The following is a 57671-nucleotide window of genomic DNA, read 5'->3' as shown; positions in this document are numbered from 1 at the left end:
GCACGCGCTCATGCAAGTCGCGGCCTTCAGCCGTGAAGCTCAGCGAGCGGGTCGTACGGGTGAAAAGAGAGAAGCCGAAATGACGTTCCAGCCGCTGAATGCTTTTGCTTATCGCAGAGGGAGAGACAGACAGCGAGCGGGCTGCGGCGGTGTAGCTGCCCAGAGAGCCAACACGGGCGAATGCGATCAAGCCTGTCAGTCGTTCAAAACCAATTTGTTCCTTCATGGCAATATTAAAACGAAATAAGGCACTATTATCAACCTTAAAGAATCCTCATAACATCGGTCATCCAAACTGATCTCTAAGCGAGGTTGCGATGAACGACATGATGAAAGCCGTGCAATTGCACGAATTCGGTGCCCCTGAGGTCTTGCTATACGGGGATGCTCCGCGACCACTAGTGAAGGCCGGAGAAGTGCTTGTTCGCGTAAATGCTGCAAGCCTCAACCCACCAGATCTATACCTACGTGACGGCTATCGGGCACTACCGCCTGAGTGGCAGCCCGATCCAATCTTTCCGCTGATTCTGGGCACTGATGTATCAGGTGTCGTGGCTGCGGTTGGTGAAGAGGTTTTCGGGGTTAGCGTGGGTGACGAAGTCTATGCAATGGTCCGTTTCCCGGAAGATCTGATGAAGGGCAGTGGCGCGTATGCCGAATATGTGGCCGTCGCTGAATCCGAACTGGCCCTGAAGCCCAAGGGTATAGATCATGTCCAGGCAGCCGGTGCACCGATGTCGCTACTCACTGCCTGGCAGTTTCTGATCGACCCCGGCCATGATTTGCCAAACCCGTTCCAGTCGTTTCGGCATATGCCTGTCCCGCTCGAAGGCAGAACGGTTCTGGTGAATGGCGCTGGAGGTGGCGTTGGGCATCTGGCGGTTCAGGTTGCCAAATGGAAAGGTGCGCGTGTGATCGCGGTCGCTTCCGGCAAACACGAAGAGCTTCTTCGCGACCTGGGCGCTGATGAGTTTATCGATTACACCAAGGTAGCCGCCGAAACGGTCGCCCATGATGTTGATCTGGTGCTGGACGCTGTCGGCGGCCCGAATATGGAACGCTTTTTGAGCGTAATCAGGCCGGGCGGATCGCTCTTCCTGGTCAACCCTCTGGGATTCTCGGGGCATGGTGATGCAGCCAGGTTCGGAATCACTGTGTCATCGACACAAGTGCGCTCCAACGGCACGCAACTGGCGCAGGCCAGTCGCCTGCTCGACAGCGGTACTATTCATGTCGTTATCGACAGCACATATCCGCTGGCAGAAGCATCGGCTGCGCATAAGCGAGCTTCACAGGGCAGTATTCAGGGTAAGGTCGTTTTGATCGTCTGACCAATCGATGCCCCCAACTGACAGCACAAGTGGGAAGAGCCTTGGCCGCGACAGCATGTTGAAGACGCTGAAAATGTGTTGCCTATACGCTGGTCGTCGCGGCCAAGGCCCCTCCCACTTCAGGACATGTACGCCTTAACTGATCGGCATCGCCGCCGACCTCACTTCAGACACTCCCCCCATCAAACCGCCCCCGCGCCGCCCGAAACTCCTCCGCATTCTCCAGCAACCACATCCACAACGGCACCATATGCGCCAGAAAACTCCTTCCCAGCGGAGTCAGCTCATAATCAACACGCGGCGGAACCTCGCCGTAATCGCAACGCGAGATCAGGCCGTCTCGTTCGAGTTGTCGCAAGCTGCGGGTCAGCATGCGTTGGGTGATGCCTTGCAAGCGGCGGCCGATTTCGGCGTGGCGCAGTTTTCCCTCGACTCCCAGCGTATGGACGATCCCCAATGACCAGCGATTGCCCGCATGGGTCAGGACCTCGCGCTTGAGGCCGTCATCTTCGGCGCTGAGCGCGTCGCAGGTAGCTTGTGACAGGCGGATGACCTCATCTTCACTCATTGCGTTCATGCGGTATCACTCGTGTGCCTTCTTCTGAATATTCGCCAAGGGTGACAGGATAAAACATCGCTGATCACTCACCGGGAATTACTGATGCACTCACACGATACTGCAACAACCGACACTATTCTGGTCCTGGGCGCGGGCGAGCTGGGTATGGCGGTGCTTCGCGAATTGGCAGCGCGGTCGGCTGCGCGCGTCACTGTCATGCTGCGGCCATCGGCTCTGGACACGACGTTTGAACCTAAACGCCAAACTCTCGACGAGCTGAGTGCTCTGGGCATCGAGGTGGTGTCTGCCGATGCTGCAAGCGACTCCGAGGAAAGCCTCGCCGCATTGTTCAGCGGCTTCGACACGGTGGTCAGTTGCCTTGGTTTTGCAGGCGGTGCCGGGACACAGCTCAAACTGACCCGCGCTGTGTTGCAGTCCGATGTGAAGCGTTATGTACCGTGGCAATTCGGTGTGGATTACGACGTGATCGGCTATGGCAGCCCTCAGAACCTGTTTGACGAGCAACTGGACGTGCGTCAATTGCTGCGCGGTCAGTCGCGTGTGCAATGGCTGATCATTTCCACCGGCATGTTCACCAGCTTCCTGTTTGAACCTGCATTCGGCGTGGTCGATCTCAGCCAGAACATCGTGCGCGCTCTGGGTAGCTGGGAAACAGCCGTGACAGTCACCACGCCCGAAGACATCGGTCGCCTGACCGCCTCCATCCTCTTTGAGCCCAAGCGGGTCAATGAAGTGGTTTTCACGGCGGGCGACACCCTCACCTACCGGCAATTGGCGGACACTGTCGATCAGTTGCTCAATCGCACGGTTGAACGTGTGGAATGGACGGTGCCTGCGCTCATGGCAGATCTGGCTGCCGCACCCGACGATTCGCTGCGCAAGTACCGGGCGGTGTTCGCGCAAGGCAAAGGCGTTGCCTGGCCCAAGGCGCACACTTACAACGCCGAACGGCAGATCGATACCATCACTGTGGGTCAGTGGATTGAGCAACATTTGCTCTGAGCAGGTGGCGTGAGCTGCGACCCGCTCGTTACCTGATCAAGACCGCATCCCCATCCAGATCACCGCCTCAGTCCACGCAGTCACAACCGGTGTCAGTGCCCTGAACCAGGGATCGCGCACATCGATCTGCGCTGCCGAGTGGTCATGATGGTGCTGCTCCTCTTCCACGATCGAAGCAATGGCCACCACCGCGAGGGGGTCGATATCGCGTAGCTCATGAAGTTGATGGGCCAGGTGCTTGAGCACCACACTTTCAACCGCGACGGTCGTTGCGACAATGGCTTTGCGGCCTAAGAGGCCGGTAATCAGGCCCAACGCCAGGCCACCGAGGCCGCACAGCCAGTAACTGCGGCAACGGGGATAGTTGCGGCGTTGCAACTCAGCCTGAAAGACCGTCCGATGGCGGCGTTCGTGGGAGAGAAACTCCTTGAGCTCATCCACCATGCCCGGCGCGAAAAGCCGGGCCATGAACAGCTGGCCGCTGTAGATACAGATCGCACCGTGCTCGCCTGCATGGTCAACCTTCATCATGCGGTTACCGAGGTCACTTCCATTAGCCATATAGTCTTGGGGGTTCACGCTGAGAGGCCTTGTTCGATGGGGGCAGGACATCGGGTCTGTCCTGATGCCAGTCAGTCAGGAGGCTGATTTCAAGAATCTGGTGCCGGGCTCACAATCCGTGGGAGGGGCCTTGGCCGCGACAGCTTCATGAAGACGCTGAAAATGTGTTGCCTGTAAGCAAGTCGTCGCGGCCAAGGCCCTTCCCACAAGTGATATGTACACCTTGACGGATCGGCATTAGAGCATGTCCTTGCTCTTCAGCATGCATCGTGCTGTCACCTCGGACAGATAAACAAGTGCAGCGTTCACATTCCCGCCTCTCGCCCTCGCCCCACAGAAACCAAAGCCGTCCCTAGGCTGCCTACCCCGGCCACGCCCATCACCAACGCCATGCCCCTCGGTGTCCCGTCGGACAACCAACTGACAAGTGCCGCGCTGAAGATGCCGCTGCCATAGTGCATTGCGCCCACCAATGAGGACGCCGAGCCTGCCCGCTGGGGGAAGAAGGCGAGCGCGCCGGCCACGGAGTTGGCGACGATGAATCCGTTCATGGACATGTAGAAGAACACCGGCACCACCAGCCCCCAGAGTCCGCCCCAGCCGAACCATGCACACAGGCTGAGGATCATGCCGAAGAAAGCCAGTGCCCAGGTGCCGAGGTGGAAAAGTCGTTCGCTGCCCATGCGGTTCAGTAATCGACCGTTGGCAAAGTTGGCGATCATCATGCCAAGGATGTTGACCCCGAAGAGCCAGCCATAGGCCTGCGCTGATACGTGGTAATAGTCGATGTAGGCAAAGGGTGTTCCCACGATGAAGGCGTAGGCGCCTGCGTAGAAGAAGCCGCCCGACAGTGCATACCTGATCAGCCGTGGATCACGGATGAGTTGCAGATAGGTGGCGAACGTATGCACAAGCGGCTCGCTTGTTCTCTGATCGGTAGGCAGGCTTTCCGGCAATTTGCGAAACGAAAAAAGCGTCACCAGCCCGACAAGAGCCAGCGACCAGAAGATGCCTTGCCATGACCACCAATCAAGAATCTGGCCTCCGATCAGTGGCCCGGCCAAGGGCGCTACTCCCATGATCAGAATCAGGGTCGACAGCATTTTTGCCGACTGCTCTCGCCCATACAGGTCACGGACCATGGCGCGGGACAGGACGGGGCCTACACAGGCGCCCAATGCCTGAATCACCCGCCACACCATCATTTGAGTGACATCGGTCGAGAGCGCGCAGCCGACCGAGCCGATGATGAACAGGATCATTCCAATGGCAATCGGCAACTTGCGCCCGTAACGGTCGCTGACCGCTCCCCATATCAACTGCCCAAGGCTGAAGCCCAGCAGGAATGCAGAAAAGGTCAGCTCGATGCTGGCTGTGTCGGTATGCAGCGCCCGGCTGATGGTTGGCAGCGCAGGCAGATACATGTCGGTGGAGATGGATGCGAATGACATCAGCGCACTGAGATTAAGCAGCAATCGCAGGTCGGCCGTTTTGCGCGGCGGTTCGGTGCTGGTGGCAGAGAGTGTTGCAGGGCGTTGGAGTAAAGACATGGGAATGGAGTCTGCCAGTGGCGAAACCCGCATCGTAGTGACTGTCGGCCTATCAATGAATGCCATGATTTCGCAAGGTGAAATGAGCTGAGCTCATGAATCTATCGACCCCGCCTCCAACGCCATCCATGCCTGACCTCACGCGATAGAAGCCGACTCATGAACTTTCTTCATAAGTCCTTCCCGACTCAGGCGTCTAGTCCCCCCTCGCCTGCTCGCTTAGTGTTTTCACAACGGCATTGCCTCCAGCCATCTCTTTTACCGAACGCTCAAGCTGGGAGATTTGACATGCAAAAGCGCAAACTCGGAAACAGTTCTCTTGAAGTCTCGGCCCTCGGGTTGGGCTGCATGGGGCTCAGCCACGGCTATGGCCCGGCCACGGATACAGATCAGGCCGTCACCTTGATCCGTGCGGCAGTTGACCAAGGCATCACCTTTTTCGACACCGCCGAAGTCTACGGCCCCTATCTGAACGAGCAGGTGGTGGGTCAGGCGCTGGCGCCGGTCAGGGATCAGGTGGTGATCGCCACCAAGTTCGGTTTTACCTTCGGCTCCGACAACAAACAGCAGGTCCTCAACAGCCGTCCCGAGCACATCCGGGTTGCCATCGAGGGTTCGCTGCGCAGGCTGAAGACCGACTACATCGACTTGCTTTACCAGCATCGGGTCGACCCGGACGTCCCCATCGAAGATGTCGCGGGAGCTGTGAAAGAACTCATATGGGAAGGCAAGGTCAAGCACTTCGGCCTGTCAGAAGCCGGCGCACAGACCATTCGGCGTGCTCATGCCGTGCAGCCTGTCACTGCGCTGCAAAGTGAGTATTCCCTGTGGTGGCGCGAGCCTGAGCAGGAAATTATCCCGACCCTCGCGGAACTGGGGATCGGCTTCGTTCCCTTCAGCCCTTTGGGCAAGGGCTTCCTCACCGGCGCGGTATCGGCAGACACCTCATTCGGCAGCGACGACTTCCGCAGTATCGTGCCCCGTTTCAGTCAGGAAGCGCTTCAGGCCAATCAGGCACTGGTGGTTCTGGTCCGCAAGATTGCGGAGCAAAAGGATGCAACACCGGCCCAGATCGCGCTGGCCTGGCTGCTCGCACAGGCGCCCTGGATCGTGCCGATTCCCGGTACGACCAAGCTGCACCGGCTGGAAGAGAATATTGGCGGTGCGACCATCACGCTCGATGAGGTCGAACTCAAGGCCATTGATGCGGCGCTGGCGCAGATCAGCATTCAGGGCGACCGCTATCCCGAGTCCCTCAAGGCCCGCGTCGGGCGCTGAGGGAAATAGCCATGAGCAATGATCACGATCCGCTACGCCGTACGGTAGTCGCCGCACTCGCCAGCGCGCCGCTACTGGCACTGGCCGGTACACAAGCCAATGGCGAACAGCCTCGCTCAGGGTCTCGCACTCTGGTGGCGTATTTTTCCCGATCCGGAAATACCCGCGTCGTCGCCGGGCTCATCCAGCGCAGCCTGCATGCAGACCTTTTCGAGATTCGCCCGGCCAGGCCCTACCCCGAGGATTATCTGGAGACGGTGGAACAGGCACGCCAGGAACGCGATAGCGGTTTCGAGCCAGCACTGGAAAGCAAGGTTCACGAAAAACACCTGGACTGATACCCACTCTTTTTAATCCTCAGGAGATTTCATATGCGAAACACCCTTTTGAAAGCGTCGCTCATGGCGGCAATGGTCGGAATCTCTGCCGGTGAAGTCGGGGCCGCGGACTACAAAAAGAATCCCTTCACTCTGGTCTACGACGGGGCGATTGCGAAGAATGAACCTGGCAAGGTGAATATCCACGCGGTCACCTACAAGCTCAATGACCTGGACATCGCTGCCAACGTTTATACCCCAGCCAATTACGACCCGAAGAAAACCTACCCCACGGTGGTCGTGGCGTACCCGAACGGCGGAGTGAAAGAGCAAGTGGCAGGCCTTTATGCCCAACGCCTGGCAGAACAGGGCTACATCACGATTACTGCCGATGCGGCGTATCAAGGCGCCAGCGCAGGACAACCGCGCAGTGTCGACAAGCCCGCCAATCGCATCGAAGACATCCATGGCATGGCCGACTTCATCACTCAATATGCCGGGGTCGACGGGAAACGCCTGGGCCTGCTCGGCATCTGTGGCGGTGGCGGGTATTCCCTGGCGGCGGCTGAAACGGACAAGCGCTTCAAATCGGTGGCGACGGTCAGCATGTTCAACTCCGGGCGGGTTCGCCGCAATGGTTACGCCGACTCGCAACTGAACACCATCCAGCCACGTCTGCAACAAGCTTCGGCTGCCCGTGCTCAGGAAGCCGCTGGTGGGGCTGTGCTTTATTCAGGGGATGCCAACCTGACGGAGGAGCAGATCGCCAAATTGCCATTCGACCTGTATCGCCAGGGCTACGAGTACTACTGGAAGACCCACGCGCATCCCAACTCGACCTTCAAGTACACCACCAGCAGTTTGCTCGACCTGATGCGTTTCGACGCCACCCACCAGATCGAGCTGATCGAACAGCCGCTGCTGATGATCGCGGGCAGCAAGGCCGATAGCCTGTACATGACCGAAGATGCCTTTGCCAAAGCCACCGGCACCCAAGAAAAGGAACTGTTCAAGATCGAGGGGGCCACCCATATCGAAACCTACTGGGTGCCCAAATATGTCGAGGCAGCCGTCGGCAAGCTGACCGGGTTTTATGCAAGAACGCTGTAATTGGCAGATTTTGCTACCGTCAAATAATCCTGTGCCCTCATGAGCCTCTCATCAATGTCCCGAGCCAGCCTCAACGACCTCCAGGCCTTCGTGGTCATTGCCCGCGAGGGCAGCTTTACCCGCGCCGCCGCACAACTGGGCGTTTCGCAGTCCGCTCTGAGCCACACCATGCGCGCCCTTGAGGCGCGCCTCGGCGTTCGATTGTTGACCCGGACCACCCGCAGCGTGTCACCCACCGAGGCAGGTCAGCGGCTGTATCTCACCATGGCGCCGCGGTTCGAGGAAATTGAACTGGAGCTGGCAGCCGTCAGTGAGTTTCGGGACACTCCGGCGGGCAACGTGCGGATTTCAGCCTCGGAACATGCAGCGAACAACATCCTGTGGCCCAAGCTGTTGAAGGTGCTTCCCGACTATCCAGACATCAAGGTCGAGATCACCGTCGACTACGCCCTCTCCGACATTGTCGCCCAGCGCTTCGACGCGGGAGTACGCCTGGGCAATCAAGTCGCCAAAGACATGATTGCCGTTCCGATAGGCCCTCCGTTACGCATGGCGGTAGTGGGCTCCCCGGACTACTTCAAGCAGCGTTCACTGCCGAAAGTGCCCGGCGACCTCGCTGCCCATAACTGCATCAATCTGCGCCTGCCGACTTATGGAAGCCTGCTGCAATGGGACTTTGAAAAGGATGGCCAAGAGCTGAAAGCCCGTGTCGAGGGACAGTGGACGTTCAACAGCAGCATGCCGATCCTGCGCGCGGCCCTTGCGGGTTGCGGGCTGGGCTTTCTGCCTGAAGATATGGTCTTGCAGGCGATTGCCGAGCAAAACCTTGTACGGGTACTGGAAGACTGGTGCCAGCCCTTTGCCGGTTATCACCTCTACTACGCCAACCGCCGCGAGCACTCGTCGGCTTTTGGCGTAGTGGTTGATGCGCTGCGTTATCAGCGCTGAGAACCCAGCATTTCGCTGATCCAGCGAATCTGCCGAGTGAGTTCCTGCAGCTTTTCCTCGGGCACGGCCTGCCGTGCCTGGGCAAAGCTGGTCAGGGTCTTTTGCCTCTTGTGCAGCAAGCGCTGCCACTTGAGCATGAAGGCCGGGCTGCGTGTCTGCATCTGCAACGGGCCGAAAAACAGTTCTTCAGCGCTGTACATCACCGGCCCGGAACGCTCGGCGACGATGATTTCGTAGTCGAAGCGGTTTTCTCGCAACACTTCTTCGCTGAGGATGCGGTAGCCATTTTCCATCAGCCATTGGCGCAGCGGTTGCTCGCCGCCGTTGGGTTGCAGGATCAGACGTTCCTGGCCGCTCAGATTCGTCTTGCCGCTGTCGAGGATGTCGCGAATCGTCTCGCCACCCATGCCACACAGGCTTATCGCCGTGATCCCGTCTCCCGGCTCGATTGCCGCCAGCCCATTGGCCTGACGCACGGTAATCAAGTGCTCCAGATCGTTCTCGCGCACAGTACGTTGCGCCGCATGAAACGGTGTCAACGCCACCTCGCCAGCCACTGCCGCAACAATGGCACCACGGTGCATCAAGGCCACTGGCAGGTAAGCGTGATCCGAACCGATATCGGCCAGACGCGCACCTGCTGGTACATGCGCAGCTACACGCTCCAGGCGCATGGACAATGTCTGTTCGTTCAACTGCCGCCCCTTTTCACCACAAACGTTCGGCACCCTTGGCCGATCGGGGCGGGATTCTGTCGAGTAATGGCAGGTATTTCAATCCCGGAACATCGATATAAGCCAAAGAACGTGAAAGATGATTCAGTTCCTGAAAGAACAACGCACTAAAGAAGAGCTGAAAAACAAATAGGCGGGCACAACTGATCGTCGAGACATGAATCGGAAAAACCGAATACATATCACTATTCCCACCAACTGTAGAACAGCTCTTCGATAGACGTTAAGCGCGGGTGTTACTTTCTAGTTCACATCAAGCCTGGCTGATCGGCATGATGAGCAATTCAGCAATATTGACGTGCGCAGGTGCCGAGATGGCATATAACACGGTATCAGCAATATCCGAAGGGGACAGAAACTTAACATGAGCAGAGAAGCCTGCCATCATTTGCGAATATTCTTCGCTGGTCGTGTGCTGCGAAAGTTCTGTTGTCGTCGCACCCGGTTGAATACTCGTTACCCGAATGTTGTGCTTCTGGCCAACTTCCATGCGCAGACCATCAGTAAAGGCGTTGACCGCGAACTTGGTGGCCGAATAGACTGAAAAGCCCGGGCCAAGCACTTTTCTGCCGGCCACTGACGATGTATTGATGATATGCCCCGAGTTCTGCTTGATCATCTGCGGAAGAACAGCCGCAGACAAATTCAATACGCCTTTGACGTTGACATCGACCATGCGCTCCCACTCATCGGTTTTGAATTCGTCAACACTCGACAGTGGCATCAACCCTGCGTTGTTAAATGAAACATCCAGGCTGCCATAAGTATCGATGAGTTTTTTAACTCCGGCTTCTACGGAAGCCTTGTCGACAACATCCATTTCCAGAACAAGCGCCTGCCCGCCAAGTTGTTCGATCTCGGCCTTCAAAACTTCCAGTCGATCCGTACGACGAGCTGCAATACCCACTTTCAATCCAGCGAGAGCGAGCTTTTTAGCTGTGGCTTCGCCAATACCGCTTGATGCTCCGGTGATCAGAGCGACTTGTTCATTTAACGGCTTCATGATGCATCCTTCTTGCTCATCCTGAAGATTGAGGATGAGATTATGGGTTGAGCGATCATGATATACATTGGATACTAGGTTTCAATTACGCACTTGAAAGGTACTAGATATGCTCGACGATACTGGAACGGAGTGCTGCTCCCCCGAAAGGCTGGAGCAGACCCGCGCTGTGCTGGATCAGATCGCCAATAAGTGGTCGATCATGATTCTGACCCGACTGGGTGACGGCCCGGTCCGGTTCAATGAATTACAACGACTGCTGGGGACCGTTACCCAGAAGTCACTCACCGAAGCACTCCGGCGACTTGAACGCTACAGGTTGATCAGCAGACAAGTGATTTCCTCGTCTCCGGTTGCTGTTCAATATGAAGTCACCGACCTTGGACGAACACTTGAAGTCCCTGTTTCGGCTTTGGTGCGCTGGGCAGAGCAGCATGCAGCGGAGATGATGCAGGATCAGATTGAAAACAAATCAACCTGAAAGGCACCCTGGCACCGAGCGATGGCTTTTTCACCGAAACGCCCAGTTGCTCAGGCTGCGCCGATCAGCGCCGCCCGGTCCGTGTGCTCACATCGACCCACACGGCCAGCACCAGAATGCTGCCCTTGACGATCATCTGCCAGTAGCTGTCCACGTCGAGCATGGACATGCCGTTGTCCAGGCTGGTGATGACCAGTGCTCCGAGCAAAGCGCCATAGACCGTGCCGGAGCCGCCGCGCATGGAGGTGCCGCCGATGAAGCAGGCGGCAATGGCATCGAGTTCGCCCATGCTGCCGGCCGAGGGCGAGCCTGCGGCCAGGCGTGCGGTGTTGACCATGCCGGCGAGCGCGCACATCACGCCCATGATGCCGAAGATCCACAGCTTTACGGCCTGCACATTGATGCCCGACAGCCGCGTGGCCTCCATATTGCTGCCCACTGAATAGACACGGCGTCCGAAGACGGTCTGGCTGGTCACGTAGCTGAACACACCCAGCAGAATCAGCAACAGCAGCACCGGCACGGGGATACCGTCGTAGCTGTTGAGGGTATGGACAAACCCGGCCAGCACCGCACCGATCAACACCACGCGCAGGACGTCACGCACCAGCGAATGCGCTGCCAGCCCATGGAGGGCACGATTGCGGCGCTGCTTCCAGGTCAGGAACAGCGTCAGTGCAAACAGCACAATGCCCAGGCCCGTACCCACCGTATGCGGCAGATAGCCCTGCCCCACGTAAACAAGCTCCGGCGAAACCGGGGCGATGGTGGTGCCGCCGGTGATGCCCAGCAGAATGCCGCGAAACGCCAGCATGCCGCCCAGCCCGACAATGAAAGACGGGATGCGCAGGTAAGCGGTCATGTAACCGTTGGCGATGCCGATCATCAGCCCGCACAGGACGACAATGCTCAGGTTCGCCAGCAGCGGTACGTGATAGATCACATCGAGAATCGCCGCCAGGCCACCGAGCAAACCCAGCAATGAGCCGACCGACAGATCGATCTCGCCACTGATGATGACCAGCACCATGCCGCAGGCCAGAATCCCGGTGATGGACATCTGGCGCAGCAGGTTGGATAGGTTGCGCGGGGTCAGGAATCCGCCGTCGGTCTGCCAACTGAAGAACAGCCAGATAATCGCCACGGCGATGACCAGTGCGAGCATTTTGTAGCGGGTGAAAAGCTGTTTGACCTGGTTCATCTACGCGGACTTCCGATCATTATTGTTATGGCCAGCAGCCTGGCTGAGCGCGGCGGCAAGCACCTGCTCCTGAGTGAGTTCGTGGTTGATGAAGTCACCGCGCAACTGACCTTCACCGATCACCAGCACCCGATCCGAAACGCCGAGCACTTCGGCCAGCTCCGAGGACACCATGATGATCGACACACCTTCGGCCGCCAGTGCGCCCATCAACTTGTAGATTTCATACTTGGCGCCCACATCCACGCCCCTTGTGGGCTCATCGAGAATCAGCACTTTGGGCTTGGTCAGCAGCATCTTCGCCAGCACGGCTTTTTGCTGATTGCCGCCAGAGAGGCTGGTGATCGGCAAGGACGGGCTCGCGGTCTTGAGGTGCATGCGCGCGATTTCCTGATCGATGCCATGCAGCTCGGCTTCGGCGTCGATACGGCTCAGCCGCGAGTAATTCTCCAGCACCGCCAGGGTGATGTTCTGGCCGACGTCCAGATCCGGAATGATGCCCTGGCGCTTGCGGTCTTCGGGGACCATGCACAGCCCGGCACGAATGGACTTGAGCGGCGTACCGGTGTCGACTCGCTGGCCCTCCAGCCAGACCTCGCCTTCGTAACGACCGGGATACGCGCCGAACAGCGCCGAAACCAGCTCCGTGCGACCGGCACCGACCAGCCCGGCGATACCGAGGATTTCACCGCGTTTGAGAACGAATGAAATGTCGTCGACCCGCTTGCGTTTGGGGGTATCGACGTCGTAACAAGTGATGTGGCGCGCCTCGAAAATCACCTCGCCAATGCCATGGGGTTCGGTGGGATACAAGTTGCTCATTTCCCGCCCGACCATCTGGGTGATGATCCTGGGGATGTCCATGTCCGCCATGTCGGTCGTGGCAATATGTTTGCCGTCCCGGATCACCGAAATGGTGTCGCACACGGCGGCCACTTCATCGAGTTTGTGGGAGATGTAGACACACGCAACGCCCTTGGCCTTGAGGTCGCGGATGATGTCCAGCAGCACCTCGATTTCCGAACGGGTCAGGGCCGAAGACGGCTCATCGAGGATCAGCAGGCGCGCCTGCTTGTTCAACGCCTTGGCGATTTCCACCAGTTGCTGGTAGCCACCGCCGTACTGGGAAACCGGTAGCGAGACGTTCATGTCCGGCACTTTCAGCTCACGCATCAGGGCTTCGGCGCGGCGGGTCATGGCCGGGTAATTCATGCGCCCGCCAAACAACGTCAGCTCATGGCCCATGAAAATATTTTCGGTCACCGACAGGTCGGGAACCAGGGTCAGTTCCTGATGAATGATGACGATGCCGGCGGCTTCGGTTTCGCTGATCGACTGCGCCTTGAGCGGCTGGCCGTCCCAGAGAATTTCACCGTCCCAGGTGCCATGGGGATAGACCGCCGACAGCACTTTCATCAGCGTGGATTTACCGGCACCGTTCTCGCCGCACAATCCGACGCACTCCCCCGGCCTGATCTTGATGTCGATGCCATTGAGGGCTTTGACACCGCCAAAGGTTTTGACGATGCCGTTCATTTGCAGCAGGTAGTCGGACATGGCGAGGGCTCACACAAAGGGTCCACTCCCCGGCAGGGCCGGGGGTTGTACTCAGGTCAGTCAGATCACTGCCCGGCAATCTGTGCCTTGGTGTAGAAGCCGTCCTTCTCCAGCAGGTCGATGTTGTCCTTGGTCAACGGGGTTGGCGTGAGCAGGATGGTGTCGACCTTCTTGCTGCCATTGTCGTACTGAGAGCTGTAGGTGGGTTTCTCGTTGCGCGCCAGTTGCACCGAAAGTTTGGCGGCCTCGGAAGCGATCAGCTTCAGCGGTTTATAGACGGTCATGGTCTGAGTGCCATTGATCACTCGCTTGACCGCTGCCAGGTCTGCATCCTGCCCCGAAATCGGCACCTTGCCAGCCAGTTTCTGCGCAGCCAGAGCCTGAATCGCACCGCCAGCGGTGGCGTCGTTGGAAGCGACGATGCCATCGATCTTGTTGTCGTTACGAGTCAGGGCATTTTCGACGATGCTCAGCGCTTCGGTGGGGTTCCATTCCTTTACCCACTGTTGGCCGACGATCTTGATATCGCCCTTGTCGATGGCCGGTTGCAGCACTTTCATCTGACCTTCACGCAGGATCTTGGCGTTATTGTCGGTAGGCGCGCCCCCCAGCAGAAAGTAATTGCCCTTGGGCGCGGCTTGCAGCACACCGTTGGCCTGCATCTCGCCGACCTTTTCGTTATCGAAGGAAATGTAGGCATCGATATCGGCGTTGAGAATCAGGCGGTCATAGGACACCACCTTGATCCCGGCCTTCTTGGCCTCGGCCACGGCGTTGGTCAGCACGGTGGCGTTGAACGGCACGATGACGATCACATCGACGCCACGGGAGATCAGGTTTTCGATCTGGGAAATCTGCTTCTGCTCGTTGGCATCAGCCGACTGGACAAAGACCTTGGCGTTGAGCTTTTCTGCCGCCGCCACAAAGTAATCCCGATCCCGTGACCAACGTTCCAGGCGCAGGTCATCGATGGAGAAACCGATTTTCGGGTTGGCAGAATCGGCCATGGCCGGGATGGACAGCAGGGCCAGAGCACTGGCCAGTAACGTGCGTTTGACTTTATTCATGGTGGTGCGTCCTTTTATTGTTGTTTGAAAGACACTGCCTGACGATGAGTATCGTGCTGGTACAACTGTAGAGCGTCGTGGAGCCGGGCCAGTACAGATTTGTCGTGGGAATGTAACAGCCTGCCTGTCAGCTATAGATGAACCGGTTGACGACGTTTTCGAGCATTTCCTGCCTGCCGCTCACGGCCTGCGGGTTCAGTTCCTGGGCGAAGGCATGTTCGGCCAGTGATTCCAGGCTGAAGCCACCCGCCAGCACCTTTTGCCCCAACGGCTGCTGCCAGCCTGCATAGCGTTGATCCTTGAATTGCTGAAGCCGGTCGTTCTGCAGCATGACCGCTGCGCGCTCCAGTGACAGGGCAAGAACATCCATCGCAGCGACATGACCGTGGAACAGGTCCACTTCATCAAGGCTCTGGCGGCGCACCTTGGAGTCGAAGTTGAACCCGCCATTCTTGAACCCGCCGGCCTTGAGAATCTCGTAGGTGGCCAGGGTCATCTCTTCAACGCTGTTGGGGAACTGGTCGGTGTCCCAACCGTTTTGCGGATCACCGCGGTTGGCATCGATGCTGCCAAAGATCCCCAACGACGCGGCCGTCGCAATCTCGTGATGGAAGCTATGCCCCGCCAGAGTCGCGTGGTTGGCCTCGATATTGACCTTGATCTCGTTTTCCAGACCAAACTGCTGCAAGAAACCGAAGACCGTGGCGCTGTCGTAATCGTACTGGTGCTTGGTCGGCTCCTGCGGTTTGGGCTCGATCAGCAGGTCGCCCTGGAAACCGATCTTGTGCTTGTGCTCGACCACCATCTGCATGAAGCGGCCCATCTGTTCGCGTTCGCGCTTCAAGTCGGTATTGAGCAGGGTTTCATAACCTTCGCGCCCACCCCACAACACGTAGTTGGAGCCTTTGAGGCGCTGGGTGGCGTTCATGGCGCTGAACACCTGAGCGGCGGCGCAGGCGAACACTTCCGGGTCCGGGTTGCTGGCGGCACCTGCGGCAAAGCGCGGGTTGCTGAAACAGTTGGCAGTGCCCCACAGCAGCTTGATACCACTCTGCTCCTGATGCCGCTCCAGATGATCGACCATCTGCGCAAAGTGGTTGCGATACTCCTTCAGTGAACTGCCTTCCGGCGCCACATCCGTATCGTGGAAGCAGTAATAGTCGATCCCGAGTTTGGTGAAGAACTCGAAAGCCGCCTCCGCCTTGCCAATGGCCACCTCCATCGGATCTCCCGCATGCTGCCACGGACGCTTGAAGGTCCCCGCCCCGAACACATCTGAACCCGGCCAGACGAAGGTGTGCCAATAGCAAGCAGCCATACGCAAGTGCTCACGCATGGGTTTGCCGAGGATGATTTTGTTGGCGTCGTAGTGGCGGAAAGCTAGAGGAGAATCGCTGGCCGGGCCTTCGTAGCGAATCCTGTCGATGTCGGGGAAGAACGGCATGGGTCGTGTCCTTTTGTTGTTCTTGTCGGTGTATCGATACTAGCAACGGCCCTGTGTCTGAAAATTATGAAAGTCACCAACGCAGGGTGCGATTTTGAGTATTGAGATTCACCCTCGACGCGCCTAGGCTGTGACGACCACCTTGGTGTTGGCAGACCGGGACAATAACAATGAAAACCGTACCGCCCGTTCACCGCGTTGCACTGTTGTTCAACGGCAGCAAGATCTACGACCGCGGCATCATCAGCGGCATCGGCAATTACCTGAGCAGCACCCGCGCCTCCTGGGACCTGTTTCTTGAGGAAGATTTCCTGTGCCGGTTGAAAGGCATCGAGCGCTGGCAGGGTGACGGGATCATTGCCGACTTCGACGACCCGCTGATCGGCGAAGCCCTGGCCGGGATCAAGTTGCCAGTGGTGGCTGTGGGCGGTTCGTATCAGGATGAACGCGCCTATCCCCAAGACATCCCCTACGTCGCCACCGACAACAAGGCCATGATGACCTTGGCCTACGAGCACCTGATCGAAACCGGGCTGACACGCTTTGCCTGCTTCAGCCTGCCCGAAGCCCAGGCCAATCGATGGGCGCAGGAGCGGGAAAAAGCCTTTCGCTGGCTGATGCAACGCGATGGCCTGCACGCCGAGATCTACCGAGGCATGGGCACCAGCGCGCCCTTGTGGGACAGCGCCGTCGAACAACAGATCGCCTGGCTGCAAAGCCTGCCCAAACCCATCGGCATCATCGCCGTCAGCGACGCCCGCGCCCGCCAGTTGCTGCAAGCCTGCCTGACCGCCGGGATCGCCGTACCTGAACAAGTGGCCCTGATCGGCATCGACAACGACCCGCTGACCCGCAGCCTGACCCGAGTACCACTGAGCTCGGTCGTCCAGGGCACCGAAACCATGGGCCGCACCGCCGCGCGCCTGCTCCACCAGATGCTGCACGGCATGCCGGCCAAAGGCACACAGATCCTGATCCCGCCGGAGTCGATCAACGTGCAGGTATCCAGCCTGCATCAACCATTGGGCGACCCTTACGTCATGCAGGCCCTGCTGTTCATCCGCCAATATGCCTGCCAGGGCATCAAGACCGCCCAGGTGGCGGCTTATGTCGGCGTATCGCGCTCATCGCTGGAATCGCACTTCCGCAAAGTGCGCGGCTGTAGCGTCCACGACGAAATCCTGCGCTTCAAACTGGCCGCGGCTGCCAAGGGGTTGAAGAACACGGATTCAACGATTGCAGACACGGCCCGTAATTGCGGATTCAAGTCTGCGCAGTATCTGCATACGGTGTTCAAACGGGAGTTTGGGTGTACGCCGCGCAGGTATCAGTTGGATGGGGCCGTGTAGATATCGTTACCCTCCCACAATTCGTGGGAGGGAGCTTGCTCGCGACGGCGGTGTTTTGAACGGCACATATATATCGGATGTAACTGCCCTTCGCTCCTGCAATCAGGTTCTACGCACCTCAACATGTGCCAGTGAACGATCAAGTTCGGTCTTGGCCATGCCGATTAGATGTACGACCGAAAAAGGGTGGCGACTTTGACGCGGGTTAGCAGACCGGTGGGAACAAGCGCAATTAACCGGCGCACCCGAAGGTGCCCCACGCAAAGCCGCCATAAGCGACACTTGCGAAACTTGTAATCCTCACCGCTGATGCTCAGCGACCGACGCAGCCTGGTGCCGGGATTTCACAGGCGCAAGGGCTTGAGATTTTCCAGGAAAGTTCGCATAGGAGAAAGGGCAAAGCCTGCGGGAAAGGACCTGCGCGGGTGGGGGTTTCGTTAGGGGAAGTAACGAATGCACATTCGCCGCGTAGGAGCGAATTTATTCGCGAAGATGGTGTGAGGACAACATATAGCTGTTGCGTGATTGGGCTGACTTGACCAGATGGCATCCATTTGTATTTGATCTGATCAGTCATTTGTATGGCACTTGACCACAGCATATGCTGGTATTGATCGGCAGATTTCGATTTAGAGCGTCCGGGGCGAGTGGCAGGAAACGACCGATTGTGTTGAAAAAGTCAGCCTCGGTTCCGACGGAAAAAATATGCGTGGTAGATTGAAATCATTTTGCGAGGATTTCGAGCAAACCGACGTTTTCGACAGAATCGGTCGAAAACTGCCCTCATTCGGTGCAGTGATTTCACTTTGTAACTGGCGCGTCGAGATCAACCAGTAGAGTGCCACACGTAACCGATACGCCCCCCCAATCCCCTGTCAGATGGTAGGTGCGCCCCTCTATCGTGAAAGTGTCTATGTTGCCCAAGTCAACGTTGTCATCAGCATCAGTGAAAACCAGAGCACTCCTTTTGTGCCAAAGAATAAGCTGAGTTTCACGGAAAAGAATGCGGGCTCCGCGATAACAGTACTGCTCACCAGCTTTTGGCTTCTCATACAGCGGATGTGTTTCCAGGAGCACCAAGTCCATTGTGAATGACAAGGTTGATGCACCTTCCTCAATAGCGAGCACGCAGCTGTCTTCTAGGTAAACGTTGGCTAAGCAGATTTCGTCGTAGTAATGCATAAGTCACAGGGGCACGGGTTGTGGAGACTATGGTAGCAGCGGCAGTTTTGACAAACAGCTATCGGCCGATCCTTTTGAAAAGGTAGCTCTCCTGTTTGGCCTGCGACAAAATCACTCCGTCACTTTCTTGCAGGCGGAGTTTGGGGTCTCTAGGATCAGGCTCTACAAGGGGGATTTGGGGAGCTACGCTGAGATCGACCTTGAAACGTTGGCATTCCTTACCATTTAAATTCGGTAGCGATAGCGCGGTTGGTGTTTTTACACACTCTGGGCCGAAAGCTGACCTCCCATCCCAGTAGTCGGTCATTAGTATCGTTGCCGGTGAAGGCAACATCCGCCCGATATGGTTCAACCACCCCGCAGCGAATACCATGCGATATCTCTATTTAACAAACCTCAGGCATGCGAACCCGGTCTTGATTTTCAGCTGTTGAATGGGTTCGATGCTCTCCTGGTCGCCGACTTTCTTGATGGCGCCTACGCCGCAGAAATGTTCCTCGCGATTGAAGATCGGAAGAATGCCTGCCTTGGGCTCACTCCAGGAACCCTGGATTAAGGTATAGGTGGCGCCGCTCTGTGGCGTGAAGGAGAACGGTATCTGGCAAACGCTGCTTCCTGCGGTCTGCCAATAGGTCAGGATCAGTTCCTTATTCACGGCGACCCGAGATTCGATGTAGTCACCGTTAGAGGGCAGGACGGTGTAACCCGCATAGCATCCATTGTCGCTGAACGTCATGGCATCCAGTCTCGCACCATTTCCAGCCTTGAGGCGAATTGTTGCAGAGGGCTCATCGGAGCCGGGAACGGCATACTGCTTGCCCTGCAAAAACGAAGTGCAACCGCTAATTAGCAACGCACCGGCCAGCAAGATACAACGGTTGGACTTTTGATTGAGGTACATCCATCTCTCCCTGATTCCGTTGGGTGCCCTGACTATTCAGGGGCGAAGGACTGCCGAATAGCGGGCTGATGATAATGGTTTCGGTGATGTGGTAGTCAAATACGATTTGCGACTTGCCACCTTGTTGACTGTACTTGCCATTCGCGAATGAATTCGCTTGTACGAGCAGTTTTTGCGTATTTCAACATGCTCCAGCCCTGCCCTGATTTCCTGCAACACATCAGGCGGCTTCAAACTCATTGTCCCTTGTCCTCCATGGCATTGAACAATACTCCGAGACTCATGGGGTCCGGACAGTCTGAGGTCAGAGTCTGCACCTGCTTGAAATAATCCCGCGCTACCGGTTTTTCGATATTCCCTTTGAGGGCAAGCAGGTAGTAACCGTCTGCGCGAAACTGTTTGAAGCTCAGACTCACCGGGGTGTAGGTATCCTTCAGCGAGGTCAGCGGTCGTTTACTGTCAATCGTGGGCATCTTCAGTTCTTTGAAACACCAAGAATAGTGATAGGTTAAATTTCAGTGGAATTTCCTCATTGGGTCGATAACAACACGTCACCACCAAACCCAACTAGGGAGCCTTGCCGGAAATATAATGAGCAGGATCCTGACGGCAGTAAGTCCAGACCGTCCCACGACCGGCATCAACCTCCCTGATGGTATCTACTGTGGGACGCATGAAAGGACCACCATCAAGCAGAAACCAGCGTGAATGGCGCTCATACTGAACGAACTGAGGGCAATTGGTGCTAACCACTATGCCGTCCTCAGTGGAGATGAGTTGCAAGCTGAGCCCTTGCCAGATCCCGAGCTCATTGCTGCACTGAATCCTCGAACGATTGAACCTGGCTTTTTCAGCAGCAATAACACGCATGCTGGTTTCAAGCTGTTCAAGGACAGAATCACCTGCTGGATTCTTATCAGATGTATCAAAGAGCTCCACTACACGCCGAGCCTTGACTCCACCAATGTCACGCAACGCATTGCCAAGGGATGTTCCAGGCCAGTCCGAGTTATGGCGACCCATGTTCAGAAACGCCTGTTCCTGTGCATTCTTCTCCTCAAGATTGAAGCCTTGGCGTACAAGCAATGTACGCGCCATGACCAGCGACAGCGACTCCAGGCCTTTCCCATATCCACCGCCCAGGTCCGCATGGACTGCCGGAAATAGAAGCTCTGTCAGAATATGCCCGGGCCAAGAGTGTGACGGTGATGGCTGCAAAGGTACGATGGGAAAGGAAAAACGTCTCTCCAGTGTCGCCCTGAACTGAATGGCTGACACGGTAGAAGCCGGAATATTGAGGTTCAGCACATCCCTCTGGCCTGTGGCGACTGTATCTATCAAGAAGGCAAAACTTCTTCCCCGCTGATAGAAATGCTCTTCGGCGCTCTCCTGCATCAGCGGATCGAGCAGGTTGAGAAAATGTCGGGCAGATGCAGAGCCACGACTAAATCCGATGACGTACACATGGGGCTTCTGGCTCTGCTGACTTGCAAATGCCTTGAAGTCCGCAAGGGCCTGTTCGGCGCGCTCGAGGGTTCCATTTCCGGTCGCGCCCTCCCACCAGCGGCGAAGGGTCGAGCCTTGAGTCCCGACCCCTCGGTAGTATTCAACATGCAGGCCTGGGGTACTTGCCTCACTTTTTTCCAGCTCTCGGGACAGTATTCCGGGAACGGTTGGAGGAAGATCAGCATCACTCCGATCATTCCATGTGCCATCAAACACAGCCATAAAGACAGGTCGTGGATCACGGGAATCGATAACAAGAGGGACCAGCTCGTTATCAACCGCAGTAACACCGTCATGCCACTGATTCATGTCCTGCCCAGAAAGAGGAAGGCGTACGCCATCCAGATCGCCCTGCGCGTCCGGCACCATCTCTCCATGGGCAATAGCGCGAAACAGCCGGACATCCTCCACCTGCAAAGGGCAACTCGAGAAACCAATCACCGGAGCGCGATCCTGGTTCGATGGATCAGGCAATACGATAGCCGGTGTGCCTGCAACCGCTTGAGGCTGACCGGGCGTGCATGCGGACAGGCAGAACAGTGCGAAAGCGGCTGAAATCAGCGCCGTTTTGGAAGACAACAGAAATGTGTGGGTGCTCAAGAGAGAATCCATTCAATTTAAGGAACATAAGAAATTTCAACGCCCCTTTGGACAATTCGCAATCTGCACAGAAAGAAGCTTGATGATCTTCGCCGCCGAATCGATAGCCTCCGTGGGCGAGACATGCTCAGCCATCAAGACCCGTCGCATTTGAGAAGAGGTGAACTGGTCCAGGCCATTGAAGCTTTTATCCAGATGGGTACGCAGTACTTCTTCATTGCTGCCGACAGCAAACTCGTATTTATTCCAGACGAGCTTCACGTTGAACTTGGGAGAGGACAAAGTGGATGCTTTCGCAACCCTGTAAATCACAAGATATACGGGCCACACCTCATCACGCATCAGCACTACGGCTTGCGGACAGGTAATGGATATAGAGTGGCGGCCATGCCGGATCAAATCTGGCGTCAGAACCGGGATGGCCTTGTTCAACAGCGGGACAAGGCTGGCAACACCTCGCACACTCAAAAGCTTTTCACATACCTGTCGATGCTGCTCGGTGAACAAGGTCAACTCACCTGAAGGTCCCTGAAGAGTCGACGGCAGCCATTTATCGAGGGGGGTGTTCTTCACAGAGCGCATCTTTCCAATGACCGCTGGATGTGCAAGCACAAGATCGGCAGCAAGGTCCGATAGTGTCTTGCTTGCCGGGCTCTCCCATTGAGTCACGCTTTCACAGTATGCCACCAGCAACTGCGCCGCATTGTTTCCCCGATTCAATTGCAGCCGAGCCCTGTTTGCAGATGACTCCAGCCATTGGTAGTCGAGAAAGGTCCAACGTGTTCCCAGCTTCTTTCGTTGCTCTATTTTATAGGCATCGAGGTCCTTGTCGATGACGATAAAGGCCAGGTCATAGTCAGCAAAGACACGGCGTTTGCCGAGTTCATCCCTGACGGCCTGGACGTATTTATCGAGCTGCTCAGACGTCAGTGGTGCTTTGACCTTGTTTTCGATCGCAATGAGCAACTTGTTCAACGGGTCCACCAGAAACAGATCCAGTCTGCCTTTGGATGTACCTCCGGACATATTGATGCTGAACTCTCGGGTAACAAATGCTGCACCAAAACTGCTGGTGCGGATTTTACCCGGCGTCCATTTCAAGAAGAACTTGCGATTGTCATAAGTGCAGTCATCACTGGCCGCGTAGGCCGCTTCAAGAAAATCCTTGATGACGCCATCGCCCTGGGAATGCCCTTCGTTGGGGTTCATACACCAGGCAAGCACTTTAGAGGTCTGGGGTTCTGACAGAGTCAGCACATCAAAAACATCATCGACCGTTTTGTTGAGCTCAATTAGCTCCAACAGCTTTGGGTCCCGTAAAAAAGCGTACAGCTCGGCCGACTCCACGTTCAACTCCATGTGAGAAAGAGACATCTATCAGGTGAGCGGGTATTGATATACACATCAGCGCCCACTCTTGATCGGCCTTACACACTGGATTTTGAGGATTTTTTTATCGAGGCTTGTAATGGAGCGAATTTATTCGCGAAGGCCCGATACATCCGGCAAAGATATATTGTTTGAAATGACGTCTCGCGAATGAATTCGCTTCTACGCGGTAGTGCCAGCCAGTCAAGAGACGGCTGGGGCCTTGGCCGCGACAGTCATTCAGGTGCCGAAAATGTGTTGCCCTTCAGCAAGCCGTCGCGGCCAAGGCCCCTCCCACATTCGTCGGCACAAGACCTCAATCAGCCGGCAACCGGTACCGTAAACCTGAACTCGCTGCCCTGCCCCACCTGACTGTCTGCAGTCAGCACGCCGCCATGGGCCTTGATGATGCCTTGGGAGATGTAAAGCCCAAGGCCGGTGCCGGTCGGGTTGCCTTCCTTGATGGTCCAGTAGCGCTCGAAGATGTGCGGCAGTTGTTCGGGCTGGATGCCTTCGCCGGAGTCGCGCACGGTGAAGACGATCTCGTTGCCGTCCGGCACTGCGGCCACGTCGATCCGGCCTTGCTTGGGCGTGAACTTGATGGCGTTGCCGATCAGGTTCGACAGCACCTGGAACAGGCGCTCCGGGTCGGCGCTGACTCTCAGGTCCGGTTCGCTATGGAAGGAGATATCGATGGATTTGTCCATGGCCAGCGGCGCCAGCAATGAATAGGCTTCCTCGAAAATATGGCTCACCTCCAGCGGCTGAGGCGAAATGATGTAGCGGCCTGCTTCGATTTTCGAGGTGTCCAGCAAGTCTTCCAGCAGAACATTCATGCGGCTGGCAGCCTGTTGCATGGTGTCGATCGCGGAAGAAATGCGACGCGAGGTGTGCGGACCATCGGAGCTGAAGGCTTTTTGCATCATGCCGCAGAGCATGGAAATGACGGTCATGGGGTTGCGCAGGTCATGGGACACAACCGCGACCAGTTCATCCCTGGCACGCACTGCCAACTGCTCACGGCGTACCTGACGAGCCAGGTCGTCTTCCAGCGCCGAGCGACGCAGGTCGTTGGCGGCGAAGACATCGCCGTGGGTCCATTTGGTGGAAATGCCCGCCATCTCGACTTTCCAGATCTCGAACGACGTGCGCGGCCTCAGCCGCAGGCCCGCGCCGGAGCCTTCCATATCCAGCGGCTTGTTCGGGTTGCCGCTCCACTGAATGCTTTCCTTGACCTCGGGACGGAACCACAACACGCCGTTGTCGACCGGTTTGGGCAGGCTCATGGCCAGAACACCGCTGGCATGCTGCTGATAAGCCTCGGCCGCAGGATAGACGCTCGACAGATGATGGCTGGAAAAGACCTGCTGCCCTCTTGCCATCAGCCATTTATGCAGCGCCTTGATTTCAGCAGGCTCAGGACAGATACCAAAGACATGCAATTGCTTGTCTTCAATGATCGCCACACCCGAAGCGCCCACCAGGTCCATCAATACTTGCGGTTGTTGCCCAAGGCCGTCGAAGACGTTTTCTGACGCCGCGACCATGGAGTCGTTCAGGCTCTTGAGCATTTGCAGCTTGGCCTCGCGCTGACGGCTGACTTCCAGAGCCTCCATTGCGCGGATCTGCAACGACAGGACCTGGCCGATGGCCTGGCAGGCGCCGCGCAGTTCGTGAGACACGTACAGTGGCGTGCGGTGCCCGCAACTGATCAGGCCCCAGAGTTTGTCGTCCTTGAGCAGGGAAACGCTCATGGAAGACAGCACCCCCATGTTCTTCATGTATTCGCAGTGGATCGGAGAAACGCTGCGCAGCGTCGAGAAGCTCAGGTCCAGCGGCTGCTGGGTATCGGGACGTAACTGTGGAATCAGCGGAACCGGCGTGTAATCGGCATCGGGAATGATGCGCAACCAGTTGCGACGATAGAGTTCGCGAGCCTGATCAGGAATGTCCGAGGCAGGGAAGAACAAGCCGTTGAACAGTTCCATGTCCGGCGAAGAGGCTTCGGCGATGACCTGGCCGTGACCCTCTTCCTCGAAACGGTATATCAACACACGGTCATAGCCGGTCAGTTTCTGGATTTCGCGAACACTGATTTCATACAGCGCCTGCAGGGTCTTGGCGGTCTGCAATTGGCGCAGCATGCGCCCCAGGTTGGAGATCCGTTCACTGTTGGCGACCTGCGAATCCTTGTCCTGAACTTCAAGCTCCAGCACCAGTACGCCCTGGTGCCGATGCAGCATCGCCTCAAACTCACGGCCATTGAGGGTAATCAGAAGTTGCGGAATGTCGTTGAATGACTCCTGAAGGCTGGCGCTCTTGAGCACGGCTGCCCACCCCTCCCCCACAACCGACTCAAGCGGCTGCCCAAGGATGTGATCGGGGTTCTTGTCGAGCAGTTCCTGCACATTGGCGCTGACCTGCAATATGACAAAGTCCGGCTCGGTGACGGTAAACAACACGCCGTGAGGCTGAATGGCACCCGGATACTGGATAGGCTCGTTTGCACAATTGGCCAACAGGGCTTCAAAAGTATCTTTATCGAGTTGGCTCATAACAGTACCTCTTGACCATCGAGCCAGTGCTCGAAACATGCAAATGTGGATTGGGCCGCCAGCACGGTAGCCTCTGTGGTTGCAGCGTCGGCCTGCACACTGTCCATATAGGCCAGAAACGCTTTCCAGCGCATGCCGGTGGCCGTGCCATAAACATTCAGAAAGGCCGAGCCACTGTGCTCGTCCAGCCCTAGTCGCTTGTGGATTTCACGGCGCAGGATCTGCCCGCCGAGAGTGGCCCCCTCCAGAACATACAGCACTCCAAGGCAGGCTCCGGGCGAATCGATCACCGGCAGTTGCCTGCACTGGGCAAGTGAGTTTATGGCCTGTTCTGTCATGCCAAGGGTATGCAGATCCTGAAATAGCACAGGGGTTTTGACTCGATCGGCTGGCGTCAGTTCTGCCGGTATCAAGCCACTGGCCTGCAAGGCAGCCTCCAGCGGACGGTAGAAACCGTAGTAAGCCTGGAGCAGACGAAGGTAGTAAGCGCTGTTTAAAACAGAAGAGAAAAACGGCAGGCGCTTTTCCAGACCGACATGCAGTTGATTCGTTTCAGCACGCAGAGCATCAAGCAGTCTGGCCGGGGAAGCCTGGGTACACGTTGCCAACATCCACAATGCTCTCAAAGGTGGGAACGACAAAAAACCGCATCCAGGCGAAATAGAGCCCCCAACATACAGACTGCCGACGATATCCGACAGAGCTTTACAAGAATTACCGATGAATTACAGAAGGTTAAGCATCGGAAAAGTCTGTTGTTGACCTGCGAAATTTCACCTGTTGGACAATTTTCAGCGTAGCAGAGCACTCCGCACTGTCTGCTATTCCATTGCCAGGTGCGAAAACTCATTTACGTCGCGCAAGCGCTTCTGGATCACAGAGGCAGAAACATTTATTTCAGACAGCCCGCGACGGGCGTGGATGATGAGGGATTGCGGGTAAAACATGCCCCTTCATTGCGACTGAATGTCGTGAATGAAGGGGCTTGTGAAAGGCGCTGATCAGCGCACGTTGCGATACAACATCAAGCGCGAACTCTCATGCAGACCGCGCGTCAGGTCGCGTAGCCGCTCAAACTCTTCAGGGTTCTGATCGGCAACGTTGTCCAGCGGGGTGCGTGAGGCCAGGTCATGCAGCGTGGGCGAACTGCCGTCGTGTTCCATTTGCAGCAGATAATGCCGGGTGACAGCACCGATCAGCGGGAAGGTGCCTTCACGCAAGACCAGCGGCACCACTCGCTCGCCTTCCGGTGCCGGTTGCTGGATATCGCGCCCCATGGCGCCATTGCTGAATTCGACGCCCGCCATGCCGGCGACCGTGGGCAGCAGATCCGCCAGCCCGACCGCTTCTTCGATGACCCGCGAGCCCAGCAGCGCAGGCGCGTGAATCAGCAGCGGAACGTTATTGCTCTCCAGCCCCAGTTGCTCGAAGGCCGGTGCCATATGAGGAATCTGGCTGATGCGGGTGTTGTGGTCGCCAAACATCACGAAGATGGTGTTCTCGTAGTAGCCACCCGCCTTGGCCAGCTCCATCAGGCGACCGATATTGAAGTCCAGCAACCGCACCGCGTTGTACTGCTCGACACTGCGCGAACCCGCCGCCTGAACCTGCTCCAGCGTCAGGTTGCTGACCTCGAAGCCGTCGTTCTCCTTGGGAATGGTAAAAGGCCGGTGATTGCCTGCGGTCTGCACATACGCAAAGAATGGCCGGTCCTTGGGCAACTCGCGCAGGATCCTGTCGCTTTCCTTGAACAGGTCCAGATCGGAAATGCCCCACACGTCCACCTGAGGCGACTTCCAGTCGCGCTCGTCATAAAGACGCACGTCATCGATGCTGCGCCGAATCAGCGCGTTCATGTTGGCCCAGCCCGAGTTGCCGCCAATCATGTAGAGCTTCTGGTAATCCTTGAAGTCATTGATGATCGTGTTCTGGCGGGTAATCAGCGGATGGCGTGTCGCGGTTTCCTGACGGGTGACGTCCGGTACGCCAGTGATGCTGGCCCAGACCGTTTTGGCCGTGCCGGTCACCGGAACATAGAAATGCCTGAAGAACCAGCTTTCGGTCGCCAGACGATCCAGGTTCGGCGTGGGATTGAGCGGGTTGCCATAAGCTCCTACGGCGCTGGTGCCCAGGGATTCGAGCATTACGAAAATCACGTTCGGCGCACGCTCGCCGTCGATCCGGTAAGGCTGCACGGGCTGCTGACGTTTGAAGTTCAGGGCCTGGGCATCGGGCTGCTGGACACTCAGGTAATTGGCGACCACGTCATAGTGCTGACGTACCTGATCTTCGTCATAGCGCGACTGGGAAACCTTGAGGGTGTCATACAGAAACAGCGCAGGGTTAAGCCCCAATGCCGCCACCTGGTTATTGCCGGAGAAAAACGCATCGCTCCAGCGCAACGGCACCGGGTTTTCCAGGTTGAGGTTGTCCACACGGCCCAGCAGCCCAAGGAAAGTCGCGCAGACAATCACTGCCGCGCCCCAGGCCGCCGACCAGCGTTTGACCGAGCGCGGCGCTCGCTCAAGCGTCATGAGTTCCAGCCAGATCAGGACGCGGCCCAGCACCAGCAAGGTCAACAGCCAGCCGAGACTGATCCACACCACCGGATAGGTTTGCCACAGCATGTCGCGAGAAATCTGGGCATCGTCCAGATAGCGCAGGACACTGGCGTTGAGCCTTACGCCGAGGTAGGCGTAATGGCCGAAGTCGATGACATGAATCATCGTCAGCGCCAGCAATGCCAGCAGCAGGTATGAACGACCTATCCAGCGCAGGGCACGGACGCTGACCATGTTCCAGCGAGGCACGTACAGCAGGAAAGCCACCGGCAGGGACACCAGCAGCGCCAGACGCAAGTCGAAGCGAAAACCGATGCCCAGGGTTTGCAGCACGGTCGGGTCGCTAAACAGCTTCTCGTGCTCGACCCCGGAAAAGCTCCAGAAGAACACGCCCCTCAACAGTGCCGACAACAGGAAAAACAGCACGATTGTGCCTGCCCAATACTGCAGGCGTCGTGATTGCAGCCAACTCATTTTCGTTCCTCGACTAATGCCCCATTCGCGAATGAATTCGCTCCTACGGGTGATAGGCCTGTAGGAGCGGATTCATCCGCGAAGAGCAGGTACATCCGACAGAGATGTATCGTTTGAAACACCGCACCTACAGGCTCTGTGAACGGCCGCGATAAAACTGCCGTGCCACGAACATCAACAACGCAATGCAGCCGTACAACGCCAGGAACGGATCGATCAGGTAATCCCAGTAGTTTTCCGAAGGTTTGATCCGGAAGGTGAAGGCCAGCGTGGCCAGCGCCAGCATCAAGGCACCCAGATGGCTGCGCAGGTAAACCAGCCCAAGGGTGAGAGCCGCAATGGCGATGATCATTGGCCGTGGGTTGAAGCCCCAGCGGTAAGGGTCGAAATACGTAATGCCCAGCGTGGCCGGGTAGAGAACCAGTGCCAGCGCCGCGAGCACCGACAACACCAGCAAACGCTGGCGACTCTCCAGTGGCTGGATGAGCCCCAGGCGCTGGGCGGTCAGCCAGACCAGGCCTATCAGAGTTGTGATAGCCAGATCATCGCTCAGGCTGCGCACGTAGGACGCCAGGGACAGGCCGTCGATGGAAACCACACTCGCCAACGAGGCACCGGCCAGTATCGCCAGCCGCCAGCGCGGCGAGGACGTCCAGGAAGACAGGATCAGAAACAGTACCAGCGCAAACGCCAGATGAGTCAGCCATTGCGCGATCATAACAAGTGCTCCGCCAGCCAGGCTTCGTTGAAGCTGACATGCTTGATAAAGGTGTTGTTCCAGGAATAGACCAAGTGGTACATGCCGTCCGGGCTGCGGATGAAATACGGGTATTCGTATTCAAAATCGCACCCTTGCGGCGAGCAGACTCGCTGGTCCAGGTTGCTCAGGAACTCCGCTTCCAGAGACTGGCGCCGCGCACCACTGGAGGCCCGGAAACCTTCACCGAGGATTTCCCGATAGGCTTCCAGCGAGAACGGATTACCCAGCGGATCGGGAGACTTATCCAGATCGATCACCGGCCGCCATTGGTTCATCTGCTCGTCGGTGCCATACAGGCTCAGTTTGAAACGACCGTCACGCAGGTCGTTCAAGGCCACCAGCAAACCACGCCCCGGCACACCGACCGCCGCCAGCGACGAGTTGGGGTTGCTCGGCTCCAGCGGGTGCGGTTCGCTCCAGGTCTGGCCGCCATCTTCGGTGCGGCTGGCCAGTACGCGGTGATAGGTATTTCCTGCATAACGCAACAAGGCCACGGCCCGCTGCCCGTCCAGCGGTACGACCGTGGGTTGCAGGGAATTGGTGCCGCGACTGATGCGGAACTTGTCGATCACATCACCATTGGGGCTCAGATAAAGGTACTCGGCAAACTTGCCCAGAAACTCGTGATAGACCGGCAGGCCAATCGAGCCGTCGGCATGAAACACCGGCGCTGCGCGAACCAGGGTGCTGATGTTCAGGAAAGGCGAGGTAATCAACTGGCGCGGCGTCGACCAGGTGACGCCCATGTCCTGAGAAACCATGGCATTCACCGAACTCCCGGCCCAGCCACCGACCGATACCGACACATAGAACAGCCAGAGGCGTTGGTCAGGAGCCAGTGCAACCACCGGGTTGCCCAGCTTGCGAATGTATTTGCCCGTGCCGGTCTGGGTGGACTCTCGGGTCGCGAGCACCTGTTCATTGCCCCACTCACCGGCGCTGGCATCGAATCGGGAAGCACGAATTTCCACATCCCCCGCACCCTCTCGGGAACCGGCAAACCATACCGACATCAGGTCGCCGCCGGGCAAGGCGGTAACGGCAGATGAGTGGACGAAATCGTCGAGATCGGAAGATGCGAAACGCGAGCTGTAGGTCGCGGCCGTGGCGACAGCGCCCTCGACACTGACCGGCGTTTCGCTGACTGCGAAAGGAGACAGCTTGTGCAGCGGATGGCTGAGCCAGGCGCTGAAAAAAATCAAGACAACAGCAAGGCCTGCGCTCCATGCAGCCAGGTTTCGGGAAATAACAGGCATGAAAATCCAGCACCTTAGCGAAGGGAGTTACGGGTCTGTTCAGTTGTCGGTTTGCTCGGGCAATGAGCGCCGCTTGCCGGTCAACATCGACAGCGGCAGGTTGTCGCGCACCTGAAAACTCTCGAATACAGCGGCTGCCATGTGCAGCACCACCAGCGCGCAAAGCACGTCGGCCAAGGTTTCGTGGATCTGCAACGGCCAGTCGGCGCCCCACAGGGCATCCACTTCTTCCATCATCCAGCCGGTCAGCCCGATGGAGAAAATCAGCGCCATCATCAGGACCATGACCAGCGCCCCCAGAGGCGAATGACCGAGCCGGTGAACAGGTCGCCGGTCGATCAGCGACTGCACATGAGCACGCAAACGACTCGGGCTCGGCCAGAAGTCACTCCAGCGGGCACTGCGTGGCCCGATGAATCCCCACACCACTCGCACGCACAGCCAGGCAACTGCGTAATAGCCCAACCAGACATGCCAGTCGCCACCGGCTTCGTTAAGGAAGTAGTTGGCAATGAAGACGCCCGCGACAGAAAGATGAAACAGTCTGACCAAAGGGTCCCACAGGCGCAGGGAAGCGCGGCTCATCAGCCCTTGATCTCGGTCTTCACGGCCTTGCCGCTAACGGGGTCATGGTAGATTTCGACCTTGCGCTTGTCCTTGTCGAAACCGTAGATCTCGTAGCAGTTGCCGTCAGTGACCTTGAACTTGCTGATCTGGTAACCCTGGGCCTTGAGTTGCTCCTGGAACTTGGCCTGATCCTGCCACTGGGATTTGTCGGCGGTGGTGCATTGCGGGCCGGCAAGTGCCAGAGGGCTGGCCATCAGCAAGGAAATCAGCAGGACTTTACGCATGTTGGATACTCGCAGCAGTTAAGGAGCCGCTACTGTGCGAAAGCAATCTTAGGAAAAGCTTAAGGTGCAACAGATCGTTACATCTTCTCGACATATGGCTCTACGCGAGCCTCGGCCATAACGGCATGATGGCGCCCGCCCTCCCCCAACCCATTGCCCGGAACCTCTTATGCGTCTGCTTCTGGTGGAAGATGATCGCGCCATCGGCCAAGGCATCAAAGTCGCCTTGAACACTGAGGGCTATACGCTTGACTGGATCGAGGACGGACTCAGCGCCCTGCATGCCCTGCGCAGCGAGCGCTTTGATCTGTTGCTGCTGGACCTCGGCTTGCCACGTCTGGACGGCTTCGACCTGCTGCGCCAGTTGCGCGCCGAAGAGCAATCGCTGCCGGTGCTGATCCTGACCGCTCGTGACGGTACGCAAGACCGCATCGCCGGGCTGGATGCAGGAGCGGATGATTATCTGATCAAGCCTTTCGACGTCAACGAACTGAAAGCCAGGGTGCGCGCCCTGTTGCGCCGCAGCCAGGGTCGGGCACAACCGCTGCTGGAACACGCGGGTATCAGCCTGGACCCGGCGTCGCAACAGGTCAGCTATCAGGGCAGTGAAGTCCCCATGACGCCCATGGAGTATCAGTTGCTGCATCAACTGATGATCCGTCCCGGCAAGGTCGTCACTCGCGAGCGTCTGTCTACCACGCTCTATGGCTGGCAGGAAAAAGTCGAAAGCAACACGCTGGAAGTGCTGATCCACAACCTGCGCAAGAAACTGTCCACTGACCTGATCCGCACCGTTCGCGGCGTCGGTTACCTGCTGGAGCTCAAGGCATGACCTCGGTACGCGCACGAATCCTTGCCCCGGTATTGCTGTTGTTGCTGCTGGGCGATCTGATCATCGGCCTGCTGGTGCTGCGCGACAGTCACCATGAAATCGAAGAGGTCTACGACGCCCAGTTGGCGCAAAGCGCCCGTTTGCTGCAAGGCGTGCTGCGTCAGCGGGCGGAAGGTGAAAAGGACCTGAGCAAGCTGTATGAAGCCTTCGATGAAGCCATGAGCCGAGTCGGCACCAGCGGCGTGGCCCATCCTTACGAAACCCGGCTGACCTTCCAGGTCTGGCGCACTTCGGGTGAACTGCTGGTCCGTTCAGCCGAAGCCCCGGTACTCAGCGAACCGCCCAAGGAGGAAGGCTCCCACGACCTCGTGGAAAATGGCCGTGAATGGTGTGGCTTCCTGCTGGCAGATCCACAGCAAGGCTTCCTGATCTGGGTCGGCGAGCGCGACGATGTGCGTCAGGGCCTGATCCAGATCATTGTGAGTCACACCGTCTGGCCGACCGTGATTGGCGTTCCGTTATTGATCGTGTCGATCTGGCTGGTCATCGGCTGGGGCCTGCGCCCGCTGCAATCCATGGCTCAGGTGATCCGCAAGCGCGATGCAGAGAGCCTGGAGCCTCTGGCGCTGTCGCCATTGCCAAAGGAGCTGGAGCCCATGCAGACCGCGCTCAACCGTCTGCTGACCCAGATCGACAACCTGCTGGAACGCGAACGACGCTTCATTGCCGATGCCGCCCATGAGCTGCGCACGCCCTTGACTGTGCTGCGCATCCACGCACAGAACGCCCGTCAGGCCGAACTTCCCGAACAACGCCTGGAAGCGCTGGATTTCCTGGTACATGGCGTTGACCGGGCGGCACGCATCGCCAGCCAGTTGCTGACCATGGCCCGCCTTGAACCGCGCCTGAGCCCGGATCAGTTGAAGACCTTTGAGCTCAATACGCTGGTCCAGGAAGAAATGGCCGAACTCACGCCACTGGCGCTGGAAAAACGTGTCGAGCTGGTACTGGAGGCCGATGAAGTGTGCGTGATCCACAGCGATCCAGGAGCCATCACCATCGCCTTGCAGAACCTGCTGACCAACGCCCTCAACTTCGCTCCAGCTGCCAGCGAGATTCGGGTTGTGCTGCAACGTCTGGACGATGGCAGCGCCCACCTGTGCGTAGAAGACGCTGGACCCGGTATCGACGAACAACACAAGGCACGCCTGCTCGAACGCTTCTACAGCAAGGGCAACAGCAATGGCGCAGGATTGGGGCTGGCAATTGTCGACATGATCGTGCGCAAGCTCGAAAGCAGCCTGCATCTGGGCAACTCACCGCAAGGCGGGCTGCGGGCGGAATTGCGGATCAATAGTCAGGCAGTTTCGTAAACACCTCGTCGCGGGCAAGCACTCCCCCTCATGCGTTGCTTTTGTGGGAGGGGGCTTGCCCGCGACGCTTTTGACTCATCTGGATGCCGCAGAACTCACATATCCCCCTGCCGCCTTGCGACGCACCAGGGCAATCAGCAGAATCGTCCCGGTAACCGCCGCGGTCATCAGCGTTTCATAACGGTAGGTGGGGGTGATCAGCATGTATCCCAGCACCAGTGTGATCAGCCCGATCACCAGCCAGGTCAACCATGGGAACAGCCACATCTTGAAGGCCGGCTCCTGGCCTTCCTTCTCCAGCCTTGTCCGCATGCGCAACTGGGAAACGGCAATCACCAGGTACACCAGCAACGCAATGGCACCAGTGGTGGACAGCAGGAAACCGAACACCTTGCCCGGAAAGGCGTAGTTCACGAAGCAGCCGACAAAGCCTGCCAGGGTGGAAAGAATCACCGCGACAGTCGGCACACCGCTGCCGGAAACACGTCTGATCTGCACAGGCGCTTCGCCCCGTGCGCCCAGGGAATACAGCATCCGCGAGGCGGTGTAGAGGCCGGAGTTCATGCAACTGGTGACAGCCACGAACACCACGATATCGACCACCATCTTGGCGCCCGGCACATTGATGATTTCCAGTGCCCGCTGGAACGAACCCACTTGCAGCAAGCGCGGGTCATTCCAAGCCACCAGCGACACGATGAAGAAGATCGAGAAGATGTAGAAAATCGCGATGCGGTACACCACCAGGTTGGTGGCCTTGCGGATCTTCTCTTTGGGGTTGGCCGTTTCATCGGCGGCAATGGTGACGATTTCTGCGCCGAAGAATGAAAAGATCGTGATCAATACGCCGCCCAGCACAGCGCCAAAACCATTGGGCATGAAACCGCCGTTCTGCCAGATCTGAGCGACGCCGGATGTTTCGGCCAGTGGCCAGAAGCCCAGTACGGCCAGGGTGCAGACGCCGATGAACGCCAGGATCGCAATGACCTTCACCAGCGCGAACCAGTACTCGAATTCACCGAAATTCTTCACGCTCACAAGATTGGTACAGGACAGCGTGATCATGATCAGAAAGGCGAACAGCCAGGACGGCACCGAGGGCATCCAGGCGTGCAGGATATCGGCACCGGCAATCGCTTCGACCGGAATGATCAGGACCCAGAACCACCAGTACAACCAGCCGATGGTAAACCCGGCCCATGGCCCGATGGCCTGCCCGGCATAGGTGGAGAATGAACCGCTATCGGGGTTGGCAATCGCCATTTCACCCAGCATGCGCATGACCAGCAAAACCAGCAGGCCGGCAATGCCGTAAGAGATCAGGATCGCTGGCCCCGCCGTGGCGATGGCCTTGGAGGAGCCGATGAACAGGCCGGCACCAATGATGCCCGCAATGGAAATCATCGAAACCTGACGAGATGTCAGCCCGTGTTTCAGGGAGCGGTGCTCGTTCTTTTTATGAGAAACCATGTTCTACCCTCAACGTTGAAGTTGCACAGGGCGGCACGCAAAGAGGCAGCCCGACGACGCAACCTGTTTTTGAATAAGCATTCTTGTTGGCGCAGTGTTCCCACCGCTTTATTGGCTTACTTTCAAACGGAATTCAGATAGACCGGATGCCGAAAGACCGCCACGGCAAAGCCGGGCGAGTATGAAACTTGCCATTTGTATTTCCTTGAATCGATTTCGTACGGCAGCAGAAATTGAATGAAATTTATTGTTGTATGGCGTTTTATTCTTTTAAGAAATCAAAGTACGACGCGCAGGCATTGCCCGGCGTGATACAGCGTAAAACCCGCATCGTAAGCCAGGGTGCGCAATGAACTGCCCAGTACCGTCTTGCTCTTCGAGAAGCTGACTGGCAGGGCCTTGGCATCGTTGGTCAGCAGGTAATCGGCAAAGCATTTGCCCACCAATGTTCCGGTGGTGACACCCCGTCCATTGAAACCGGTCGCGGCCAGGAGGCCGGGGGCTGGCTCGAACAGACGCAGCAAATGGTCTGGCGTAAAGCCGATACGGCCCGTCCAGGTGCATTGCCACTCGACCTTGCCCAGTTGCGGAAAGTAATGCTGCTGAATGCGGTCGGCCCACTGACGAATGAACCACAGCGGGTAATTGCCGGCATTACCCAGGCTACCCAGCAACAGGCGTCCGTGTGCATCACGGCGAATGCTGCTCAATACCGTGCGCGTATCCCATGAGCCTTGCCCACCGCGCAGCACGCTTTCCTGCTCGGGGCCACTGAGCGGCAGCGAGGCCACCTGATAGTAGTAACCGGCAAAAATGTGATCCTTCACATCCGTCCATTCGCCCTCGGTGTAGGCATTGGAGGCGATGACGACCTTTTCGGCCCGCACGCTGCCCTTGTCGGTGGAGACTTTCCAGCCATCGTCCGTGCGTTGCAGCCCGGTTACCGGCGAGTCACCAAACAGCAAGCCGCCACGGGCAACCACATTGGTCGCCATGCCCGAGGCATAAGCCATGGGGTTGACGGTCCCGGCCCGATGATCCAGCAGCGCCCCGGAAATCTTGTCGGTGCCGCAGGCGTCTTCGCAGGTCTTGCCGGTCAACAGCTCGACATTGGCACCACGACGCTGCCACTGCTCGGCACGGCTGCGCAGGTCTGCCAGCCCTTTGGCGTTGTGCGCCATATGCAAGGTGCCGGTGCGGGTTTCCTGACAGTCGATGTTGTACTTGTCGATGGTGGAGAACACCAGGGCCGGCGCAGCACCCAATGCGCCATTGAGGCGATTGGCTTCAGCGCTGCCCAGGACTTTTTCCAGCTCGTCCGGCGCAACCCAGGTCCCGGCGTTGACCAGCCCCACGTTGCGCCCCGAGCCGCCGTGGCCCACTTGATGGGCTTCCACGATACAAACGGACTTGCCACCTTCCAGCAATTGAAGGGCGGCGGACAGACCGGTAAAACCGGCCCCGATCACGCAAACGTCGGCGGATAGCTCACCGGTCAACGGCGGGTAGCTCGGCCGTTGCGGCGTCAGTTGTTCCCACAGGCACCCTTGACGAAATTGCGTCATTGCAGAACTCCAGCCTCATGAAGTTTCAGGCTCGCCGGGCGAGCCTGATGCCCTGTCTGTCAGTCGAAAACAATCCCTTGAGCCAGCGGCAGCTCGCGGGAATAGTTGACGGTATTGGTCTGACGACGCATGTAGGCCTTCCAGGAGTCGGAGCCGGATTCACGCCCGCCACCGGTTTCCTTCTCGCCACCAAATGCCCCGCCGATTTCGGCACCGCTGGTGCCAATGTTGACGTTGGCAATGCCGCAGTCGCTGCCGGCAGCACTCTGGAAAGTCTCGGCCTCACGAATGTCGGTGGTGAAGATGCAGGACGACAGGCCTTGTGGCACTTCGTTGTTCAGGCGCAGCGCTTGCTCGAACTCGTCGTAAGTCAGCACGTAGAGAATCGGCGCAAAGGTTTCGTGACGCACCACATCACTCTGGGCCGGCATCTCGACGATGGCCGGGGTCACGTAGTAGCCATTCGGGTATTTGTCCTGCAACTGGCGCTCGCCGCCGAATACCTGGCCGCCCTCATCACGGGCCTTGCTCAGTGCATCCTGCATGGCCGAAAAAGCCTGCTTGTCGATCAACGGACCGATCAGGTTGCCTTCACGCGGGTCGCCGACACGGACCTTGCCGTAGGCCGCTTTCACACGGGCAACCACTTCGTCCTTGATGGAGCGATGCACGATCAGACGGCGCAGCGTGGTGCAGCGCTGGCCAGCAGTGCCCACCGCACTGAACAGAATGCCGCGCACGGCCAGATCCAGATCGGCACTCGGGGCCAGGATCATGGCGTTGTTGCCGCCCAGTTCCAGAATGCTGCGACCGAAACGAGCCGCGACACGCGGGCCTACTTCACGGCCCATGCGGGTGCTACCGGTGGCGCTCACCAACGCGACACGCGGGTCATCGACCAGCGCCTCGCCAGCCTCACGATCACCGATGATCAGTTGTGCCAGACCTTCAGGCGCATCACCGAAGATTTTCAGGGCCTTTTCAAACAGGGCCTGGCTGGCCAGAGCGGTCAGCGGGGTTTTCTCCGAAGGCTTCCAGATCACAGGGTTACCGCAGACCAGCGCCAGCGTGGTGTTCCAGGCCCAGACCGCTACCGGGAAGTTAAAGGCGCTGATGACACCGACCACGCCCAGTGGATGCCAGGTTTCACGCATGTGATGGCCAGGACGCTCGGAGGCGATGGTCAAGCCGTACAGCTGGCGGGAAAGGCCGACGGCGAAGTCGCAGATGTCGATCATTTCCTGCACTTCACCCAGGCCTTCCTGAGTGATCTTGCCGGCCTCGATGGACACCAGTTCGCCCAGCTCGGCTTTATGTTCGCGCAGCACTTCACCAAAGATACGCACCAGCTCACCACGGCGTGGAGCCGGTACAGTGCGCCACTTCAGAAACGCACTCTGGGCACTGTCGATGCGCGCCACGACCTGCGCCTTGCCTTCCAGGCTGACGGAGGCAATCTGGCTGCCATCGATAGGGGTGTAGACGGGGTAGCCCCCTTCTGTGTATGCATTTTTCGCTACGCCCAGGCTTGCTAACAAATTGGCAACCACATTGATTCTCCTGCAAATGACACTGGTTGAAATCATTGATGTGGATCAGTATTGATCCGCAACAGTCCTTGTCACAAACGACCATTTAGAAAAACATGATTCCGTTTTGGAATGAACCACCCCGCACGTCAACAGGTAACCGGTAATGTCCAAGCGTTTGATGCCCTCAACGACCGCCTTGCAGTGTTTTGAAGCCTCGGCCCGTCACTTGAACTTCACTCGTGCAGCCCAGGAACTGAACCTCACCCAAAGCGCCGTGAGCAAGCAGGTCGCGCAACTGGAAGAGATGCTCTGCCACCCGTTGTTCCAGCGTATCCGCCGTCGTCTGCACCTGACTCCGGCAGGCGAGTTGTACATGGCCGAGGTGAGCAAGATCCTCATTCAGGTCGACATGTCGAGCCGCTACATCCTGACCTATGGCGGCGAGACAGAGGTACTGAAAATCGCCACCCAGCCGACGTTCGGCGACCGCTGGCTGGTGCCGAACCTGAAGGGCTTCGGCAGCCAGAACCCCGGCATTCACCTGGATATCCGCAGCGAGCTGGAACCCTTCGATCTGGTCAGGGCCAAGGCCGATGTGGCGTTCTTTTTCGGTCAGGGCACCTGGCCCGGAGCCACTTGCATCGAGCTGTTCAAGGAGGAAATGGTGCCGGTGTGCGCGCCGGACCTGCTGGCCAGCAACGGCATCCCGAGTGCCCAGGCCTTGACCGGCCATACCCTGCTGCAATGCACCTCGCGTCCCGAGGCCTGGCATGAATGGTTTCTGGAGCAGAACCTGCATTCGCAAAGCAGCTATCACGGCCCGCGTTTCGACACTTTTTACATGTGCATTCGTGCCGCTCAGGCCGGTTGCGGCATTGCCTTGATTCCGCGCTATCTGGTCAACGAAGAACTGGCCGAAGGCAAGCTGGTGATTGCCTGGGACCACCCGATGCAGAGCGATGGCTCGCATTTTCTGGCTCATGCCGAACATGCGGCGCAAGTGCCTAAGGTCAAGGCGTTCGTGGAGTGGATAAAACAGCGGGTAAAAGCCCGACATTCAGAATTATTGGAATGACACGGCGATTTTATTTCGTTTGCGGGGCATGTCCGTTGTTCGTTTAGATAGACGCAACGTTAAACACAGCAGGATGCCCCCATGTCTTTGCGTATGCCATCGAACACCGTCCATAGAACCCGCCGTGATTGGTTGCCGGAGCGTTTCCAGTGAGCAACGAAAATATCAGCGCGTCCATTTCATTCGTTCACCCTGTCACCCTTTCCCACGGCAAGAACGCCGAAGTCTGGGACACGAACGGCAAGCGTTATATCGACTTTGTCGGCGGCATTGGCGTGCTGAACCTGGGCCACTGCAACCCGCTGGTGGTCAAGGCCATTCAGGAACAGGCCGAAAAGCTCACCCACTACGCCTTCAACGCCACGCCCCATGATCCGTACATTCAGTTCATGAACACGCTTGAGCGGTTTGTGCCGGTCAGCTATCCCTTAAGCGGCATGCTCACCAACAGCGGCGCCGAGGCGGCGGAAAACGCCTTGAAGATCGTGCGCAGTGCCACCGGTCGTACGGCGGTCATTGCCTTCGATGGCGCCTTTCATGGCCGCACCCTGGCGACCCTGAACCTCAACGGCAAGGTCGCCCCATACAAACAGCGTATCGGCGTACTGCCCGGCACCGTTTATCACATCCCCTTTCCGAGCAAGGATACGGGCGTCACCACCGCCGAAGCGCTGAAGGCCATGGAGCGTCTGTTCAGTGTCGAACTCGATGTCAGCGACGTGGCCTGCTTTATCTTTGAAGCGGTTCAGGGCGAAGGTGGATTCCTGCCCATGGAGCCCGAGTTCGCTCAGGCGCTGCGCGCGTTCTGCGATGACAAGGGCATTGTGTTGATTGCCGACGAGATCCAGTCCGGCTTCGGTCGCACCGGTCAGCGCTTCGCATTCAGCCGCCTGGGGATCGAGCCGGACCTGATTCTGCTCGGCAAAAGTATCGCTGGCGGCATACCGCTGGGCGCAGTGGTGGGCCGCAAGCAGTTGCTCGACACCCTGCCCAAAGGCGGACTGGGCGGCACCTATTCCGGAAACCCCATCGCCTGCGCGGCCGGGCTGGCGTCGTTGGCGCAAATGACCGATGAAAACCTGTCTCGCTGGGGCGAAACACAGGAAAACATCATCCTCAGCCGCTACCGTTCCTGGCAGGAGCAAAAGCTGTCGCCTTATCTGGGCAGGCTGACCGGCGTCGGCGCCATGCGTGGCATTGAACTGATCACCCCCGAAGGCGCACCGGGCACCCAGCAACTGGCGCAACTGCTGCAACTGGCCAGAGATGCCGGGTTGTTGCTGATGCCGAGCGGCAAGTCACGGCACATCATTCGCCTGCTGGCGCCCTTGACCATCGAGCCGGAAGTCTTGAATGAAGGGCTGGATATTTTCGAGCGCTGCCTGGCTGCCCTCGACTGAACTGGAATTTGTGCGGAGAAACGATCCAGATGAGCACTGCAACCTTTGCAAACCGTGATGACATTCGAGCCAGCTTTTCCCGCGCCATGTCGCAGATGTACAAGACCGAAGTCCCGCTCTACGGCACCTTGATGGAGCTGGTTTCCGAGGTCAACGACGGAGTCATGACCCATCAGCCCAGAATTCTGGAGAGCCTGAAGCAGACGGGCGAAATCCAGCGCCTGGACATGGAGCGCCATGGCGCCATTCGTGTCGGTACGGCACTGGAACTGGCAACCCTCGCCCGCCTGTTCGCGGTCATGGGCATGGAGCCTGTGGGTTATTACGACCTGACGCCTGCCGGTGTGCCGGTTCACTCCACCGCGTTTCGGGCGGTACACGAGCAGTCGTTGCAAGTCAGCCCGTTCCGCGTGTTCACCTCGCTGCTGCGCCTTGAGCTGATCGAAAACGATAAGCTGCGCACGTTTGCCGCAGAGGTTCTGGCCCAGCGGATGATCTTCACACCCAGAGCATTGGCGCTGATTGAAAAGCACGAACAGCAAGGCGGCCTGAACGAGTCGGACGCGAGCGAATTCGTACAAGAGGCGCTGGAAACCTTCCGCTGGCACAACACCGCAACGGTTTCGCTACAGGACTACAAACAGCTCAATGCCCAGCATCGCCTGATTGCCGACGTCGTCGCCTTCAGAGGCCCGCATATCAACCACCTCACCCCGCGCACGCTGGATATCGATGCCGTTCAGGCTGGCATGCCTGGCAAAGGCATCACACCCAAAGCCGTGGTGGAAGGCCCGCCCCGTCGCCAATGCCCGATTCTGCTGCGCCAGACCAGCTTCAAGGCACTGGAAGAAGCCATCACTTTCAGCGGCGAGTCCGGCAGCCATTCGGCCCGCTTCGGTGAAATAGAACAGCGCGGCGCAGCACTGACACCCAAAGGCCGGGCACTCTACGACCAGTTGCTGAATGCGGCCCGCGACGAACTGGGCGAGTTCCCCAACGAAGCCAACTCGGTGCGTTATGCCCGATTGCTGGAGAAAACCTTCCAGGCCTTCCCCGACAGCTATCAGGAAATGCGCGATCAGGATCTGGCCTACTTCCGCTATTTCCCCACCGAACAAGGCATCGCCGCCCGCCAGAACGGCTCACAGCCCGGCGATCTGGAACAACAGATAAAGGCCGGGCATATTCGTTTCGAGCCACTGGTGTATGAAGACTTTCTGCCGGTCAGCGCCGCGGGCATCTTCCAGTCCAACCTGGGCGACGACTCACAGTCGCATTACGCGACCAGCTCCAATCAGGACGAATTCCAGAAAGCCTTGGGACGTCAGACCATCAATGAATTGAAACTGTATGCCGATACCCAGCGCCGGTCACTGGAGGCGCTGGGGCTGTAACTTCCATACGCCGAGGTGTAGTAACAATTAAGGCACAAACGAAACTTGCTGGCGAAAAGGCCTGAAAACTGACAGATATTCTGCGTCTGTATGAAGTCGCCAGCAAGCTGCCTCCCACAAAGTGATTTATGACCTGAACTGATCGGCATTCCCCCCGCCTGGGCATCCTGAAAACCCTACTTTCTGTGTTCACTTTAAGGCAACGATAAATAAAGTTCGCAATATTGGTGTGCAGCATGCTGCTCTGCATACTCGCACCCAAAGGTTCACAGCAGCCTGGGCCGATATCACTCCGCGGCCTTACAAGAATATTCAGCCCCACAAGGGCTTCCATGGGCTCCATGGACTTTTAAAGCTGCCCCGGGCGCCACAACGCGCCCACCTGAAAAGCACAACAACGATTGATAAGGCCTCTTAAAGGTCATTCAGCAGGCAAGGGGATCATCATGCAACACTCACAGGCCGCAGTGACGGGCGACAAGCAGGCTGTCTCAGCCACTGTAAAACTGTATACCTGGGCCGCGATAATCCTTATCGCCGCCGAGCTGATCGGTGCCATCAGCATCCCTCTCGGTCCTGGCAAAGTCGTCTTGCTGCCCATGGTCTGGGCACTGGTGCTGGGTGCGGTGATCGGTATCGCCAGCCGCCGGATGCCAGGCACCATCGGTGTCGACCACGCCACACAATTGCGCTCGGCCTCCATCCTGCAACCCGCCCTGCTGATCTTTATCGCCAAGCTTGGTCTGGTGGTCGGCGGTTCGCTGCCTGTGGTCTTCGCCTCTGGCTGGGCGCTGCTGTTCCAGGAGTTCGGCCATTTCGTCGGCACTGTGATCCTCGGCCTGCCTGTCGCGCTGATGCTGGGCATCAAGCGTGAAGCCATCGGTGCAACCTTCTCCGTCGGCCGTGAGCCGAGCCTGGCGATCATCGGTGAACGCTATGGCATGGATTCTCCGGAAGGCCGCGGCGTACTGGCCGAATACCTGACCGGTACGTTGTTCGGCGCCCTGTTCATTGCCATCGTGGCCGGTTTCATCACCAGCCTCGGCATCTTCCACCCCAACTCTCTGGCCATGGGCTCGGGCATTGGTTCAGGCAGCATGATGGCCGCCGCAGCCGGTGCCATCGCCGCGCAGCAGACGCCGGAAGTCGCCAAGGAAGTCATGACGCTGGCGGCAGCCTCCAACCTGATCACCACCACCATCGGCACTTACTTCACCCTGTTCATCTCCTTGCCGCTGGCGGTCTGGGGCTATCGAGTGCTGGAGCCGCTGATCGGCCGTACCACCAAGGCGTCCATTACCAGCGAAAACATCAGCAGCAAGGACGTCTCTCTGGAAGTCCCAGAGCTGAGCTGGGCCGGTAAGGTCAGCGCGTGGCTGGCAGCAGGTGCGCTGGCGCTGATCGCCAACTATGTCGGTTACAAGACCCTGTCCACCGATGCCCTGACCGGCATGGGCATCATGATCTTCTGTGCCTTTGCGGGTGAAGTGCTGTGCAACCTGCTGCGCCGCAAGATCCCGGCCGTGTGCATGGTGTCGCTGGTGGCGATGTTCCTGACCTCGCCTGCCTGCCCGTTCGCAGCGGAAATCTCCAGGCTGACCAGCTCGATCAACATGCTCGCCGTGATTACCCCCATGCTGACCTTCGCCGGTCTGTCGATTGCCAAGGACCTGCCGGCTTTCCGCCGCCTGGGCTGGAGGATCGTGCTGGTATCGTTCCTCGCCAACTTCGGCACTTTCATCGGCGCAGTACTGATCGCTGAAATGTTCCATTGATCTCTGCTGAGCGGATATGAAAAGGGCGCGTCGATTGACGCGCCCTTTTCATTTGTCCTGTGTCGCTTCGCTGACCAGCCAGTCGTGCACCGCACGGCGGGACGGCGTACTCAACGCCCCCTCACGATAAGCCAGTACGTACTTTTTCTTGGCCTTGATCGGATGCCCGAAAGGCACGATCAGCGAGCCCTGCTCCAATTCGTCGGTAATCAGCGTCTTGCGGGCAATGGCCACGCCCATGCCCATTCTTGCAGCATCGATGGTCAGGTGATTGCGGTTGAAGGTATGGCCGCGCCGTACATCGATCCCGGCCGCACCGATGGCCGCCAGGTAAAACTCCCACTCGGCGTATTCATAGCTGCCACGCCAGGCCGTGATGTCGTGGAGCAGCGGGAAGTGTACCAACTGGCTCGGAGTATCCAGAGGCGGCTTGCCTTCCAGCAGCGCTGGCGAGCACACAGGGAATAACTCTTCTTCCAGCAAGGGCGTGGTCATCAACCCCGGATAGCTGCCGTCGTTGAGATCGATGGCCAGGTCGAAGTCGTCATCTCGCAGCGAACCGCTGCTGTCTTCGGCAATGATCCGCAACTGGATATCGGGAAAGGCTTCCTGCAGACGCGGCAGCCTTGGCATCAGCCATTTGCCGAGAAACGAAGGGATGCAACGCAGCTTGAACACGCCGCCGATCCGCCCGGAATGCAGCAGGCGCAGTTCATCGCTGATACGGCTCTGCACTTCATTGGCCACCAGCGCCAGCCGCTGCCCTTCGGCGGTCAGTTCAAGCCCGCGCCCGACCCGATGAAACAGGGCAAAGCCCAGACGCTCTTCGAGCTGACGCATCTGCTGGCTGATGGCACCGGGCGTTACATGCAGCTCTTCGGCACAACGGGTGAAGGAAAGGTGCCTGGCCGCACAGGCGAACACTTGTAACCAGGCGTGCATCTGCGCATTGAAAATTCTGCTCATTGAAGAGTTCCGCTAAAGCGTTGCATAGGAACAATCGTTTGTCGTTTGGAGGCCCCGAGCCAACTATGAGAGCCATGAACAGGGAGCCCATGACTCCCATGGAAACTCATTTGCAGGACCTCCGTGATGGCTATTAGCGTCTTCGACATGTTCAAAATCGGCATTGGCCCTTCCAGTTCGCACACCGTAGGACCGATGCGGGCCGGGGCGCTGTTTGTGACTGATCTACGCAACCGCAACCAGTTGCATAGCGTAGAACGGATCGAAGTGCGATTGTACGGTTCTCTTTCGGCAACCGGCATAGGTCATGGCAGCGATCGTGCCACTGTCATGGGTTTACTCGGCGAATGGCCAGACCGGATCGACCCGAGCCAGGTCAATCAACGCATCGACGCCCTGCTGGAAAACGGCCAGTTGCTGCTGGCTGGCGAGCGGGAAATCAAGTTCCTCTGGCAGCGCGACATGTGCCTGCTGGACGAAAGCCTGCCTTATCACCCCAACGGCATGACGCTGTGCGCTTATGGCGCGACCGGCGAGCTGTACGAGCAGACTTACTATTCGGTCGGTGGCGGCTTTGTGATCGACGCCGCGCAAGCTGCCAGTGGCGTGCTGGACAACGATGACACGGTCCTGCCTTATGACTTTTCCAGCGGCGCCGAATTGCTCAAGCTGTGCAAGACCCATGGCCTGAGCATTTCCGGCCTGATGATGGCCAACGAAAAGGCCTGGCGTAGCGAAGAGGAAATCCGCGAGAAGATTCTGGTCATCTGGGAAGCGATGCGTGATTGCGTCAACAAAGGCCTGAACGAAACCGGGATTCTGCCCGGCGGCCTGAAAGTCCGTCGTCGTGCCCACCGCCTGCATCAGAACCTGCAGAACCTGGACAACCCCAACGTGATCGGCTCGACCCTCAGCGCCATGGAGTGGGTCAACCTTTTCGCGCTGGCGGTCAACGAAGAAAACGCCGCCGGTGGCCGCATGGTGACTGCACCCACCAATGGCGCAGCGGGTATCGTGCCTGCGGTGTTGCATTACTTCATGAAGTTCAACCCGGCAGCCAATGAAGACGACGTGGTGCGTTTCTTCCTCAGCGCCGCTGCCGTGGGCATTCTGTGCAAGAAAAACGCATCCATCTCGGGCGCGGAAGTGGGCTGCCAGGGCGAAGTCGGATCCGCCTGCGCCATGGCCGCAGCCGGCCTTGCCGAGATTATCGGAGCGTCACCCGAGCAAGTGGAAAACGCCGCGGAAATCGGCCTGGAGCACAACCTTGGCCTGACTTGCGACCCGGTGGGCGGGTTGGTGCAAGTGCCTTGCATCGAGCGCAACGCCATTGCCGCCGTCAAGGCAATCAATGCCGCGCAAATGGCACTGCGCGGTGATGGCGAGCACTTCATCTCACTGGATCACGCCATCCGCACCATGCGCGATACCGGTGCCGACATGCACGACAAGTACAAGGAGACCTCACGCGGCGGGCTGGCGGTGAATCTGGTGGAATGCTGATTGCTATAGTCGCGGCCAAGGCCCCTCCCACTGAAATTGTGGGAGGGGCCTTGGCCGCGACAGATACATGAAAATAATCAACTCACCGGCAAACACTGCTCCACCAACGCCGTCCATACCGCAACGCCAGGCTCGATCACCTGATCGTTGAAGTCGTAATACGGGTTATGCAGTGCGGCGGAAGGTTTCTCTCCGTCCACGCCCAGCCAGACATACGCGCCCGGGCAGGCATGCAGCATGAAAGCGAAGTCTTCGGACGCCATCGATGGATTGCAGCCCCATTGCACATTGGCTTCGCCCACCGCCGCAACAGCCGCCTGACGAATCGTGGCCGCTGCTTCGACATGGTTCTCGGTGACCGGGTAACCGACGTTATAGACCAGCTCGCCACGCACTCCGAAAGCCACCGGCAAACGCTCGACGAATTCGCCGATCAGTTGCTGGACCTTGGCCCGCACCGGCGTCTGCAAACAACGCACCGTACCGCGCAACACGGCTGTTTCCGGGATGACGTTGATCGCTTCACCGGCATTGAACTGGGTGATGCTGACCACCGCCGAATCCAGCGGCGAAAGACGCCGCGACACGATGGTTTGCAGGCCTAATACCAGTTCGGCAGCCGCCACGATCGGGTCTGTGCCCTTGTCCGGCATGGCAGCATGGCTGCCTTTGCCGGTCAGGGTGATCTCGAAAGTATCCAGCGAAGCCATCATCGGACCAGGATTGATCACGACATTACCTGCCGGAACGCCCGGCCAGTTATGCAGCCCGTAGATCGCATCCATCGGGAACTGCTCGAACAGGCCGTCCTCGATCATGCGCTGGGCGCCACCCAGGTTCTCTTCGGCTGGCTGGAAGACAAAATGTACCGTGCCACGGAATTTGCGGGTTTCGGACAGGTGACGGGCAGTCGCCAGCAGAATCGCGGTGTGGCCATCGTGACCGCAGGCATGCATGCAGCCTTTGTGTACCGACTTGTGCGCGGTGTCACCCAGCTCCTGGATCGGCAGCGCGTCCATGTCGGCACGAATGCCGATCACCGGGCCGTCGCCGTTGCGCAGAGTGCCGACGACACCCGTGCCGCCGAGGCCGCGATGGACCTCGACGCCGAAGCTGGTCAACAGACGAGCCACTTTATCGGAGGTTTGCAGCTCCTGGAAACCCAGCTCGGGGGCCGCGTGGATGGTGCGGCGCCAGACCGTGGCCTGATCGATCAGGGCTTTGGAAATTTTCATCACTGTTACTCCAGACTCGCGCCATAACCAAAGCTTGCGGCAGGCTTGGCGGCGGTTTCAACCCAGACACTTTTCACTTCGCTGTACTCACGCAGCGCATCAAGGCCCGAGGAACGGCCATAACCGCTTTCACCGTAACCACCGAACGGCGAGCTGACGTGAATGGTCTTGTAGCCGTTGACCCAGAAGGTCCCGGCGCGCACCTGTTTGGCAACGCGATGAGCACGGCCGACATCACGAGTCCAGACGCCACCGGCCAGGCCGAAGCGGCTGTCGTTGGCGATGCGGATGGCGTCTTCTTCGTCCTTGAACGGAATCGCCACGACCACCGGCCCGAAGATTTCTTCCTGGGCGCAATACAGGTCGTTGGTGCCAGCCAGTACTGTCGGATTAACGTAGTAACCCGATTTGCTCGGGATCGGGTCGGCATCTTTGCCAACCAGCTTCGCGCCGTCTTTCAGTGCGCCTTCGACCATGGTTTTCACATGGTTGTATTGCTTGGCGTTGTTGATCGGGCCGATCTGGGTTTCAGGGTCGCTCGGGTCGCCGACCTTGAACTGCGTGGCGGCCACGGCCAGGGCATTGGTGAATTTTTCAAAGATCGATTCCTGCACCAGCAGGCGCGAGCCGGATACACAGCTTTGCCCGGCACCGGAAAAAATCGCTGCCTGAGCGCCGCGCAAGGCGACTTCCAGGTCGGCATCTTCAAACACGATATTGGCCGACTTGCCACCCAATTCCAGCACTGCCGGAATGCAACGCTGAGCAGCGGCAACGGCGATATGGCGACCGGTTGCAGGCGAGCCCACGAACACCACCTTGCGAATATCGGCCTTGGCGATAAAGGCTTGGCCAATGGAGTGACCAAAGCCGGCGATGACGTTGACCAGACCTTTCGGCACTCCGGCACGCTCGATCAGCACACCGATCATCAGCGAGCTGAGGGGCGTCAGTTCAGACGGTTTGAGAATGACCGCGTTACCGGCAGCAATCGCAGGCGCGATCTGCCAGCCGCAGGTGAAAATCGGCGCGTTCCAGGGTGTGATCTGCAATACGGTGCCCAGCGGCTCGTAGGTCACGTAGTTCAGGTGCGTGGTCGGAACCGGAATGATCTCGCCATGCAGCTTGTCAGCCCAGCCGGCGTAGTACTCGAACATCTCGGCCACTTTGAGCACTTCGACACGAGCATCGCGAATCGGCTTGTTGGCGGTCAGGGATTCGATCTGCGCCAGGTTTTCCTGCTCTTCGCGAATCAGCGAACCGATCTGGTACATGGCTCGGCCACGGGCCTGAGCGGTCAGTGCCCACCATTGAGCCTGAGCGGTCTTTGCGGCCTTGTCGGCCAGTTCGACCAGGGACTCATCGGCATCGGGGAAGGTCAGCAACACGCTGTCGTCATGGGCATTGCGCACTTCTACCGGAGCACCGTGGCCTTCGACGAATTCGCCACCGACGTAGCTGGCAATGACACTGCGATCGCCCCAGTAAGGACGCAGCAGATCAAGGATTTTTGCAGTGCTCATCGGTTACTCTCCACGGCCATAAAGTTGGGCATCGGTACGCTGCACGATTGCGCAGAAGTCTTCGTTATCTGCCAGGGTTTCGCTGCTGGCTTTCCACAGTTGTGCGACCACACGTGACAGCGGCAGCTCCATGTCCAGGCTGTCCGCCAGATCACTGGCAAGGCCGACATCCTTGCGCATCAGGCCCATGGTGAAACCGGAGTCGTAGGCTTTGTTGAGAACCCAGGTCGGAAACATGACTTGTGTAGCGCCGCTGCGGCCAGAACCGGCGTTGAGGCCTTGCAGCAGTTTTTCCGGATCGACACCGGCCCTGGCCGCCATGGCAACCGCTTCGGCGGTGCTGATCAGGTGACAGGCTGCCAGCATGTTGTTGGCGATCTTGGCGACGTTGCCAGCACCACATTGCCCAACGTGAACGCGGGTGCCGCTCATGCCTTCAAGCACCGGCATGGCACGGGCCAGGTCATCGTCCTGAGCACCGATCACCATGGACATGGTGCCGGTCGCTGCGCCTTTCGGGCCGCCGGAAACCGGGGCATCGATAAAGGCCACGCCGGTTTTCAACAGTTCGGCAGCCACCTTGCGGCTCATTTCCGGGGTTGAGGTGGTGGTGTCGACGACAACCAGCCCCTTGCGCCCGAACTCGATGATGCCGCCCTCGCCCAGACAAACCGACTCGACATGCTCGGCCTTGGGCAGCGACAGGATCAGGATGTCCGACGCCTGAATCAGTTGCTTGCGATCGGCAACCGGCTTCACGCCTTTGCTTTCGGCTTGCGCCAGTGCGGCCTGAGACAGGTCGAAACCGCTCACATCAAAGCCTTTGCCCGCCAGGGTGGCAGCCATGCCGCCGCCCATGTTGCCCAATCCGATCACACCTACTTTCAAAGTCATGTTTCGTATCTCGGTTAAAGGTTTTGTACAAATTCAAGGATGACGTTGCCCGCCGCTTCGGGTTGCACCATGACGCGGCCCGGCACGTATTCGTGGGGTACTTCGTTGTGTTCGAGGATGAAGCGCGCCGTGTCCAGGCTTTTGGTATGCAGGCCGATGGCGATGGCATGGGCACGCTCGCTGGCGGCGTGGGGCAGCCTGACGCCGGGGTATTGAAGGGCAGCGGTGGCAGCATCCATGGCTCGCAGCAGACCGCAGCGGGTATCGGCTTGCAGGATGTTGCCGGTGTAGGTGACGGCGTCGCCGTACAGGGCTTTCCAGCGTGGTTCCAGCTCTGCCGGATCAGCCAGGTAAGTCACGCTGAAAATCCCGTCCACGGCATTGCAGTGATTCTGCCAGCCCGGCACCCAGATCAGTTCGGGGCGGTGCTGGTGGCAGATAAAGTTCGAGGCGTCGGGCAGCGCAGGGTCGATGAACAATCCCAGGGACACAACCGCTTCATCGGGGCGACCGTCAGGCAACGTCATGCTGCGGCGAAAATCGATACGCCCCTGGCTCGGCAGGCCGGCCTCGACCAGACGCGCGTGATCGGCGTCCGCATCCTTGCTGTGCAAGGCCACCAGCGAAACGCCCTCTTCGCCACGGTCCAGAAACTCGCCCAACTGGCGACCAAAGCAGAAACCGTTGACCGAGTTGGTGCCGAACTTTGCCGGATCGTCGATACCGATCAGTTCGATGAAGTTGCTTTCAAACATCATCAGCGAGGTCACGCTGCCCCATGGGTGATAACTGACCGGGGACGGCATGAAGCCCATTTTCCGATAGAGCTGCAACGCATGGGCGTGGTCACGCACCGTGACCAGCGGATGATCGATACCTTGTGGAAACTGAGCGACGGCTGCCATAGATGAACTTTCCCTGCATTATTCTTGTGATTTTGTCGTGAAGGTCGCGAGTGAAGCCGGTGCAGTGCCGACGGGTCTGGCAGGCGCACCGGCCACCACGACGCCCGCAGACACGGGTTTGAGTACAACGGAATTGGCGGCCACGATGGCGCGCTCGCCCACCTCGATGTTGCCCAGCACGGTCGCGCCTGCGCAGATCAGCGCGCCGCGACGGATCTTGGGGTGGCGATCCCCTGCTTCATTGAGGGTGCTGCCCAGCGTGACGCCATGCCAGAGGCTGACTTCATCCTCGACCACAGCGGTCTCGCCAATCACCAGCCCGATGCCGTGATCGACGAACAGGGCTTTGCCAAGCCGGGCGGCGGGATGAATATCGATACTCCAGGCGCTGGCTGCCCAGTTCTGGAGCAGCACGGCGCTCTGGATGTCGCCGTCGTTCCAGAGCGAGTGGGCAATGCGATAGGCCTGCACGGCCTGGATGCCGCGAAAGGTCAGAAATGCAGTCAGATGATCGGGGCAGGCAGGATTGACGATAACCAGATGATTGATGTCGGCAGCCGCTGCTTCGGCGATGGCCGGATTGGACCGCAGGATGGCCGTGAACCAGCTCTGCAGGTCGGCATCAGGCACTTTGTCCTGTAGCTGGTGGGCCAGATTGGCTGCCAGCGCAGACTCGAAGGACGAATGCGCCAGAATCCGGTCATGTGCATGCAGAGCAAGTACCGGATTACGTTCACCAAGCTGTTGCGCCTGTTGGCGCAGACTCTGCCAAAGAGCTGTCATAAGCCCTCCCGTTTGCTGATGTATCGAGTATGGACAGCGCTCACCCCTATCAGCAATAATCCAAAAATTGAATTTATGTTGCCTTTACCGCAACACAGGTAAAATCATGAGCCTCGTTCAGGATCGACGGATTCTTTATTTCTTTGAAGCAGTGCGCCTGGGCAGTGTCCGGGCTGCCGCTGACTTCCTGAACGTCGCGCCTTCTGCCGTCAGCCGCCAGATCGCCCAACTGGAACAGGAGCTGGGCTCACCGCTGCTGGAAAGGCATCGCCGGGGCGTCAAACCTACCGAAGCGGGCGACAAGGTGCTGGCGTATTACCGGCAACGGCTCACCCAGCAGGAAGTCCTGCTTGAATCCATTCAGGCCTTGCGCGGGTTGCACAGTGGCTCGGTGACGCTGGTTTCGGGAGAAGGTTTTCTTGAAAGCCTGGCGCAGCCGCTGGCAAAGTTCTCGTTGCTCTATCCCAAGATAGAACTGATCGTGAACGTCTGCGGCAGTAATGAAGTGATTCGCCAGGTGGTGGAGGATGAAGCGCATATCGGCCTGGTGTTCAATCCGGCCGCAGATCCGAAAATCCGCTCCCACGCTCATCAGAGACAGCCCGTCTGCGTGGTGACCGGCCCGAATCATCCACTGGCCCAGGAGAAAGGCCCACTCGAACTCAAGGGCCTTGATCGTTATCAGTTGGCCCTGCCGGGCGTGTCCTACGGCATCCGCCAGATTCTTCTGGAGGCCGAGCATCAACTGGGCGTGTCAGTGAAACCCGTACTGACGTGCAATACCTTTGCGATGCTCAAGCACTTCGCCATGCATGGCGGAGTCACGATGCTGCCCACCTTCGTGATCGAAGAGGAAATGAAAGCCGGAAAACTGCTGGCATTGCCGTTACAGCACGAAGTATTCAGCAGCCCCCAGACTCATCTGATCAGCCGCCTGGGCCGTCAGCTCAGTGTCGGCGCCAGCCGGCTCATGACGCTGCTCTTGCAGGAAATGACAGCGTTCAAGAACTGAGGCTGGCCTGAGTATCAGTCGAAGATCTCGACCACTCCCACTACGGCATTGTTACCGTCGATAACGGCCAGGGCACGGATCTTGTTTTCGATCATGCAGGCTTCGGCTTCGGACAACTGCGCATCTGCCTTGATGGTCCGCGGGCTGGATGTCATGAAGCTGGCCACGTTCTCACCCAGCACACCCTGATTCTCAAGCAATGCGCGACGCAGGTCGCCGTCAGTGACAATCCCGACCAGAGCGCCCTCTTCCACCACCAATGCCAGCCCCAGGCGGCTTTGGGTCATCATCAGCAGACAATCGTGAAAGCTGGTCGCAGGGCTTACCAGCGGAGCAGGCGAATGCATGACATCGCTGACGCGGGTCAGCAGCTTGCGGCCCAGGCTTCCACCGGGGTGGTAGCGGGCGAAATCCATCGGCTTGAATTGCAGGGCTTCGATCAAGGCTACTGCCAGTGCATCGCCCATGGCCATGGTCGCCAGAGTCGAGGTTGTAGGGGCCAGGTTGTTTGGGCACACCTCGCGGTCGACCGAGATATCCAGCCAGATGTCTGCATGCCTGGCCAACGTGGATTTACCGTTGCCCGTCATTGCAATGATCTGGTTGCCAAAAGACTTGAGGCTCGGGATCAGCTTGACCACTTCCTCGGTCTCGCCGCTGTAGCTGATCAGAATCAGAACATCGACAGGCTTGAGCATACCCAGGTCGCCATGAAAGGCTTCGGCCGGATGCAGGAAGAAACTCGGCGTGCCGGTGGAGGCGAAGGTGGCAACCATCTTCTTGCCGATCAGGCCGGATTTGCCCATGCCACAGACGGCTGCACGCCCTTTGCAACCGAGGATGAGTTCAACGGCTCGCTGAAACTCTCCATCCAGACGGTCTGCCAACTGACTGATAGCCTGGGCCTGAGCAATAAGGGCTTCTTTGGCAATGGGCAGGTGATTCATGATTCGGCTTGCGTCCGTAAGGCAATAAACAGGGGCGGCGATTCTTATGGGTTTTGGGGCGTTTGGCAAACGCTGTATGTATCGCGCCCCATGATCCCCACAAAGTACAGCCGCCCTTATCTCCTGGCCTTAACCGTCGCTCAAACGAGTGCGCAACGCGCCTTGAGCCCGCGCAATGATTCCCGGATAACGCTTGCCGGGATAAGGAGCCATTTTGGCCAGGTCACCAAACCCAGGAAGCCCTTCGACATGCCGCACCATTCGCTCGCGCAGGGCCTTGTCGGGTAGCTCGCCATACATCGCCAAGGCATTCTCGCGAGCATGCTCGGGATTGCTGGTTGCCGGCAATGCACAGGTCACTGCCGGGTGCGAGATGACCCACTTGAGGAAATAATGCGACCAGCTACGAATGCCGGCTTCGCGTGCAAAAGCCGGTACTTCTTGCCCCTCAACCAGCTTGAACAGACGCGCTTTCTCGAATGGCATATTGGTGAGTACCGCCACGCCCTTGTCGGCAGCAGCGGACAACACTCGCTGTTCGGCTGCGCGGTTGAAAATCGAATATTGCACCTGAACGAAATCCAGCCCGCCTTTCTCCACCCATCCTTGCAGCGCCTGTAGATAGTCGTTCAGGTAATGGGTGACGCCGGTGTAGCGAATCAACCCTTCCTTCTTCCAGGCATTCAGATACGGCGCGATAACCTCGACATTCACCAGACTATGGCATTGCATCAGATCGATACGCTTTCGCCATAGGCGGCTTTCCGACTGTCTCAGACTGGCCAGTGCATGGCTTTCATCAGCCAGAAAGTCCCCCGTCGACCAGATTTTGTTGGCGATGAAAAGCTGCTCACCGATCCCCAGTGCCGTGGCGTAATCCCCCACACTGACTTCCCCGGTGCCATACAGCGGCGAGGTATCAATGGCGCGCACGCCCTGCTCCCAGGATGCCTGCAACACTTGACGGACAAACTCGCGTGGCTCACCTGCAATAACGTCAAACGTCAGGAAGGTGCCCAGCCCGATGGCGGGTAAAACCTCTCCGGTACTGGGTATGCGACGGGTAATCAAACCACGGGGCAAGGCCGCAGCAGGCACGGCGGCACTGGCCAGTGATGACGGCAGCAATGTTCCCGCCAGCGAGGCAGCGGCACCGACGCCAAGCAACTTCAGTGCGTCACGACGATAGATGGATGCGATGTCTCGCATGGGGCCTCTCCAGATTTAATAAACACAGCACAGTGAATGGCGGAGCATCGGCGCGCAGATCATGTTCGCGTCAGGTCGGAACCGGGGCATGCCCGGCGATAAGGCGTTCATGCTTGAGCTCGGCCCAGAAGTCAGCCGGGATGGCGACTTTCATGGACTGGGCATTGCTGGCGATCTGTCCCGGCACGCGGGAGCCAGGCACGATGGCCGACACCAGCGGGTGCGCGGCAGCAAACTGCAATGCAGCAGTGCGCATGTCGATGCCATGACGATCGGCTATAGCAGCCAGCCTGGCTCGGCGCTCGACAGCAAGCGGCGGCAATTCAGTCGAAAAGTTGAAACGCCGACCGCCTCCAAGGAAACCGTCATTGAGCGGAGTCCCCATCACCACGCTGGTGCCTTTTTTGGCCAACGCTGGCAGTGTCCGGTCAAGCGCCTGCTCGTGATCGATAATCGAATACTGGCAAGCCAGCAAGACGATGTCCGGCGTAGGGTCGTCATGCTCCACGGCGCGAACGGCTGCATCAGGCCGGTTGATTCCGAATCCCCAGGCCTTGATCAGGCCCTCTTCGCGCATTTTTTCCAGTTCCCGCATGGCTCCACTGCGGGCAACCCGATAGGCCTCCTCCCAGCCGCCTTGCAACTCAGTGTTGTCGGGCGACAGATCATGGATGAAAACCACGTCGATACGCGCAAGACCAAGCCTTTGCAGGCTGTCCTCGACAGAACGTCTGGCTCCGGCTGCCGTGTAGTCATAGCGGTATTCAAAAGGTGCGGGAGAGGTCCAGATCGAGCTATCGCCAACGGGCTTGCCAGCCGCCTTGAACACGCGCCCGACCTTGGTGGAAACAACATAGTCATCCGGGTTCCGGTTATGCAGGAAACGCCCGAGGCGATATTCGCTGAGACCAAATCCATAGAAAGGTGATGTATCGAACAGTCGCACGCCGGAATCCCAGGCCGACTGCAAGACGGCTGCGGCCTGTTCATCGCTGATGGGGGCGAAAATGTTACCGATTTGCGTCCCGCCCATGCCAAAGCGGTAAGGGGTCATGTAACGAAGGTTATGCCGGGCCGGGTTTGAAGGCAGCCCCGTACGTACCACATTGCCCCGAGTAGGCAGCACACTGCCGCGTTCGCCAAATGGCACGCTGGCCAAGGCCTGGGCATTACCAGTCATGGGCAACAATGTGGCCGCAAGTGCCCCGCCTGCCGACAGCCTGAGAAAATCACGCCGATCCATCACAGATTCCTTGCTCAATTTCGTGGGTAACAACAGGAAGAGCCTCACGATAGACGAGCACTTTTGAGAGGAGTGATCACAATCCGATACTCTTTTTGCACAATCCTGCCGACACACTTGAGCGGATGACATCTTCTACGCACACTGCAATCTTCGTCTTTGCAGGGTTACGTTCATGAATCAATCGTTGGCGTTATCTGCCCTCAGTCCCGGTCGGGAAGGCGATGGTCTGAAGCGGCTTACCTCGCGGTTGCTGGCCCATACTGCCGGTAGAGAGGCTAACCACAGTGCCATTCACGGCCTGACCTTCTATCGCATGGAGGCGCCGGGGTTACCGACCTATTGCGTCTACGAACCCTGTATGGCGCTGATTGTTCAGGGCACCAAGCACACGGTATTCGGCAATGAAGAGTTGTTGTCCGTGCCAGGCGACTTTTTCGTCACCTCGATTGATATTCCCACCACCGCAAAAGTCATAGAGGCCACTGCCGAGCGTCCTTACCTCTCATTGGTATTGAAACTCGATATGGCGATTCTTCACGATGTTGTCCAGAGCATGCCTGTGATCGATAGCAGCGCTACTCCGACTCGCTGCTACGCTGCCGGGCAAGCATCGGAGGAGTTGATTGATGTGTTCAACCGGCTGGTGGGATTACTGGATCGACCTCAGGAAATTCCGCTCATGGCAGAACTGGTCAAGCGAGAAGTCTGCCTCCGGCTGCTCCTCAGCGAAGCGGGAGACTGGTTACGCTGGATAGTACGAGAAGGGTATCGTTCACGCGGAATCGTGAGGGTCATCGACTGGCTCAAACGTAACTATGCCAAGCCTTTGCGCATTGCCGAACTCGCAGAAATTGCAGGCATGGCTGGCTCGACCCTGCACCATAACTTCCGCCAGCTCACCGGCACCAGTCCATTGCAATATCAGAAGACTCTGCGTCTGCATGCTGCGCGCAGCCTGATGCTCACGGAACGACTGGACGCCAATACCGCGGCATTGCGTGTCGGCTATGAAAGCGTTTCGCAATTCAGTCGTGAGTACGCACGCCGCTTCGGAGCGCCACCCTCGCGTGATATTCGCCAGACACGGACTTCAGTCCCGACGAATGAGCAGGAGCGAACTCATTCGCGAGACGGGCGGCCTCTTCCCGGATAAATCCGGTCCTGCGGATGTGTGGTTTTTTCATCGCCTGAAAGACAAAACCCCCACCTGCTTTCGCAGACGGGGGTTTTGAATTTGAATCTTGACGATGACCTACTCTCACATGGGGAAACCCCACACTACCATCGGCGATGCATCGTTTCACTACTGAGTTCGGGATGGGATCAGGTGGTTCCAATGCTCTATGGTCGTCAAGAAATTCGGTAGCCGGTGCGTACTTGAGTACGTGCCAGCGAATGGGTGTGTAATAGATCTTTCGGTAATTTGTGTGTGTGGCGCAAACTTTCGGTTCGTCATCTTCACTACACCGCAATCCGCTCTTCGCAGATTGCTTGGGTGTTATATG

The 57671-nt window shown here is 58.2% G+C and carries 49 protein-coding genes, 1 rRNA gene and 1 pseudogene (1 of these 51 running past the window's edge); 17 read left to right on the top strand and 34 right to left on the bottom strand.

The genetic code is table 11. The annotated features are described in order from the left end of the window. On the bottom strand, window positions 1-226 hold the 5' end (the start) of the coding sequence (locus Q6A51_RS15520) for a LysR family transcriptional regulator (RefSeq protein ID WP_201004575.1). 677 nt of this gene lie to the left of the window's left edge; 226 of the gene's 903 nt are visible here — the first part of the coding sequence; it begins with the start codon at window positions 224-226; its stop codon lies beyond the left edge, outside the window. A 91-nt stretch (window positions 227-317) separates the two neighbouring features. On the opposite strand from Q6A51_RS15520, the gene Q6A51_RS15515 reads away from it, so the two are divergent. After that, complete coding sequence (locus Q6A51_RS15515; RefSeq protein WP_304575190.1) at window positions 318-1331, top strand: NADP-dependent oxidoreductase; 1014 nt, start codon at window positions 318-320, stop codon at window positions 1329-1331. Between the two features lie 166 nt (window positions 1332-1497). Here Q6A51_RS15515 and Q6A51_RS15510 read toward each other — a convergent pair whose 3' ends face one another. Beyond that, the gene (locus Q6A51_RS15510; protein ID WP_201004577.1) at window positions 1498-1899 is read right to left on the bottom strand and encodes a winged helix-turn-helix transcriptional regulator; all 402 of its coding nucleotides are present in this window, start codon (window positions 1897-1899) and stop codon (window positions 1498-1500) included. Between the two features lie 93 nt (window positions 1900-1992). Between Q6A51_RS15510 and Q6A51_RS15505 the strand changes: the two genes are divergently transcribed. After that, window positions 1993-2913, top strand: a complete 921-nt coding sequence (locus Q6A51_RS15505; protein WP_304575189.1) for an aromatic alcohol reductase — start codon at window positions 1993-1995, stop codon at window positions 2911-2913. A gap of 36 nt (window positions 2914-2949) precedes the next feature. Here Q6A51_RS15505 and Q6A51_RS15500 read toward each other — a convergent pair whose 3' ends face one another. Continuing rightward, window positions 2950-3444, bottom strand: coding sequence for a demethoxyubiquinone hydroxylase family protein (locus Q6A51_RS15500; RefSeq protein ID WP_304575188.1), 495 nt, complete (start codon window positions 3442-3444; stop codon window positions 2950-2952). Window positions 3445-3779: 335 nt separating this feature from the next. Continuing rightward, window positions 3780-5024 (bottom strand): Bcr/CflA family multidrug efflux MFS transporter, encoded by a 1245-nt coding sequence (locus Q6A51_RS15495; protein WP_304575187.1) that lies wholly within the window; start codon window positions 5022-5024, stop codon window positions 3780-3782. Between the two features lie 288 nt (window positions 5025-5312). On the opposite strand from Q6A51_RS15495, the gene Q6A51_RS15490 reads away from it, so the two are divergent. From Q6A51_RS15490 to Q6A51_RS15475, 4 genes and pseudogenes are all read left to right on the top strand, one after another. Next, entirely contained in the window at window positions 5313-6302 is a 990-nt protein-coding gene (locus Q6A51_RS15490; protein ID WP_304575186.1) for an aldo/keto reductase, read from the top strand. 11 nt (window positions 6303-6313) lie between these two features. After that, a pseudogene (locus Q6A51_RS15485) lies at window positions 6314-6622 on the top strand (flavodoxin); the annotation flags it as partial. Window positions 6623-6673: 51 nt separating this feature from the next. After that, entirely contained in the window at window positions 6674-7729 is a 1056-nt protein-coding gene (locus Q6A51_RS15480) for an alpha/beta hydrolase (protein WP_304575185.1), read from the top strand. A gap of 54 nt (window positions 7730-7783) precedes the next feature. Then, complete coding sequence (locus tag Q6A51_RS15475; protein WP_201019854.1) at window positions 7784-8677, top strand: LysR family transcriptional regulator; 894 nt, start codon at window positions 7784-7786, stop codon at window positions 8675-8677. Here Q6A51_RS15475 and Q6A51_RS15470 read toward each other — a convergent pair. Together Q6A51_RS15470 and Q6A51_RS15465 are read right to left on the bottom strand one after the other, a co-directional pair. After that, the gene (locus Q6A51_RS15470; RefSeq protein ID WP_304575184.1) at window positions 8668-9372 is read right to left on the bottom strand and encodes a tRNA (adenine(22)-N(1))-methyltransferase; all 705 of its coding nucleotides are present in this window, start codon (window positions 9370-9372) and stop codon (window positions 8668-8670) included. The genes Q6A51_RS15475 and Q6A51_RS15470 overlap by 10 nt on opposite strands. A gap of 292 nt (window positions 9373-9664) precedes the next feature. Beyond that, window positions 9665-10414 (bottom strand): SDR family oxidoreductase, encoded by a 750-nt coding sequence (locus tag Q6A51_RS15465; RefSeq protein WP_201019855.1) that lies wholly within the window; start codon window positions 10412-10414, stop codon window positions 9665-9667. Window positions 10415-10523: 109 nt separating this feature from the next. Here Q6A51_RS15465 and Q6A51_RS15460 point away from each other — a divergent pair, with 109 nt between their 5' ends. After that, window positions 10524-10895 (top strand): winged helix-turn-helix transcriptional regulator, encoded by a 372-nt coding sequence (locus Q6A51_RS15460; protein WP_201004475.1) that lies wholly within the window; start codon window positions 10524-10526, stop codon window positions 10893-10895. 64 nt (window positions 10896-10959) lie between these two features. Here the strand turns inward: Q6A51_RS15460 and Q6A51_RS15455 are convergent, their stop codons facing one another. The 4 genes from Q6A51_RS15455 to xylA all read right to left on the bottom strand — a co-directional run bounded on the left by Q6A51_RS15455 (window position 10960) and on the right by xylA (window position 16164). After that, on the bottom strand, window positions 10960-12096 hold the full coding sequence (locus Q6A51_RS15455) for a sugar ABC transporter permease (RefSeq protein WP_304575183.1): 1137 nt from the start codon (window positions 12094-12096) through the stop codon (window positions 10960-10962). Then, window positions 12097-13653, bottom strand: coding sequence for a D-xylose ABC transporter ATP-binding protein (xylG, locus tag Q6A51_RS15450; RefSeq protein ID WP_304575182.1), 1557 nt, complete (start codon window positions 13651-13653; stop codon window positions 12097-12099). It abuts the gene before it with no gap. Window positions 13654-13718: 65 nt separating this feature from the next. Continuing rightward, the gene (gene xylF / locus Q6A51_RS15445; protein WP_025259127.1) at window positions 13719-14720 is read right to left on the bottom strand and encodes a D-xylose ABC transporter substrate-binding protein; all 1002 of its coding nucleotides are present in this window, start codon (window positions 14718-14720) and stop codon (window positions 13719-13721) included. 127 nt (window positions 14721-14847) lie between these two features. Beyond that, window positions 14848-16164, bottom strand: coding sequence for a xylose isomerase (xylA, locus tag Q6A51_RS15440; protein WP_304575181.1), 1317 nt, complete (start codon window positions 16162-16164; stop codon window positions 14848-14850). Window positions 16165-16334: 170 nt separating this feature from the next. On the opposite strand from xylA, the gene Q6A51_RS15435 reads away from it, so the two are divergent. Then, a complete protein-coding gene (locus Q6A51_RS15435) occupies window positions 16335-17513 on the top strand; it encodes a XylR family transcriptional regulator (protein WP_304575180.1) in 1179 nt (392 codons plus the stop codon). Between the two features lie 1564 nt (window positions 17514-19077). Here Q6A51_RS15435 and Q6A51_RS15430 read toward each other — a convergent pair. The 11 genes from Q6A51_RS15430 to Q6A51_RS15380 form a co-directional block, all read right to left on the bottom strand. Continuing rightward, the gene (locus Q6A51_RS15430) at window positions 19078-19596 is read right to left on the bottom strand and encodes a hypothetical protein (protein ID WP_304575179.1); all 519 of its coding nucleotides are present in this window, start codon (window positions 19594-19596) and stop codon (window positions 19078-19080) included. A gap of 236 nt (window positions 19597-19832) precedes the next feature. Next, on the bottom strand, window positions 19833-20069 hold the full coding sequence (locus tag Q6A51_RS15425; RefSeq protein ID WP_304575178.1) for a hypothetical protein: 237 nt from the start codon (window positions 20067-20069) through the stop codon (window positions 19833-19835). A 94-nt stretch (window positions 20070-20163) separates the two neighbouring features. Next, window positions 20164-21702 (bottom strand): phospholipase effector Tle1 domain-containing protein, encoded by a 1539-nt coding sequence (locus Q6A51_RS15420; protein WP_304575177.1) that lies wholly within the window; start codon window positions 21700-21702, stop codon window positions 20164-20166. A gap of 36 nt (window positions 21703-21738) precedes the next feature. Then, window positions 21739-23049, bottom strand: coding sequence for a PDDEXK-like family protein (locus Q6A51_RS15415; RefSeq protein ID WP_304575176.1), 1311 nt, complete (start codon window positions 23047-23049; stop codon window positions 21739-21741). Between the two features lie 341 nt (window positions 23050-23390). Then, window positions 23391-25625, bottom strand: a complete 2235-nt coding sequence (locus Q6A51_RS15410; protein WP_304575175.1) for an ATP-binding protein — start codon at window positions 25623-25625, stop codon at window positions 23391-23393. After that, window positions 25622-26236, bottom strand: coding sequence for a biliverdin-producing heme oxygenase (locus tag Q6A51_RS15405; protein WP_304575174.1), 615 nt, complete (start codon window positions 26234-26236; stop codon window positions 25622-25624). The genes Q6A51_RS15410 and Q6A51_RS15405 overlap by 4 nt, the downstream gene beginning before the upstream one ends. A gap of 390 nt (window positions 26237-26626) precedes the next feature. Continuing rightward, complete coding sequence (locus Q6A51_RS15400) at window positions 26627-28660, bottom strand: LTA synthase family protein (protein WP_304575173.1); 2034 nt, start codon at window positions 28658-28660, stop codon at window positions 26627-26629. Between the two features lie 127 nt (window positions 28661-28787). Continuing rightward, a complete protein-coding gene (locus Q6A51_RS15395) occupies window positions 28788-29378 on the bottom strand; it encodes a hypothetical protein (RefSeq protein ID WP_201019866.1) in 591 nt (196 codons plus the stop codon). Further along, entirely contained in the window at window positions 29375-30676 is a 1302-nt protein-coding gene (locus tag Q6A51_RS15390) for a sialidase family protein (protein ID WP_304575172.1), read from the bottom strand. Before Q6A51_RS15390 ends, Q6A51_RS15395 begins: the two co-directional genes overlap by 4 nt. A 39-nt stretch (window positions 30677-30715) precedes the next feature. Beyond that, complete coding sequence (locus tag Q6A51_RS15385; RefSeq protein ID WP_304575171.1) at window positions 30716-31261, bottom strand: cytochrome b/b6 domain-containing protein; 546 nt, start codon at window positions 31259-31261, stop codon at window positions 30716-30718. After that, window positions 31261-31527, bottom strand: coding sequence for a PepSY domain-containing protein (locus tag Q6A51_RS15380; protein ID WP_025259114.1), 267 nt, complete (start codon window positions 31525-31527; stop codon window positions 31261-31263). Before Q6A51_RS15380 ends, Q6A51_RS15385 begins: the two co-directional genes overlap by 1 nt. A gap of 169 nt (window positions 31528-31696) precedes the next feature. Between Q6A51_RS15380 and Q6A51_RS15375 the strand changes: the two genes are divergently transcribed. Beyond that, window positions 31697-32359: a response regulator gene (locus tag Q6A51_RS15375; protein ID WP_201019869.1), complete on the top strand. Its 663-nt coding sequence runs from the start codon at window positions 31697-31699 to the stop codon at window positions 32357-32359. After that, the gene (locus tag Q6A51_RS15370) at window positions 32356-33732 is read left to right on the top strand and encodes an ATP-binding protein (RefSeq protein WP_304575170.1); all 1377 of its coding nucleotides are present in this window, start codon (window positions 32356-32358) and stop codon (window positions 33730-33732) included. The genes Q6A51_RS15375 and Q6A51_RS15370 overlap by 4 nt, the downstream gene beginning before the upstream one ends. 75 nt (window positions 33733-33807) lie before the next feature. On the opposite strand, the gene Q6A51_RS15365 is transcribed toward Q6A51_RS15370, so the two are convergent. The 3 genes from Q6A51_RS15365 to amaB form a co-directional block, all read right to left on the bottom strand. Further along, window positions 33808-35202, bottom strand: coding sequence for an amino acid permease (locus Q6A51_RS15365; RefSeq protein WP_201019871.1), 1395 nt, complete (start codon window positions 35200-35202; stop codon window positions 33808-33810). Between the two features lie 278 nt (window positions 35203-35480). Then, entirely contained in the window at window positions 35481-36767 is a 1287-nt protein-coding gene (gene amaA / locus Q6A51_RS15360; protein WP_304575169.1) for an L-pipecolate oxidase, read from the bottom strand. Between the two features lie 59 nt (window positions 36768-36826). Beyond that, on the bottom strand, window positions 36827-38317 hold the full coding sequence (gene amaB, locus Q6A51_RS15355; protein ID WP_304575168.1) for an L-piperidine-6-carboxylate dehydrogenase: 1491 nt from the start codon (window positions 38315-38317) through the stop codon (window positions 36827-36829). A 145-nt stretch (window positions 38318-38462) separates the two neighbouring features. Between amaB and Q6A51_RS15350 the strand changes: the two genes are divergently transcribed. From Q6A51_RS15350 to Q6A51_RS15335, 4 genes are all read left to right on the top strand, one after another. Continuing rightward, entirely contained in the window at window positions 38463-39374 is a 912-nt protein-coding gene (locus Q6A51_RS15350; RefSeq protein ID WP_201019874.1) for a LysR family transcriptional regulator, read from the top strand. A gap of 149 nt (window positions 39375-39523) precedes the next feature. Next, entirely contained in the window at window positions 39524-40774 is a 1251-nt protein-coding gene (locus Q6A51_RS15345) for a 2-aminoadipate transaminase (protein ID WP_304575167.1), read from the top strand. A gap of 29 nt (window positions 40775-40803) precedes the next feature. Then, on the top strand, window positions 40804-42168 hold the full coding sequence (gene hglS / locus Q6A51_RS15340; protein WP_304575166.1) for a 2-oxoadipate dioxygenase/decarboxylase HglS: 1365 nt from the start codon (window positions 40804-40806) through the stop codon (window positions 42166-42168). A gap of 446 nt (window positions 42169-42614) precedes the next feature. Further along, entirely contained in the window at window positions 42615-43943 is a 1329-nt protein-coding gene (locus tag Q6A51_RS15335) for a DUF3100 domain-containing protein (protein ID WP_201004544.1), read from the top strand. Between the two features lie 48 nt (window positions 43944-43991). On the opposite strand, the gene Q6A51_RS15330 is transcribed toward Q6A51_RS15335, so the two are convergent. Further along, entirely contained in the window at window positions 43992-44909 is a 918-nt protein-coding gene (locus Q6A51_RS15330) for a LysR substrate-binding domain-containing protein (RefSeq protein ID WP_201004546.1), read from the bottom strand. A gap of 126 nt (window positions 44910-45035) precedes the next feature. Between Q6A51_RS15330 and Q6A51_RS15325 the strand changes: the two genes are divergently transcribed. Beyond that, window positions 45036-46412, top strand: coding sequence for an L-serine ammonia-lyase (locus Q6A51_RS15325; RefSeq protein ID WP_201004548.1), 1377 nt, complete (start codon window positions 45036-45038; stop codon window positions 46410-46412). Between the two features lie 77 nt (window positions 46413-46489). Here Q6A51_RS15325 and Q6A51_RS15320 read toward each other — a convergent pair whose 3' ends face one another. Genes Q6A51_RS15320 through epsC form a run of 5 tightly spaced genes read right to left on the bottom strand, consistent with a single transcriptional unit; the run spans window position 46490 to window position 51752 of the window. Beyond that, complete coding sequence (locus tag Q6A51_RS15320) at window positions 46490-47647, bottom strand: M20 aminoacylase family protein (RefSeq protein WP_304575165.1); 1158 nt, start codon at window positions 47645-47647, stop codon at window positions 46490-46492. A 5-nt stretch (window positions 47648-47652) separates the two neighbouring features. After that, a complete protein-coding gene (locus tag Q6A51_RS15315; RefSeq protein WP_304575164.1) occupies window positions 47653-49170 on the bottom strand; it encodes an aldehyde dehydrogenase family protein in 1518 nt (505 codons plus the stop codon). Window positions 49171-49173: 3 nt separating this feature from the next. Continuing rightward, a complete protein-coding gene (locus Q6A51_RS15310) occupies window positions 49174-50064 on the bottom strand; it encodes an NAD(P)-dependent oxidoreductase (RefSeq protein ID WP_304575163.1) in 891 nt (296 codons plus the stop codon). 14 nt (window positions 50065-50078) lie between these two features. Continuing rightward, a complete protein-coding gene (locus Q6A51_RS15305; protein ID WP_200994287.1) occupies window positions 50079-50969 on the bottom strand; it encodes a VOC family protein in 891 nt (296 codons plus the stop codon). Window positions 50970-50987: 18 nt separating this feature from the next. Continuing rightward, window positions 50988-51752, bottom strand: coding sequence for a serine O-acetyltransferase EpsC (gene epsC, locus Q6A51_RS15300; protein ID WP_304575162.1), 765 nt, complete (start codon window positions 51750-51752; stop codon window positions 50988-50990). Between the two features lie 106 nt (window positions 51753-51858). On the opposite strand from epsC, the gene Q6A51_RS15295 reads away from it, so the two are divergent. Further along, complete coding sequence (locus tag Q6A51_RS15295; protein WP_304575161.1) at window positions 51859-52764, top strand: LysR family transcriptional regulator; 906 nt, start codon at window positions 51859-51861, stop codon at window positions 52762-52764. A gap of 14 nt (window positions 52765-52778) precedes the next feature. On the opposite strand, the gene Q6A51_RS15290 is transcribed toward Q6A51_RS15295, so the two are convergent. The 3 genes from Q6A51_RS15290 to Q6A51_RS15280 form a co-directional block, all read right to left on the bottom strand. After that, complete coding sequence (locus tag Q6A51_RS15290; RefSeq protein ID WP_304575160.1) at window positions 52779-53711, bottom strand: KpsF/GutQ family sugar-phosphate isomerase; 933 nt, start codon at window positions 53709-53711, stop codon at window positions 52779-52781. A 129-nt stretch (window positions 53712-53840) separates the two neighbouring features. Continuing rightward, a complete protein-coding gene (locus Q6A51_RS15285) occupies window positions 53841-54920 on the bottom strand; it encodes an aldo/keto reductase (protein WP_304575159.1) in 1080 nt (359 codons plus the stop codon). Window positions 54921-54990: 70 nt separating this feature from the next. Beyond that, window positions 54991-56163, bottom strand: coding sequence for an aldo/keto reductase (locus Q6A51_RS15280; RefSeq protein WP_201019883.1), 1173 nt, complete (start codon window positions 56161-56163; stop codon window positions 54991-54993). Between the two features lie 175 nt (window positions 56164-56338). Between Q6A51_RS15280 and Q6A51_RS15275 the strand changes: the two genes are divergently transcribed. After that, on the top strand, window positions 56339-57319 hold the full coding sequence (locus Q6A51_RS15275; RefSeq protein ID WP_201019884.1) for an AraC family transcriptional regulator: 981 nt from the start codon (window positions 56339-56341) through the stop codon (window positions 57317-57319). A gap of 86 nt (window positions 57320-57405) precedes the next feature. On the opposite strand, the gene rrf is transcribed toward Q6A51_RS15275, so the two are convergent. Next, window positions 57406-57521, bottom strand: a 5S ribosomal RNA gene (gene rrf, locus Q6A51_RS15270). Window positions 57522-57671: the final 150 nt, after the last annotated feature.

The organism is Pseudomonas serbiensis, assembly GCF_030580745.1.
In the GTDB taxonomy this organism is placed as follows: Bacteria; Pseudomonadota; Gammaproteobacteria; order Pseudomonadales; family Pseudomonadaceae; genus Aquipseudomonas; species Aquipseudomonas serbiensis.
This window is presented reverse-complemented; position numbering and strand designations above follow the sequence as displayed.

What these genes read in the sequence shown, in the direction of transcription:
- Q6A51_RS15515 (WP_304575190.1), top strand. Translation starts at nt 318, where the DNA reads ATGAACGACATGATGAAAGCCGTGCAATTGCACGAATTCGGTGCCCCT.
- Q6A51_RS15510 (WP_201004577.1), bottom strand. Translation starts at nt 1,899, where the DNA reads ATGAGTGAAGATGAGGTCATCCGCCTGTCACAAGCTACCTGCGACGCG.
- Q6A51_RS15505 (WP_304575189.1), top strand. Translation starts at nt 1,993, where the DNA reads ATGCACTCACACGATACTGCAACAACCGACACTATTCTGGTCCTGGGC.
- Q6A51_RS15500 (WP_304575188.1), bottom strand. Translation starts at nt 3,444, where the DNA reads ATGATGAAGGTTGACCATGCAGGCGAGCACGGTGCGATCTGTATCTAC.
- Q6A51_RS15495 (WP_304575187.1), bottom strand. Translation starts at nt 5,024, where the DNA reads ATGTCTTTACTCCAACGCCCTGCAACACTCTCTGCCACCAGCACCGAA.
- Q6A51_RS15490 (WP_304575186.1), top strand. Translation starts at nt 5,313, where the DNA reads ATGCAAAAGCGCAAACTCGGAAACAGTTCTCTTGAAGTCTCGGCCCTC.
- Q6A51_RS15480 (WP_304575185.1), top strand. Translation starts at nt 6,674, where the DNA reads ATGCGAAACACCCTTTTGAAAGCGTCGCTCATGGCGGCAATGGTCGGA.
- Q6A51_RS15475 (WP_201019854.1), top strand. Translation starts at nt 7,784, where the DNA reads ATGTCCCGAGCCAGCCTCAACGACCTCCAGGCCTTCGTGGTCATTGCC.
- Q6A51_RS15465 (WP_201019855.1), bottom strand. Translation starts at nt 10,414, where the DNA reads ATGAAGCCGTTAAATGAACAAGTCGCTCTGATCACCGGAGCATCAAGC.
- Q6A51_RS15460 (WP_201004475.1), top strand. Translation starts at nt 10,524, where the DNA reads ATGCTCGACGATACTGGAACGGAGTGCTGCTCCCCCGAAAGGCTGGAG.
- Q6A51_RS15455 (WP_304575183.1), bottom strand. Translation starts at nt 12,096, where the DNA reads ATGAACCAGGTCAAACAGCTTTTCACCCGCTACAAAATGCTCGCACTG.
- xylG (WP_304575182.1), bottom strand. Translation starts at nt 13,653, where the DNA reads ATGTCCGACTACCTGCTGCAAATGAACGGCATCGTCAAAACCTTTGGC.
- xylF (WP_025259127.1), bottom strand. Translation starts at nt 14,720, where the DNA reads ATGAATAAAGTCAAACGCACGTTACTGGCCAGTGCTCTGGCCCTGCTG.
- xylA (WP_304575181.1), bottom strand. Translation starts at nt 16,164, where the DNA reads ATGCCGTTCTTCCCCGACATCGACAGGATTCGCTACGAAGGCCCGGCC.
- Q6A51_RS15435 (WP_304575180.1), top strand. Translation starts at nt 16,335, where the DNA reads ATGAAAACCGTACCGCCCGTTCACCGCGTTGCACTGTTGTTCAACGGC.
- Q6A51_RS15430 (WP_304575179.1), bottom strand. Translation starts at nt 19,596, where the DNA reads ATGTACCTCAATCAAAAGTCCAACCGTTGTATCTTGCTGGCCGGTGCG.
- Q6A51_RS15425 (WP_304575178.1), bottom strand. Translation starts at nt 20,069, where the DNA reads ATGCCCACGATTGACAGTAAACGACCGCTGACCTCGCTGAAGGATACC.
- Q6A51_RS15410 (WP_304575175.1), bottom strand. Translation starts at nt 25,625, where the DNA reads ATGAGCCAACTCGATAAAGATACTTTTGAAGCCCTGTTGGCCAATTGT.
- Q6A51_RS15405 (WP_304575174.1), bottom strand. Translation starts at nt 26,236, where the DNA reads ATGTTGGCAACGTGTACCCAGGCTTCCCCGGCCAGACTGCTTGATGCT.
- Q6A51_RS15400 (WP_304575173.1), bottom strand. Translation starts at nt 28,660, where the DNA reads ATGAGTTGGCTGCAATCACGACGCCTGCAGTATTGGGCAGGCACAATC.
- Q6A51_RS15395 (WP_201019866.1), bottom strand. Translation starts at nt 29,378, where the DNA reads ATGATCGCGCAATGGCTGACTCATCTGGCGTTTGCGCTGGTACTGTTT.
- Q6A51_RS15390 (WP_304575172.1), bottom strand. Translation starts at nt 30,676, where the DNA reads ATGCCTGTTATTTCCCGAAACCTGGCTGCATGGAGCGCAGGCCTTGCT.
- Q6A51_RS15385 (WP_304575171.1), bottom strand. Translation starts at nt 31,261, where the DNA reads ATGAGCCGCGCTTCCCTGCGCCTGTGGGACCCTTTGGTCAGACTGTTT.
- Q6A51_RS15380 (WP_025259114.1), bottom strand. Translation starts at nt 31,527, where the DNA reads ATGCGTAAAGTCCTGCTGATTTCCTTGCTGATGGCCAGCCCTCTGGCA.
- Q6A51_RS15375 (WP_201019869.1), top strand. Translation starts at nt 31,697, where the DNA reads ATGCGTCTGCTTCTGGTGGAAGATGATCGCGCCATCGGCCAAGGCATC.
- Q6A51_RS15370 (WP_304575170.1), top strand. Translation starts at nt 32,356, where the DNA reads ATGACCTCGGTACGCGCACGAATCCTTGCCCCGGTATTGCTGTTGTTG.
- Q6A51_RS15365 (WP_201019871.1), bottom strand. Translation starts at nt 35,202, where the DNA reads ATGGTTTCTCATAAAAAGAACGAGCACCGCTCCCTGAAACACGGGCTG.
- amaA (WP_304575169.1), bottom strand. Translation starts at nt 36,767, where the DNA reads ATGACGCAATTTCGTCAAGGGTGCCTGTGGGAACAACTGACGCCGCAA.
- Q6A51_RS15350 (WP_201019874.1), top strand. Translation starts at nt 38,463, where the DNA reads ATGTCCAAGCGTTTGATGCCCTCAACGACCGCCTTGCAGTGTTTTGAA.
- hglS (WP_304575166.1), top strand. Translation starts at nt 40,804, where the DNA reads ATGAGCACTGCAACCTTTGCAAACCGTGATGACATTCGAGCCAGCTTT.
- Q6A51_RS15335 (WP_201004544.1), top strand. Translation starts at nt 42,615, where the DNA reads ATGCAACACTCACAGGCCGCAGTGACGGGCGACAAGCAGGCTGTCTCA.
- Q6A51_RS15330 (WP_201004546.1), bottom strand. Translation starts at nt 44,909, where the DNA reads ATGAGCAGAATTTTCAATGCGCAGATGCACGCCTGGTTACAAGTGTTC.
- Q6A51_RS15325 (WP_201004548.1), top strand. Translation starts at nt 45,036, where the DNA reads ATGGCTATTAGCGTCTTCGACATGTTCAAAATCGGCATTGGCCCTTCC.
- Q6A51_RS15320 (WP_304575165.1), bottom strand. Translation starts at nt 47,647, where the DNA reads ATGAAAATTTCCAAAGCCCTGATCGATCAGGCCACGGTCTGGCGCCGC.
- Q6A51_RS15315 (WP_304575164.1), bottom strand. Translation starts at nt 49,170, where the DNA reads ATGAGCACTGCAAAAATCCTTGATCTGCTGCGTCCTTACTGGGGCGAT.
- Q6A51_RS15310 (WP_304575163.1), bottom strand. Translation starts at nt 50,064, where the DNA reads ATGACTTTGAAAGTAGGTGTGATCGGATTGGGCAACATGGGCGGCGGC.
- Q6A51_RS15305 (WP_200994287.1), bottom strand. Translation starts at nt 50,969, where the DNA reads ATGGCAGCCGTCGCTCAGTTTCCACAAGGTATCGATCATCCGCTGGTC.
- epsC (WP_304575162.1), bottom strand. Translation starts at nt 51,752, where the DNA reads ATGACAGCTCTTTGGCAGAGTCTGCGCCAACAGGCGCAACAGCTTGGT.
- Q6A51_RS15295 (WP_304575161.1), top strand. Translation starts at nt 51,859, where the DNA reads ATGAGCCTCGTTCAGGATCGACGGATTCTTTATTTCTTTGAAGCAGTG.
- Q6A51_RS15290 (WP_304575160.1), bottom strand. Translation starts at nt 53,711, where the DNA reads ATGAATCACCTGCCCATTGCCAAAGAAGCCCTTATTGCTCAGGCCCAG.
- Q6A51_RS15285 (WP_304575159.1), bottom strand. Translation starts at nt 54,920, where the DNA reads ATGCGAGACATCGCATCCATCTATCGTCGTGACGCACTGAAGTTGCTT.
- Q6A51_RS15280 (WP_201019883.1), bottom strand. Translation starts at nt 56,163, where the DNA reads ATGGATCGGCGTGATTTTCTCAGGCTGTCGGCAGGCGGGGCACTTGCG.
- Q6A51_RS15275 (WP_201019884.1), top strand. Translation starts at nt 56,339, where the DNA reads ATGAATCAATCGTTGGCGTTATCTGCCCTCAGTCCCGGTCGGGAAGGC.